General features: G+C 72.9%; 55 protein-coding genes and 1 riboswitch (2 of these 56 running past the window's edge). Of the genes, 27 read left to right on the forward strand and 28 right to left on the reverse strand.

Annotation, left to right across the window (positions count from 1 at the left end; all coding sequences use genetic code 11):
- Together F4692_RS11890 and map are read left to right on the forward strand one after the other, a co-directional pair.
- Positions 1–49, forward strand: partial view of a type 1 periplasmic-binding domain-containing protein gene (locus F4692_RS11890; RefSeq protein ID WP_179619836.1) — the 3' end only. 644 nt of this gene lie to the left of the window's left edge; 49 of the gene's 693 nt are visible here — the last part of the coding sequence; its start codon lies beyond the left edge, outside the window; it ends in the stop codon at positions 47–49.
- A 10-nt stretch (positions 50–59) separates the two neighbouring features.
- The gene (gene map, locus F4692_RS11895; protein WP_179619837.1) at positions 60–839 is read left to right on the forward strand and encodes a type I methionyl aminopeptidase; all 780 of its coding nucleotides are present in this window, start codon (positions 60–62) and stop codon (positions 837–839) included.
- 8 nt (positions 840–847) lie between these two features.
- Here the strand turns inward: map and F4692_RS11900 are convergent, their stop codons facing one another.
- The 4 genes from F4692_RS11900 to F4692_RS11915 all read right to left on the reverse strand — a co-directional run bounded on the left by F4692_RS11900 (position 848) and on the right by F4692_RS11915 (position 6,895).
- Complete coding sequence (locus tag F4692_RS11900) at positions 848–2,998, reverse strand: MMPL family transporter (protein ID WP_179619838.1); 2,151 nt, start codon at positions 2,996–2,998, stop codon at positions 848–850.
- A gap of 86 nt (positions 2,999–3,084) precedes the next feature.
- A complete protein-coding gene (locus tag F4692_RS11905) occupies positions 3,085–4,161 on the reverse strand; it encodes a hypothetical protein (RefSeq protein ID WP_179619839.1) in 1,077 nt (358 codons plus the stop codon).
- Positions 4,162–4,196: 35 nt separating this feature from the next.
- The gene (locus F4692_RS11910) at positions 4,197–5,045 is read right to left on the reverse strand and encodes a glycerophosphodiester phosphodiesterase family protein (RefSeq protein ID WP_179619840.1); all 849 of its coding nucleotides are present in this window, start codon (positions 5,043–5,045) and stop codon (positions 4,197–4,199) included.
- Entirely contained in the window at positions 5,042–6,895 is a 1,854-nt protein-coding gene (locus F4692_RS11915) for an AMP-dependent synthetase/ligase (RefSeq protein ID WP_179619841.1), read from the reverse strand. The genes F4692_RS11910 and F4692_RS11915 overlap by 4 nt, the downstream gene beginning before the upstream one ends.
- Positions 6,896–6,987: 92 nt before the next feature.
- Here F4692_RS11915 and F4692_RS11920 point away from each other — a divergent pair, with 92 nt between their 5' ends.
- Both F4692_RS11920 and F4692_RS11925 read left to right on the forward strand, forming a co-directional pair.
- Positions 6,988–7,191 carry a hypothetical protein gene (locus F4692_RS11920; protein WP_179619842.1) on the forward strand — a complete coding sequence of 68 codons (204 nt, stop codon included), beginning with the start codon at positions 6,988–6,990 and terminating at the stop codon, positions 7,189–7,191.
- Between the two features lie 37 nt (positions 7,192–7,228).
- On the forward strand, positions 7,229–7,756 hold the full coding sequence (locus tag F4692_RS11925; RefSeq protein ID WP_179619843.1) for a DUF2243 domain-containing protein: 528 nt from the start codon (positions 7,229–7,231) through the stop codon (positions 7,754–7,756).
- Here the strand turns inward: F4692_RS11925 and F4692_RS11930 are convergent.
- A complete protein-coding gene (locus F4692_RS11930; RefSeq protein ID WP_179619844.1) occupies positions 7,725–8,234 on the reverse strand; it encodes a metallophosphoesterase family protein in 510 nt (169 codons plus the stop codon). The genes F4692_RS11925 and F4692_RS11930 overlap by 32 nt on opposite strands.
- A gap of 43 nt (positions 8,235–8,277) precedes the next feature.
- Between F4692_RS11930 and F4692_RS11935 the strand changes: the two genes are divergently transcribed.
- On the forward strand, positions 8,278–8,556 hold the full coding sequence (locus F4692_RS11935) for a hypothetical protein (RefSeq protein ID WP_179619845.1): 279 nt from the start codon (positions 8,278–8,280) through the stop codon (positions 8,554–8,556).
- On the opposite strand, the gene F4692_RS11940 is transcribed toward F4692_RS11935, so the two are convergent.
- The 3 genes from F4692_RS11940 to F4692_RS11950 are packed head-to-tail and all read right to left on the reverse strand — an operon-like array spanning position 8,516 to position 10,750.
- Positions 8,516–8,878 (reverse strand): HNH endonuclease, encoded by a 363-nt coding sequence (locus tag F4692_RS11940; RefSeq protein ID WP_179619846.1) that lies wholly within the window; start codon positions 8,876–8,878, stop codon positions 8,516–8,518. The two genes, F4692_RS11935 and F4692_RS11940, sit on opposite strands and share 41 nt — an antisense overlap.
- A 16-nt stretch (positions 8,879–8,894) precedes the next feature.
- The gene (locus F4692_RS11945) at positions 8,895–9,509 is read right to left on the reverse strand and encodes a maleylpyruvate isomerase N-terminal domain-containing protein (protein WP_179619847.1); all 615 of its coding nucleotides are present in this window, start codon (positions 9,507–9,509) and stop codon (positions 8,895–8,897) included.
- A 17-nt stretch (positions 9,510–9,526) separates the two neighbouring features.
- On the reverse strand, positions 9,527–10,750 hold the full coding sequence (locus tag F4692_RS11950; RefSeq protein WP_179619848.1) for an MFS transporter: 1,224 nt from the start codon (positions 10,748–10,750) through the stop codon (positions 9,527–9,529).
- A gap of 37 nt (positions 10,751–10,787) precedes the next feature.
- Here F4692_RS11950 and F4692_RS11955 point away from each other — a divergent pair, with 37 nt between their 5' ends.
- The 3 genes from F4692_RS11955 (at position 10,788) to F4692_RS11965 (ending at position 14,023) form a co-directional block, all read left to right on the forward strand.
- A complete protein-coding gene (locus tag F4692_RS11955) occupies positions 10,788–11,468 on the forward strand; it encodes a FadR/GntR family transcriptional regulator (protein ID WP_179619849.1) in 681 nt (226 codons plus the stop codon).
- A gap of 387 nt (positions 11,469–11,855) precedes the next feature.
- Positions 11,856–13,079: an NAD(P)/FAD-dependent oxidoreductase gene (locus F4692_RS11960; RefSeq protein ID WP_179619850.1), complete on the forward strand. Its 1,224-nt coding sequence runs from the start codon at positions 11,856–11,858 to the stop codon at positions 13,077–13,079.
- The gene (locus tag F4692_RS11965; RefSeq protein ID WP_179619851.1) at positions 13,076–14,023 is read left to right on the forward strand and encodes an NAD(P)/FAD-dependent oxidoreductase; all 948 of its coding nucleotides are present in this window, start codon (positions 13,076–13,078) and stop codon (positions 14,021–14,023) included. The genes F4692_RS11960 and F4692_RS11965 overlap by 4 nt, the downstream gene beginning before the upstream one ends.
- Positions 14,024–14,027: 4 nt before the next feature.
- Here the strand turns inward: F4692_RS11965 and F4692_RS11970 are convergent, their stop codons facing one another.
- The 5 genes from F4692_RS11970 to F4692_RS11990 form a co-directional block, all read right to left on the reverse strand.
- Entirely contained in the window at positions 14,028–15,635 is a 1,608-nt protein-coding gene (locus F4692_RS11970; protein WP_218858403.1) for a RecQ family ATP-dependent DNA helicase, read from the reverse strand.
- A 177-nt stretch (positions 15,636–15,812) separates the two neighbouring features.
- Complete coding sequence (locus F4692_RS11975; RefSeq protein WP_179619853.1) at positions 15,813–16,190, reverse strand: hypothetical protein; 378 nt, start codon at positions 16,188–16,190, stop codon at positions 15,813–15,815.
- Between the two features lie 39 nt (positions 16,191–16,229).
- On the reverse strand, positions 16,230–17,219 hold the full coding sequence (locus F4692_RS11980; protein WP_179619854.1) for a CU044_5270 family protein: 990 nt from the start codon (positions 17,217–17,219) through the stop codon (positions 16,230–16,232).
- Positions 17,216–17,818 carry an RNA polymerase sigma factor gene (locus F4692_RS11985; RefSeq protein WP_179619855.1) on the reverse strand — a complete coding sequence of 201 codons (603 nt, stop codon included), beginning with the start codon at positions 17,816–17,818 and terminating at the stop codon, positions 17,216–17,218. The genes F4692_RS11980 and F4692_RS11985 overlap by 4 nt, the downstream gene beginning before the upstream one ends.
- Positions 17,815–18,660, reverse strand: a complete 846-nt coding sequence (locus F4692_RS11990; protein WP_179619856.1) for a DinB family protein — start codon at positions 18,658–18,660, stop codon at positions 17,815–17,817. Before F4692_RS11990 ends, F4692_RS11985 begins: the two co-directional genes overlap by 4 nt.
- A 56-nt stretch (positions 18,661–18,716) precedes the next feature.
- On the opposite strand from F4692_RS11990, the gene F4692_RS11995 reads away from it, so the two are divergent.
- Positions 18,717–19,622: an alpha/beta fold hydrolase gene (locus tag F4692_RS11995; protein ID WP_179619857.1), complete on the forward strand. Its 906-nt coding sequence runs from the start codon at positions 18,717–18,719 to the stop codon at positions 19,620–19,622.
- 101 nt (positions 19,623–19,723) lie between these two features.
- Here the strand turns inward: F4692_RS11995 and F4692_RS12000 are convergent, their stop codons facing one another.
- Together F4692_RS12000 and F4692_RS12005 are read right to left on the reverse strand one after the other, a co-directional pair.
- Entirely contained in the window at positions 19,724–19,939 is a 216-nt protein-coding gene (locus F4692_RS12000; RefSeq protein ID WP_179619858.1) for an amphi-Trp domain-containing protein, read from the reverse strand.
- Between the two features lie 21 nt (positions 19,940–19,960).
- Entirely contained in the window at positions 19,961–21,109 is a 1,149-nt protein-coding gene (locus F4692_RS12005) for an acyl-CoA dehydrogenase family protein (RefSeq protein WP_179619859.1), read from the reverse strand.
- A gap of 82 nt (positions 21,110–21,191) precedes the next feature.
- On the opposite strand from F4692_RS12005, the gene F4692_RS12010 reads away from it, so the two are divergent.
- Positions 21,192–21,704, forward strand: a complete 513-nt coding sequence (locus F4692_RS12010) for a hypothetical protein (protein ID WP_218858404.1) — start codon at positions 21,192–21,194, stop codon at positions 21,702–21,704.
- Positions 21,705–21,720: 16 nt separating this feature from the next.
- Here the strand turns inward: F4692_RS12010 and F4692_RS12015 are convergent, their stop codons facing one another.
- From F4692_RS12015 to F4692_RS12035, 5 genes are all read right to left on the reverse strand, one after another.
- Positions 21,721–22,761: an LLM class F420-dependent oxidoreductase gene (locus F4692_RS12015; protein ID WP_179619861.1), complete on the reverse strand. Its 1,041-nt coding sequence runs from the start codon at positions 22,759–22,761 to the stop codon at positions 21,721–21,723.
- Between the two features lie 40 nt (positions 22,762–22,801).
- Positions 22,802–23,788 carry a hypothetical protein gene (locus tag F4692_RS12020; protein ID WP_179619862.1) on the reverse strand — a complete coding sequence of 329 codons (987 nt, stop codon included), beginning with the start codon at positions 23,786–23,788 and terminating at the stop codon, positions 22,802–22,804.
- Positions 23,789–23,859: 71 nt separating this feature from the next.
- Positions 23,860–25,623 carry an ABC transporter ATP-binding protein gene (locus F4692_RS12025; RefSeq protein WP_179619863.1) on the reverse strand — a complete coding sequence of 588 codons (1,764 nt, stop codon included), beginning with the start codon at positions 25,621–25,623 and terminating at the stop codon, positions 23,860–23,862.
- Positions 25,620–27,332, reverse strand: coding sequence for an ABC transporter ATP-binding protein (locus F4692_RS21585; RefSeq protein ID WP_179619864.1), 1,713 nt, complete (start codon positions 27,330–27,332; stop codon positions 25,620–25,622). The genes F4692_RS12025 and F4692_RS21585 overlap by 4 nt, the downstream gene beginning before the upstream one ends.
- 41 nt (positions 27,333–27,373) lie before the next feature.
- A complete protein-coding gene (locus tag F4692_RS12035) occupies positions 27,374–27,916 on the reverse strand; it encodes a YbaK/EbsC family protein (RefSeq protein ID WP_308645273.1) in 543 nt (180 codons plus the stop codon).
- A 78-nt stretch (positions 27,917–27,994) separates the two neighbouring features.
- Here F4692_RS12035 and F4692_RS12040 point away from each other — a divergent pair, with 78 nt between their 5' ends.
- On the forward strand, positions 27,995–29,035 hold the full coding sequence (locus tag F4692_RS12040; RefSeq protein WP_179619866.1) for a glycerophosphodiester phosphodiesterase family protein: 1,041 nt from the start codon (positions 27,995–27,997) through the stop codon (positions 29,033–29,035).
- Positions 29,032–30,735 (forward strand): aminotransferase class V-fold PLP-dependent enzyme, encoded by a 1,704-nt coding sequence (locus F4692_RS12045; protein ID WP_308645274.1) that lies wholly within the window; start codon positions 29,032–29,034, stop codon positions 30,733–30,735. Before F4692_RS12040 ends, F4692_RS12045 begins: the two co-directional genes overlap by 4 nt.
- A 5-nt stretch (positions 30,736–30,740) precedes the next feature.
- Here F4692_RS12045 and F4692_RS12050 read toward each other — a convergent pair whose 3' ends face one another.
- Entirely contained in the window at positions 30,741–31,046 is a 306-nt protein-coding gene (locus F4692_RS12050) for a hypothetical protein (protein ID WP_179619867.1), read from the reverse strand.
- 11 nt (positions 31,047–31,057) lie between these two features.
- Positions 31,058–32,326, reverse strand: a complete 1,269-nt coding sequence (locus tag F4692_RS12055; RefSeq protein WP_179619868.1) for a PspC domain-containing protein — start codon at positions 32,324–32,326, stop codon at positions 31,058–31,060.
- Positions 32,327–32,469: 143 nt separating this feature from the next.
- Between F4692_RS12055 and F4692_RS12060 the strand changes: the two genes are divergently transcribed.
- From F4692_RS12060 to pcrA, 6 genes are all read left to right on the forward strand, one after another.
- Entirely contained in the window at positions 32,470–33,789 is a 1,320-nt protein-coding gene (locus F4692_RS12060) for an ATP-binding protein (RefSeq protein WP_179619869.1), read from the forward strand.
- Positions 33,786–34,448, forward strand: a complete 663-nt coding sequence (locus F4692_RS12065; protein WP_179619870.1) for a LuxR C-terminal-related transcriptional regulator — start codon at positions 33,786–33,788, stop codon at positions 34,446–34,448. The genes F4692_RS12060 and F4692_RS12065 overlap by 4 nt, the downstream gene beginning before the upstream one ends.
- A gap of 68 nt (positions 34,449–34,516) precedes the next feature.
- On the forward strand, positions 34,517–35,947 hold the full coding sequence (locus tag F4692_RS12070) for an APC family permease (protein ID WP_179619871.1): 1,431 nt from the start codon (positions 34,517–34,519) through the stop codon (positions 35,945–35,947).
- Between the two features lie 2 nt (positions 35,948–35,949).
- On the forward strand, positions 35,950–36,393 hold the full coding sequence (locus tag F4692_RS12075; protein WP_179619872.1) for a universal stress protein: 444 nt from the start codon (positions 35,950–35,952) through the stop codon (positions 36,391–36,393).
- A 27-nt stretch (positions 36,394–36,420) separates the two neighbouring features.
- A complete protein-coding gene (locus F4692_RS12080; RefSeq protein ID WP_179619873.1) occupies positions 36,421–36,777 on the forward strand; it encodes a hypothetical protein in 357 nt (118 codons plus the stop codon).
- A 35-nt stretch (positions 36,778–36,812) separates the two neighbouring features.
- On the forward strand, positions 36,813–39,197 hold the full coding sequence (gene pcrA / locus F4692_RS12085) for a DNA helicase PcrA (RefSeq protein WP_179619874.1): 2,385 nt from the start codon (positions 36,813–36,815) through the stop codon (positions 39,195–39,197).
- A 496-nt stretch (positions 39,198–39,693) separates the two neighbouring features.
- On the opposite strand, the gene F4692_RS12090 is transcribed toward pcrA, so the two are convergent.
- A complete protein-coding gene (locus F4692_RS12090) occupies positions 39,694–40,521 on the reverse strand; it encodes a M23 family metallopeptidase (RefSeq protein WP_179619875.1) in 828 nt (275 codons plus the stop codon).
- A 158-nt stretch (positions 40,522–40,679) separates the two neighbouring features.
- Positions 40,680–42,014 (reverse strand): cryptochrome/photolyase family protein, encoded by a 1,335-nt coding sequence (locus F4692_RS12095; RefSeq protein ID WP_179619876.1) that lies wholly within the window; start codon positions 42,012–42,014, stop codon positions 40,680–40,682.
- Positions 42,015–42,144: 130 nt separating this feature from the next.
- Between F4692_RS12095 and sucC the strand changes: the two genes are divergently transcribed.
- Together sucC and sucD are read left to right on the forward strand one after the other, a co-directional pair.
- Positions 42,145–43,314: an ADP-forming succinate--CoA ligase subunit beta gene (gene sucC, locus F4692_RS12100; protein WP_179619877.1), complete on the forward strand. Its 1,170-nt coding sequence runs from the start codon at positions 42,145–42,147 to the stop codon at positions 43,312–43,314.
- A 17-nt stretch (positions 43,315–43,331) separates the two neighbouring features.
- On the forward strand, positions 43,332–44,213 hold the full coding sequence (gene sucD, locus F4692_RS12105) for a succinate--CoA ligase subunit alpha (protein WP_179619878.1): 882 nt from the start codon (positions 43,332–43,334) through the stop codon (positions 44,211–44,213).
- A gap of 3 nt (positions 44,214–44,216) precedes the next feature.
- Here the strand turns inward: sucD and F4692_RS12110 are convergent, their stop codons facing one another.
- The 3 genes from F4692_RS12110 to F4692_RS12120 are packed head-to-tail and all read right to left on the reverse strand — an operon-like array spanning position 44,217 to position 47,696.
- Entirely contained in the window at positions 44,217–44,441 is a 225-nt protein-coding gene (locus tag F4692_RS12110; RefSeq protein WP_179619879.1) for a hypothetical protein, read from the reverse strand.
- A 3-nt stretch (positions 44,442–44,444) separates the two neighbouring features.
- Complete coding sequence (locus tag F4692_RS12115; protein WP_179619880.1) at positions 44,445–45,764, reverse strand: hypothetical protein; 1,320 nt, start codon at positions 45,762–45,764, stop codon at positions 44,445–44,447.
- A gap of 36 nt (positions 45,765–45,800) precedes the next feature.
- A complete protein-coding gene (locus tag F4692_RS12120) occupies positions 45,801–47,696 on the reverse strand; it encodes a SigE family RNA polymerase sigma factor (protein WP_179619881.1) in 1,896 nt (631 codons plus the stop codon).
- A 100-nt stretch (positions 47,697–47,796) separates the two neighbouring features.
- On the opposite strand from F4692_RS12120, the gene F4692_RS12125 reads away from it, so the two are divergent.
- The 6 genes from F4692_RS12125 to F4692_RS12150 all read left to right on the forward strand — a co-directional run bounded on the left by F4692_RS12125 (position 47,797) and on the right by F4692_RS12150 (position 53,912).
- Positions 47,797–49,083, forward strand: a complete 1,287-nt coding sequence (locus tag F4692_RS12125) for a cell division protein PerM (protein WP_179619882.1) — start codon at positions 47,797–47,799, stop codon at positions 49,081–49,083.
- A gap of 2 nt (positions 49,084–49,085) precedes the next feature.
- Positions 49,086–50,282, forward strand: a complete 1,197-nt coding sequence (locus tag F4692_RS12130; protein WP_179619883.1) for a YibE/F family protein — start codon at positions 49,086–49,088, stop codon at positions 50,280–50,282.
- 10 nt (positions 50,283–50,292) lie between these two features.
- A complete protein-coding gene (gene purN, locus F4692_RS12135; RefSeq protein WP_308645275.1) occupies positions 50,293–50,910 on the forward strand; it encodes a phosphoribosylglycinamide formyltransferase in 618 nt (205 codons plus the stop codon).
- A gap of 1 nt (position 50,911) precedes the next feature.
- A riboswitch (ZMP/ZTP riboswitch) is annotated at positions 50,912–50,989 on the forward strand.
- A gap of 23 nt (positions 50,990–51,012) precedes the next feature.
- Complete coding sequence (gene purH, locus F4692_RS12140) at positions 51,013–52,593, forward strand: bifunctional phosphoribosylaminoimidazolecarboxamide formyltransferase/IMP cyclohydrolase (RefSeq protein ID WP_179619885.1); 1,581 nt, start codon at positions 51,013–51,015, stop codon at positions 52,591–52,593.
- Positions 52,594–52,687: 94 nt separating this feature from the next.
- Positions 52,688–53,536 carry a bifunctional methylenetetrahydrofolate dehydrogenase/methenyltetrahydrofolate cyclohydrolase gene (locus tag F4692_RS12145; protein ID WP_179619886.1) on the forward strand — a complete coding sequence of 283 codons (849 nt, stop codon included), beginning with the start codon at positions 52,688–52,690 and terminating at the stop codon, positions 53,534–53,536.
- 1 nt (position 53,537) lies between these two features.
- Positions 53,538–53,912 (forward strand): DUF3017 domain-containing protein, encoded by a 375-nt coding sequence (locus F4692_RS12150; protein ID WP_179619887.1) that lies wholly within the window; start codon positions 53,538–53,540, stop codon positions 53,910–53,912.
- A 70-nt stretch (positions 53,913–53,982) separates the two neighbouring features.
- On the opposite strand, the gene F4692_RS12155 is transcribed toward F4692_RS12150, so the two are convergent.
- Positions 53,983–54,969: a malate dehydrogenase gene (locus F4692_RS12155; protein WP_179619888.1), complete on the reverse strand. Its 987-nt coding sequence runs from the start codon at positions 54,967–54,969 to the stop codon at positions 53,983–53,985.
- A gap of 88 nt (positions 54,970–55,057) precedes the next feature.
- Between F4692_RS12155 and F4692_RS12160 the strand changes: the two genes are divergently transcribed.
- Positions 55,058–55,555 carry the 5' portion of a hypothetical protein gene (locus tag F4692_RS12160; protein WP_179619889.1) on the forward strand. 153 nt of this gene lie beyond the right edge of the window, so 498 of the gene's 651 nt are visible here — the first part of the coding sequence; the start codon lies at positions 55,058–55,060; its stop codon lies beyond the right edge, outside the window.

The raw sequence follows: 55,555 nt of genomic DNA on the forward strand, positions 1-55,555 counted from the left end.
CTGCAGCGGGGAGACCGCGAAGCGGTGCGTACGACTGGGCCTGCGATGATGGGACCGCGATGATCGAGATCCTCACGGCCGCCCAGGTCGACCGCGCCCGCCGCACCGGGGCCCTGGTCGGCGACATCCTCCACTCGCTCAAGGAGCGGAGCCAGGTCGGCACCAACCTGCTCGACCTCGACCGGTGGACGGCGGAGATGATCCGTGACGCCGGCGCCGAGTCCTGCTACGTCGACTACGCCCCGTCCTTCGGGCGGGGCCCGTTCGGCCACTACGTCTGCACGGCCGTCAACGACGCCGTGCTCCACGGCCGCCCGCGCGACCAGCGGCTCGAGGACGGTGACCTGCTCACGCTCGACCTCGCGGTCCGCCTCGACGGGATCGCCGCCGACTCCGCGATCAGCTTCATCGTGGGGGAGAGCAGGCCGGCGGAGAGCGTCGACCTCATCGAGACCACCGAGCGCGCGCTGGCCGCCGGGATCGCCGCCGCCGGTCCGGGCGCCCGGATCGGCGACCTCTCCCACGCCATCGGCACCGTCCTGTCGGACGCGGGCTACCCCATCAACATGCAGTTCGGCGGCCACGGCATCGGCACCACGATGCACCAGGACCCCCACGTCTCCAACGACGGCCGACCGGGCCGCGGCTACCAGCTCCGCCCGGGACTGCTCCTCGCGCTCGAGCCGTGGATCATGGCCGACACCGACGTCCTCGTCACCGACGACGACGGCTGGACGCTGCGCAGCGAGACCGGCTGCCGGACGGCCCACAGCGAGCACACCGTCGCGATCACCGAGGACGGCGCCGAGGTGCTGACGCTGCCGTCGGGCGCCCGCTGACGGCCGGCCTAGTGCACCGTCTCGAGCGGGCGCTGCGCCTCGGCCTCGGTCAACGGCTCGTCGGCTGAGTCGAGCGTGCTCGGCCACCAGATCTTGCCGCCGAGGTCGAGGTTGAGGGCGGTCACCAGCACCGACCGGACGATCATCGTGTCGAGCATGACGCCGAGCGCCACGGCCACGCCGAGCTCGGCGAGGAACACCAGGGGCAGCGAGCCGAGCACGAGGAAGGTCGCCGCGAGCACGACGCCGGCCGAGGTGATGACGCCCCCGGTGGAGGCGAGCGCGATGAGCGAGCCCTTGCGGGTGCCGTAGGTCGCGGTCTCCTCCCGGACGCGGGTCATCAGGAAGATGTTGTAGTCGATCCCGAGCGCGACGAGGAAGACGAACGCGAAGAGCGGGAACCCGGGGTCGGACCCGGCGAAGCCGAAGACGTACTCGAAGAGCAGCGCCGAGATGCCGAGCGCGGCGCCGAACGACAGCACGACCGTGGCGATGAGGATCAGCGGCGCCAGCAGCGCCCGGAGCAGCCCGATGAGGATGAGCAGGACCACGCCGAGGACGAGCGGCATGATCACCCGGCTGTCGCGGTCGGAGGCGATCTTGGTGTCGAGGTAGAACGCGGAGCCGCCTCCGACGAGCGCGTCCGCGCCGTCGACGTCGTGGGCTGCGTCGCGCGCGGCCTCGACGATGTCGGACGCCGTGCTGGACGAGACGTCGGCGTCGATGGTGGCCTCGAACCAGGACCGGCCGTCGGAGAGCTCCTGCACCTCGCCCGGAGCGCCGAGGCCGTCGATGCCGGACAGCGCGGACTGCACGTCGCCCGCCCGGTCGGTCGCGGTCGTCACCTGGATGGTGTTGGAGTTGTCGGACAGGTCGTGGTCGGTGAGCAGCTTCTGGCCCTTGATGGAGTCGAACTCCTGGGTGTAGGTCTCCTCGGTCGACAGCCCGGAGGTGTCGAGGCGGAACAGGCCCAGGCACGCCAGCAGCAGCAGCCCGGTCGTCACCACCCAGACGCGGCGCGGCCGGTGGCTGATGGCGCGGCCGACGCGGGCCCACAGCCCGGTGGAGGTGGGCTCGGCGCTGCGGTAGGTGGGCCGCTTGGGCCAGAACACCCAGCGTCCGCAGATCACCAGCAGCGCGGGCAGCAGCGTGGTCATCACGAGGACCGTCACGGTGACGCCGATCGCGGCCACGGGGCCGAGGCCCGCGGTGGAGTTGAGCTCGGCGAAGGACAGGCAGAGCATGCCGACCGCGACGGTCGCGGCGCTGGCGAAGATCGCCGGGGCGGCGCGGTGCAGGGCGAACGCCATGGCCTCGTGCCGGTCCTCGTGGCGCCGCAGCTCCTCGCGGTAGCGGGCGACGAGCAGCAGCGCGTAGTCGGTGCCGGCGCCGATGACCAGGATGCTGAGGATGGCCTGGCTCTGGCCGTTGACGGTGAGGTCGGCGTACTTGGCGAGGAGGTAGACCAGGCCCGTCGCGATGAAGTTGGCCGACACCGCGCACAGGATCGGCAGCAGCCACAGGACCGGACTGCGGTAGGTGAACAGCAGGATGACGATGACGACGCCGAGCGTCGCGAAGATCAGGTTGGTGTCGATGCCCTCGAAGGCCTCGGCGGAGTCGGCCGCCTGGCCGCCGTAGCCCGCGAGGTGCACCTCACCGCCGTCGAGCGTGGCGAGGTCGCGGATCTCGTCGGCGGCCTCGGGGATGGCGTTCCACCCGTCGGCGCCGAAGTTGAGGACGAAGTAGAGGTAGGCCACCTGGCCGTCGGCTGAGACGAGCGTCGGGACGGGAGCACCCTGCGCGGCGGCCGCCTGGGCCGCGGCCGGGGTGAGCACGCCCTGGTCGGTGACGCCGTCCAGCTCGGCGATCTCCGCGCCGTCCTCCTCCATCGTCGCCAGGTCGTCGTCGGTCAGCCCACCGTCTCGGTGGTAGACGACGAGCGTCGGGATGTCGTTGGGGTCGACGGTCTGGGACAGCTCGTCCAGCACCTTGGTCGACTCGGCCGAGCCCGGCAGCCAGGACGAGGCCTCGTTGTTCTGCACGTCCACGAGCTTGGCCGAGAACGTCGCCATCAGGCCGGTCAGCGCGACCACGGCGACGAGGACGAGCCACTTGGTGATGCGTCCCGTGAGGGAGCCGGCGATCTTCTGGTGCATGCGTCCCAGTGCAGCAGCACGGTCCGACATGCCGCATCGGTGATTCCCCGGATGTCTAGACCGGGATCGCGATGGTCAGGCGTGGATCAGCGCGTCTGGAGCTGGAACGGCGCCCGGGTGTCCATGGACCCGCGGCGCGGTGCCACGGCGTACTCCATCGAGCCGTCGACGCCGAGGCGGACCACCGCCCACTCGTCGTCCTGCCAGGTCACGACCAGCACGTGCGCCGCGTCCTCCCAGACCTCGTCGAAGTAGGTGGCCGAGCTGCCGTCGCGGGCGGCCGCGAAGGAGCGGACCACCGACCCGTCGGCCGTGGCCAGCACGTCGAGCGCGGTCGGGCCGAACCCGTCGGCGTACGCCGGGGTGCCCAGCACGTGCCGGTTGTCGGGGGAGATGTCGGAGAGCTGGTTGTCGCAGGTGCGCCACCGGGACGTCCAGCCGCGCAGCATCGCGCTGCACGACCCGAAGTCGCTGACGGAGGTGATGCCGCCGAGCCAGCGCCCGCGCCCGGTGGTGGCCTGGCGCAGGCGCGGCACGCGGTCGACGATCCCGTGCGACGACGTGGAGAAGGCCCGGTTCGCGCCGTTGACGACCACGGTGCAGCCGTTGCTGGTCCCGTCCTCCTTGCAGTCCTCGCCGAGGACGGCGACGGCGCGGCCCCTGGTGCTGATCGGGACCGGGTTGAAGGACAGGACGCGGTCGCCCTGCTCGTCGATCGTCCAGACCTTCCCGGCCCGTCCGGAGAAGCCGACGGCGCGCCCCTTCGCGGAGACGCCCAGCCCCGCGCCGGTGCGCCACTCGCGGCGTCCAGGGGTGCCGTCCGCGGCGATCCAGCGCGTGCGTGCCCCGCCGGCCCCGTAGGTCTGGATGACGTAGCCGGAGCCCATGGGCGCCATCTCGCTGAGGCGGTTGGGTGCCGGGGTGGTGGTGCCGTCCGTGCCGTGGATGACCGTGCGGCCCGAGGTGCGCTCGCTCCACACGATCGCGGGCGGGTCGCCCTGGTCGAGGTCGCCGACGTCGAGGATGGTCCGGGGCGCCGGGCGCTCGACGGCAGCGGCCGCCGGCGAGGCCGGGGTCGCGGGCGCGAGCCCGGCGGCGAGGGTGAGCGCGGTCGCGGCGACCAGCGTGTGGGCCAGCCGGTGGGTCGGGGTGGGCGTCCTCATGCCAGGTAGACGTGTGACCCGGTGGGTTGGTTGCGTCATCGAGGGAAGCGATCGGGCAGCGGGAGCCCTGCCTCCGCGACGACCTCGCGCAGCCGCTCGGGGTGGTTGGTGATCAGGCCGTCGACACCGATCTGCACGAGGTGGCGCATGGTGGCGACGTCGTCGACGACGTAGGGGACGACGCGCAGCCCCGCGGCGTGCGCCTCGTCGACCAGAGCCTGCGTGGCGTACGGCCGGTAGCCGGGGTCGTCGACACCGGAGAGGTAGGGCGAGCCGTGGATCGGGGAGATCGCGGTGAACCCCTCGGCCGCCGCGGTGCGCACGAAGTCGGCGTCGACGTCGAGCCCGTCGAACCAGGGGGAGGGGTGGTCGGCCGTCGAGCGCAGGTACTTCGGGGACACCAGCAGGTTGCGCTCCAGCGCCGGCTCGGCCTCGGCGACCCGTGCGAGCACACCCCAGTCGAAGCACTGGATGCTCGTGCGGCCGACGAGGCCGTCGATCCGCAGCGCCTCGACCACCGTGGCGACGAAGGCCGCGCGCGTGGTGAGCCCAGCGGCGTCGAGCGCGTCGTACTTGATCTCGAGGTTCACCCGCACGGGGTCGGCGTCGCGCTCGTCGAGCAGGGCGGCCACCTGGCGCAGCAGCGGCATCGTCGGGGGCAGGTCGGCGCGGGTGAGCTCGCGGATCCGGCGCGCGTCCGCCAGCCTGCCGTGGACGGACGGGTCGTGGGAGACGACGACGTCGTCCTCGGCGGTGAGGTGCACGTCGAGCTCGAGGGTCGAGACGCCGAGGGCCAGCGCACGACCGAAGGCCTCCAGGGTGTTCTCCGGCCAGAGGCCGGCGCCGCCGCGGTGCGCCTGGAGGTCGAACGGGGCCGGGCTCACTCGTAGAGTCTGTCGACCACGTCGGCGTACTTGGTGCGCACCACGCGGCGCTTGAGCTTGAGGGTCGGGGTCAGCTCCTCCGACTCGGCGGTCCACTCGTCGGCGAGCAGCTCCCAGGCCTTGACCTGCTCGGGCCTGCTGAGCCGCTCGTTGGCCGCGTCGACGGCCGCCTGCGCCATCGCGCGGATCTGCGGCTTCTGCGACAGGTCGGCGAGGTCGGTGAACTCGATGCCCATCTTCTGCGCGACGAGCGGTGCGATCTCGCCGTCGAGGGTGAGGATCGCGACGACGTAGGAGCGGTCGTCGCCAAGGGCCATGGCGTGGCCGATCAGCGGCGACTCCTTGAGGTAGTTCTCGATGTTGGAGGGCGCGATGTTCTTGCCCGCCGAGGTGATGATGAGCTCCTTCTTGCGGTCGACGATGCTGTAGAAGCCGTCCTCGTCGACCGTGCCGATGTCGCCGGTGTGGATCCACCCGTCGTCGTCGATGAGGGCACGGGTCGCCTGCTCCTGCAGGTGGTAGCCCGGGGTGTTGACGGGGCCGCGGCAGAGGATCTCGCCGTCGTCGGCGAGCCGCACCTCGATGCCGGGGTTGGGGACCCCGACGGTCCCCAGCTTGAAGTGCTCCGGACCGTTGGACGTGAACGCGCCCGTCGTCTCGGTCATCCCGTAGACGTCGTAGACCCGCAGCCCGAGACCACCCATGAAGCGCGCGACCTCCAGCGGCATCGGCGCGGCCGCGCTGGCGGCCCACGTGACCTGGTCGAGCCCCAGGAGCAGCCGCAGGAAGCCGAGGATCGCCTCGTCCGCCCTGGCGTACGCCTCCTCGACCTCAGGCGTCATCTCCTTGCCGTACTCGTGGGCCTCGGTCCACGCCAGCCCGGCCGCCATGGCGTTGCGCACGAGCTCCTGGTTGGCCGGGTCGGGGTCCTCGGCGAGCTTGGCGGAGATGCCGGTCTTGATCTTCTCCCACACCCGCGGGACGCCGAAGAACGCCGTCGGGTGCACCTCGCCCAGCGCGCCGAGCAGTCCGGCGGGGTCGGGGATCGCGTGCACGTGGCTGCCCAGGAAGGGTGGCGAGTACGTCGCCAGCACCCGCTCGGCGATGTGCGCGAGCGGCAGGTAGCTGATCGAGCGCTGCGGGCCCTGGAGGCCGGCGTTGTCGAGCGTCGAGACCGCCTCGAACATCACGTTGTGGTGGGTCAGCACGACGCCCTTGGGGTTGCCGGTCGTGCCGGAGGTGTAGAGGTAGGTCGCCGGGAGGCTGGGGGTGATGGCGTCCATGCGCGCCTCGACGCCGCTCGTGTCCGTGCCGCGCGCGAGGAGCTCGTCCCACGTCATCACGCGCGGGTCGTCGACGCGGTCGGCGTCGCCGAGCATGACGACGTGGCGGATCGAGTCGACCTCGGACAGCGCCTTCTCCCAGCGCTGGTAGCGGTCGTGGTCCTCGAGGACGACCACCACCGGTCGTGACTCCGCGGCGATGAAGGCCACCTGCTCCTGGGCCAGGGTGTTGTAGATCGACATCGGCACCGCGGCGGCGGTCATCGCGCCGTAGTCGGCCAGCGTGTGGGCGGTGCGGTTGGCGGCCATGATGGCCACGGGGTCGCCCTTGTCGACGCCGAGGTCGATGAGCGCGGCCGCCACCTGCTGGGTCCGCTCCCACGTCTCGCGCCAGGTGATGGTCGACCAGGTCTCGCCCTCGGGGACGTCGAACCGGTCGGAGAACGCGGGCATGTCGGCGTACGTCTCGGCGGCCTTGCGCACCGTGGCCGGCATGTGGAGGCCGAGGATGCGGGCCTCGTAGTCCTCGCGTGCGGCCGCGACGTCTGCGGGGATCTCGTACGTCATCTCGGGGCTCCTCGGTGTGGCGGGGGTCACATCATGGTGGCCGGAGGTCCCGGCTGGCCAGCACCGGCGGTCCCCGGTCTAGGGTCGGAGGCGTGTACTCCGACTACGACGCCTGCGCGGTCTGCGGCTCCGAGGTCCGGCTGCAACCCCATCCCGGCGCGTCCGGCGACGACGCGACGGGCGAGCCCGCCGGTCCTGCGGACGGGGTCGTCGGCGGCGGCGACCCGACCGTGGACCTCCGCGTGTGCACCAACGAGGACTGCGCGAGCCACCGGCCGGGCGGCCCGGAGGCCTGACCGGGCGTAGCCCGTGGTCGGCGGGGTACGGGACGCCATGGCGCCCACCCCAGGAGACCCCCCGTCCCCGGCCGCAGGCCTGCTCTACGGCATCGGCCTCGGCGGCTTCGTCGACGGCATCGTGCTGCACCAGCTGCTGCAGTGGCACCACCTCCTGAGCGCCACCGGCGACCACCCGATGACCACCGTCGCAAGGCTGGAAGTCAACACGCTGGCGGACGGCTTCTTCCACGTCTTCAGCTGGCTGGCCGTGGTCGGGGCGTCGGTCGTGACCCTGGCGCAGTGGCGCCAGGGGCGGTTGCCACCGAGCTGGCGCTTCCACGGCGGCTGCGTCGTGGCCGGCTGGGGCGGCTTCAACGTGGTCGAGGGCCTCGTCGACCACCAGCTGCTCGGCATCCACCACGTCCGCGACGACCTGGGCGGTCCGCTCGCCTGGGACCTCGGCTTCCTCGCCGTCGGCGTCGCGCTCGTGCTCGTCGGCTGGGCGGTCGCCCGGACCGGGTCGCGCGCCCTCGACGACCTCGGGTGGACGCCTACGCCCGTGGCGGAAGGCGGTGCAGGGTGACGTCTTGCAGCGCGCCCCGCTGGGCGACGGCCGTCATGTAGGTGCAGTGCGGCTGCCGCCGGCGATCGGTGGGGGAGCCCGGGTTGAGCAGCCGGAGGCCCGTCGCGGCCGTGGTGTCCCACGGGATGTGGCTGTGGCCGAAGACGAGGACGTCGAGGTCGGCGTACGCCGCTGCCATCCGCTCCTCGCGGCCCTTCGCCTGCCCGGTCTCGTGGACCACGCCGAGACGGACGCCCTCGACCTCGGTGCGTGCGACCTCGGGCAGCCGCTCGCGCAGGACCCCGTGGTCGTTGTTGCCCCAGCACGCCACGAGCCGGCGCGCGCGTGCCTCGAGGTCGTCGAGGAGGCGTACGTCGACCCAGTCGCCCGCGTGCACGACGACGTCCGCCTCGTCCACGGCCCGCCAGACCTCGGCCGGCAGGTCGCGGGCCCGCTTCGGGACGTGGGTGTCGGCCAGGAGGAGCAGTCGCGTCGCCATGTCGTCAGTATCTGCTCCGGCCACCAGTGGGTACTGCGGGTGCATGCCTGCCGATGACACCGTCGACGACATGGTCGCCGAGGCCGCCCTCCAGCTGTGGGCGGCGGCGCAGACCGACTTCGACCCGTTCGAGGTCGACTCCTCCGAGTGGCCCGCCACCGCCGTGCCCGTGCGCGACGCCGACATCGCCGTCGACACCCGCCTCGAGGTCGAGGACGTACGCGCCTCGCTCGGACGCCTGGACGGCGTGAAGGTGGTCGTGGGCCGGGAGGCGGGGACCGTCAGCGTGCTGCGGGTGCTGCCGGAGGACACACCGCTCTGAGCACCTCGGCGTGGCGCACCAGGAAGGCGCGCTCGTCGAGCTTCTTGCGGCGCAGCCAGCCGGTCACCTCGTCGTTGCACTTGCTCGCGTTGCACGACGCGCACGCCGGCACGACGTTGGTCGCGGTGTAGCGGCCCCCGCGGGAGATCGGCAGCACGCAGTCCTTCTGCAGCGCCACGCCCGCGGCGCCGCAGTAGGCGCACCCGCCCCAGGCGTCGAGCAGGGCTGCCCAGTCGCCCGCCGTGAGGTCGTGGGTGACGGCCGCCATCCGGCGCTGGCGCCGCCTGGACGCGCGGGCGCGACGCGTACGGGCGGCTGGCATGGCGTCAGGCTAGGCGTCAGAGGAGCGAGAACCCGGGAGGCAGGGCCTCGCGACCGGTGAGGGCGCGCAGCACGACGTCTGCGCGACCTGACCCGACCGCGAGCTCGCCGGCGAGCACGAGCGCCTCCGCGGCGGGGGTCGGGGGTACGTCCGACTCGATGCCGAGGGCCGCGGAGAGGTCGGCGGTGTGCACGACGAGCTCGAAGGTGCGGGTGGGCAGGTAGTCCGCGAGCCGCATGCCGCCGGCGATCGTGGTGATCACCTCGGCGCCCGTGCAGGTCGCCACCCGCGGCACGACACGTGCGGCGATGGCCGCCACCTCGGCCGACGGGGCGTCCCCGAGCGCGGCGCCGGCCTGGCGTCCGCGCTCGGCAACGGCACTGCCGGCGGCCAGCGCGCTCGTGACGCGGTAGTAGTCGGCCGTGGAACCGACCTCCACGGCGTCGGCCGGCACCTGCAGGTAGCTCTCGACGGTCAGCAGTGAGCGGCTCGTGTGGCCGACCAGCGCGCGTACGTCCCACTCGCCGAGGCCGGGCGCCTCCCACCGCTCGCCGACCTCCCGCGTGGTGCGGACGAACCAGTCCGCTGCTTCCGCGAAGGCTGTGCGTGCGGCGGTCCACCGGTCGGTCATGGGCCGAGGCTAGTGGCTCACGGCTGCGCGGCTGCCGCGTCGTCGACGTAGCGCGGGCGGCAGGCGTACCAGCCGGCGACGATCGCCGGCACGGTGGTCGCGGCCAGGACCACGAGCGGGGCGGTCCAGGAGCCGGTCGACTCGCGCAGCAGCCCGAGGCCGACGGGGCCGACGCAGGCGACGCCGTAGCCGATGCCCTGCACGAAGCCCGAGAGGGCGGACGCGGACTGCGGGGTCCGCGCTCGGCGGTTGATGAGCGTCAGGCACAGCGGGAAGCTGCTGACCCCGATCCCGAGCGCGCAGACCCACAGCAGCGTGCCGTCGAGCGGCGACACGGCGAGCCCGACGTAGCCGAGGACGAGGAACGCGCTGCACGCGACGACGACCGCGAACGGGTTCTCCACGCGCGTGGCGACCTGGGGGACGACCAGCGCTGCCAGGACGCCCCACGCGGAGTACAGCCCGACCATGGTGCCGCCCAGGGAGGTGCTGCCACCGGCGTCGGTGATCACCGACGGCACCCACGTGATGATCGCGTAGTTGGACAGCCCGACCATCGCGAACAGGACCATCAGCCCCCAGGCGGTCGACGACCGGCTCACCCGGGGCTTCGCGTCGCTGGTCGTCGCGACGGGGGCGTGGTGGTCGGCGGGCAGCCTGGTCGTCAGCACCAGCCAGAGCACTGCGGCGAGGGCGGCCGGGACCGCCCAGATCCCCGCGGAGACCCGCCACGACGTCGCCTCCTCCACCGGCACGGCCATCAGGGGTGCGACGAACTGACCGGTCTGCAGGAGGAGCAGGTAGAACGAGGTCCACAGCGCCAGGCGGTGCGCGAACCACGCCTTGACCAGCGGCACGATCACGACGTTGGCGGCCCCGATGCCGGCGAGCGCCAGGACGGTGGAGAGGACCAGCGCCCACGGTGCGGGGGACAGGGAGCGCAGCACGAGGGAGAGCGCTGTGAGGGCGAGGGCGGCCGCGGCCGTCCGCTCGAGCCCGAACCGTCGCGTCACCGTCGGGGCGAGGAACCCGAACACGCCGAACGTCGCCGCCGGGACGGTCCCCAGCAACCCGATGAGGGCGACGCCGAAGCCGAGGTCGGCCCCGATGGTCTCCAGCAGCGGCGAGAACCCGGTGACGGCCGTGCGCAGGTTGACCGCCGTCACGGCTATCGCGACGCCCGCCCAGAAGGTGAGCCGCACGGGGCGCACGGAGGGCGGCGGCTGCGTCAGAGTGGTCACGTTAGGCTCCGGGGACGGCAACTGATGGGATCATGGGATGAATCGCGGACAGTCTGGCACGCCGGCCCCGGTGCGTCGAGAGGGCCTCATCGACCAGGCTGTGGCGCGCTTCCGGGCCGAGGTCGCCGCGGGGCGCTGGCCGGTCGGGGAGCGGATCCCGACCGAGCCGGAGCTCGTGACGCAGTTCGGTGTCGGCCGCAACACCGTGCGCGAGGCGCTCCAGTCGCTGGTGCACGCAGGTGTGCTGAGCCGGGAGCAGGGGCGCGGCACCTTCGTCATCTCGAGCTCGGAGCTCACCGCGCCGCTCGCCCGTGAGCTCGCCGGCGGCAGCCGTCAGCACTACCTCGAGCTGCGCCTCGCGCTCGACAGCACGGCCGCCTCGCTCGCCGCCGTACGCCGCACGGACGCCGACGTCGCGCTCCTGCGCGACCTGCGTGACCAGCGGGAGGCCAGCTGGTCGACCGACGACCGTGCCCTCCGGGCGAGCACGGACCTCGCGCTGCACCGGGCCGTCGTGGCGGCCACGCACAACCCTCTCTACCTCCAGCTCTACGCCAGCATGACCGACGTCTTCGCCGTGCACATGCGCGACGAGGAGGAGGGCGACGAGGACGCAGCCCGCGGCGAGCACCACGAGCTGGTCGAGGCGATCGCCGAGGGGGACCCGGCGCGGGCGAGCGCCGCCGTGGCGGCGATCTTCGAGCCGTTCATGCGGTGACCGCGTGAGGCCCGGAGTGGGCGGGGGTCGTCACACGAAGAACGTGATGACAGCGCCGAGGACGCACAGGCCGAAGAGCCACAGGAGCAGCCGCGATGACCGGGTGTGCTCGAGCGGTTGCGGCGTTGGCGGGTGGCTCGCTCGCGTCGGTCTCGGTCGCGGTTCTCCACTGACATCGACCAGAGGCACAGGACGGTCCCGACGGACAGCAGCACCGCGCGCACGTCATCCGACGACATGCCGACACGCTAGTGCGTCCACACGTGTCCGAGATGTTGCCCTCGATCCGGCCGATGGAGGGCAACATCTTGGACACGTGTGCGCGTGCGGCGGTCCCGTACGACCGCGCCGCGTGCCCGCTTTCCGACCCCGACCTAGTCTCGCCGCATGAGAGCCGACGTGGTCGTCGTGGGAGCCGGTCTGGCGGGGCTGCGCTGCGCGCGGGTGCTGGCGGACGCCGGCCGGGACGTCGTCGTCCTGGAGGCGTCGGACCGCGTCGGCGGACGGATCCGCACCGACCGCGTGGACGGCTTCCTGGTCGACCGCGGCTTCCAGCTGCTCAACCCGGCCTACCCCGCGGTGCGCCGCTTCGTCGACGTCGACGCGCTGCGGCTCCAGCCGTTCGGGGCGGGGGTGGCCGCGCGGACCCACGACGGTCTCGAGCGGCTGGCCCACCCGCTCCGCAGTCCCGCGCTGCTCCCTGCGACCCTGCGTGCCGCGGTCCCGCGTCCGGCCGAGCTGCTGGCCCTCGCGCGCTGGGCCGCGCCGCTGCTGCGGCCCCGCCCGGGCCGCGACCTCGTCGACGTCCTGGACGCGCGCGCCGACGTCGCCCGACGTACGGCCCTCGACGGCGCGGGCCTCGACGGCCCGCTGCGCCGGGTCGTGGACCGCTTCTTCGCGGGCGTCCTCCTGGAGGACGACGGCAGCACCGCCGACCGCTTCGCCCTGCTGCTGACGTGGATGTTCCTCCGCGGTGTGCCTGCGCTCCCCGAGGAGGGCATGGCCGCCCTGCCGCAGCAGGTCGCGCGGCCCCTGGGCGAGCGGGTCCGGCTGGGTCAGCGCGTACGCCGGGTCTCGGGCGGGTCCGTCGAGACCGACGACGGCACGTGGCGTGCCGACCACGTGGCCGTCGCCACCGGGGCCCCGGAGGCGGCGGCGCTCACCGGCGTGGGAGTCCCGGCGACGAAGGGCGTCACGACGCTCTGGTGGTCGGCGCCCGACGCGCCCGACAGCGACCTGCTGCACGTCGACGGGCGTACGACCCCCGCCGGGCCCCTCGTCAACGTCGCGGTGGTCTCGCGCGCCGCACCGTCGTACGCCCCGCCGGGCAGGCACCTGGTCCAGGCCTCGGCGCTGCTCGGGCCCGGCCGCGACACCGACGAGGGCTCGATGCGACGTCACGCCGGCGACCTGCTGGGGGTGGACCCGCGCGCGTGGGAGGTGGTCGCGCGCCACGACGTCCCGCACGCCCTGCCGGCGCAGCCCGCGCCCTTCAGCCCGGCCCGGCCGCTGCGCCACGGCGACGTCGTCGTGTGCGGCGACCACCGGGACACGGGCTCGATCCAGGGCGCCCTCGTCAGCGGCCAGCGCGCGGCGGAGTCCCTGCTGTGACGCGGGTGGTGGTCGTCGGTGCCGGTCTGTCCGGGGTGGCGTGCGCGCGCGTCGTGCGGGCGGCGGGGCACGAGGTGCGCGTCCTCGACCGCGGCCGCGTCGTCGGCGGCCGGATGGCGTCGCGCGGCCTGTGGGACCGGCGGGTGGACCTCGGGGCGTCCTACGTCACCGTCGACGACCCCGGGTTCCGGGCCGTGGTGGACGACTGGGCCGGTCGCGGCCTCGCGCACGAGTGGACCGACACCTTCTGCGCGCTGGGGGACGGCGAGCCCGAGCCCAAGCAGGGGCCGGTGCGGTGGAGCGCCGCGCGCGGGCTGCGTTCCCTCGTCGAGGACCTGGCCGCCGACCTCGACGTCGAGCGACGGGAGGTCGCCTCCCTCGAGGAGGTGGGGGACGACGTGGACGCGGTCGTGCTCGCGATGCCCGACCCGCAGGCGCGCCGCCTCGTCGGCGACCACCCCGTCGGCGCGCACCTCGACCGTGAGTGGGAGCCGGCCCTCGCGCTCGCCGCCCGCTGGCCCGCCCGCACGTGGGACGACGCGTCGCCCGACGGGCGCTTCGAGGGGGCGTTCGTCGACGACGCGGTCCTGTCGTGGGTCGCCGACGACGGTCGCCGGCGCCGCGACGACGCTCCCGTCCTCGTCGCCCACTCGACGCCGGCCTTCGCGCGCGAGCACCTCGACGACCCGCAGGGCGCGGCGCCCGGGATCGTCGCGGCCCTCCGCTCCCTGCTCGACCTCGACGAGCCGGACGACACGTGGGTCCACCGCTGGACGTACGCCAAGCCGGCCGGCCACCGTGACGAGCCCTGCCTCCTGCACGAGGGCGGCGACGGACCGGCGGTCGGCGTCTGCGGCGACGGGTGGGGGAAGACCTCGAAGGTGGAGACGGCCTGGCTCTCCGGGACCGCTCTGGGGCAGCGCCTCGTGCAGCTGTTCGCGTGACGCCTCAGGTGACCTCGAGCAGCGACCGCTCCTCGACCAGCTCGAGCGAGAGCGTGCGGTAGCCGACGTCCTCGAACAGCACGGTCAGGCGGTCGTCCTCGACGTCGGTGACGGTGCCGAGGCCGAACTCGTCGTGGCGCACGGTGTCCTGCACGGCGTACGCCGCGTCGGGTCGAGCGACCTCCTCCGGAGCCACACCGGCGACGCAGTTGTCGCAGATCCCGCAGCGCTCGGCGACCTCCGCCCCGAAGTAGCCCAGCATGAACGCGCTGCGGCACCGGTCGGTCTCGGCATAGGCCCGCATCATCTCGACGCGGGACTCCTCGAGGCGGCGGTAGGACTTCGCGCGTGCCACGACGGCGTCGACGACCTGCGGCACGGGAGCGTCGTCGTCGACCTCGTCCGCGGCCCGCGCCAGCTGGACCAGGTTGACGATGCGACCGGCCTTGCGCGGCCCGAAGGGCAGCGCCTCGCTCACCTCGCGCGGGTCCGTGCTGGCCGTCTCGGCCATGGCCGAGACGACGGCGCGCACGTCGCCCCTGCTCGGGATCGGCGTGGCGAAGAACCGTCCCAGCGAGAGGTCCTCGGCGCGGTAGGCGAGCACCGCGCGGGCCGTCGCCCGGTCCCGGCCGGCGCGTCCGACCTCCTGCCAGTAGGTGTCCGGGGACTCGGGCACGTCGGCGTGCAGGACGAAGCGGATGTCGGGCTTGTCGATGCCCATGCCGAAGGCGGAGGTGGCCACGACCAGCGGCACGTCGCCGTCCATGAACCCGGCGTGCACCTCGTCGCGCCGACGTCGCGACAGCCCGGCGTGGTAGCACGCGACGTCGAGGCCGCGCTCGCCCAGCGCCCGGGCGTACGCCTCGGCTCCCGCGCGCGTACGGCAGTAGACGACGCCGCTGCCGGGCCCCGTCGACAGCTCGTCGACGAGGTCGATCACCCGCGCCTCCTGCTCGGCCGCGTCGGCGAAGCGCTCGACGGCGAGCGCGATGTTGTCGCGCTCGAACCCGGTGAGGACGATGCGGGCGTCGTGCAGCGCGAGCCGCTCAACGATGTCCTGCTGGGTGGGCAGCGCGGCCGTGGCGGTCATCGCGATGACCCGCGGCTCGCCGAGCCCGGCGACGAGCTCGCCGAGGCGGAGGTAGTCCGGCCGGAAGTCGTGGCCCCACGACGACACGCAGTGCGCCTCGTCCACCGCCACCAGACGGGGCTCCAGCGCGGCCACCTCGCCCAGCACGTCGGGGTTGGCGAGCTGCTCGGGGGAGAGGAGCAGGAACCGTACGTCGCCGCGCCGCGCCGCATCGAGGACCTCGGCGCGCTCGGAGTCCGACTCCGCCGAGCTCAGCCGCGCCGCGCCCAGCCCGACGGTCGTCAGCGACGCGACCTGGTCCTGCTGCAGCGCGAGCAGCGGCGACACGACGACCGTCAACCCGTCGAGCAGCACCCCCGCGAGCTGGTAGGCCAGCGACTTGCCCGCCCCGGTGGGCGCGACCAGCAGCACGTCGCTCCCGCCGAGCAGCGCGAGCACGGCGTCCTCCTGCCCGGGCAGCAGCTCCCGGTGACCGAAGTGGCGCTGCGCCGCCTCCCGCACCTCGTGCGATGTGATGCCCACCGTGCTCCTCCCCGTCCGCCTGCTCCGCGACCGCCGCGAGCCGGGGAGGTACCCGGGCGGGGTGCCGCTCATGCAGGCCGGGGCTCAGCCGGCGAGCACCACGGTCACGGCACACGTGTCCGCGATGTTGCCCCGCGAACCAGCGGAGGAGGGCAACATGTCGGACACGTGTGGGGATCAGCGCGGGCGGAACCCCGAGCACATGATCCGGAGGTGCCCGATCCGGTCCTCGCCGCGGTAGTAGGCCTGCTGCTCGGCGACGTAGGCGCCGCCGGGGTTGACGAGGTCGAAGCGGTAGCTCACGTGCGAGGTGTCCACGACGTCGTCGCGCTCGGTGACGTCGACGACCCGCTCGATGGTGTCGGAGTCCTCGAACCACGAGCCGAGGAGGACCTCGACGACGTCGTCGGGCCCGGTGCCCTCCCAGGTCCGTCCGGGCGTCAGGCCCTTGAAGTCCACGTCGTCGGCGAGCAGGCCGCGCAGGGCGGCCTCGTCCTTCGCGGCGAGCGCCTCGGCGAGGCGGGCGCCCAGGGTCTGCGTCCGGGTCCCGGTCATGGGGCCAGTGTGCTCCCGGCCCCGTCGACGCGGAAGACCCTAGGCGGCCGAGCCCGGAGCCACCCCGGCCGTGTCGACCACGGCCGTCTCGAGCACTGCCGTCGCGCCGAAGAGGGTGTCGGGCGAGCCGTCGGCGTGGGTGACGTACCACCGGGCGCCGAGCAGGGTCGAGGTGGACTCGTCGAGGACCCAGGTGGTCCGGGTGCCGAACCGCTCGTCGGCGCGGCTGATCCCGATGCCGGCGCGGCCGAGGGCGTCGGTCGCCCGCCGGTCGACGTCGACGCCCGGGATCCGCGTGGCCGCGCGGTAGAGCGCGGCGGCCGTCCGCGGAGGCACCAGCTGCTCCAGCACGAGGGTGCCGATCAGGTCGAACACTGCCTGGTCCTGCGTCTGCCCGTCGACCGGGGAGGCCGAGCGGGCGAGCGTGTCGAGCAGCGCGTCCGGATCGGTCGGCAGCGCGTCCAGCCAGGCGTACGTCGGACGCGTCGGCCCGGCGACCGAAGCGCCGCCCGACTCGATCGGCCAGTCCTGGCCGTGCTCGCGGATGACGTCGTCCTGCCACCCGAAGGGCCCCGGATCCTGCCCGAGCCAGGTCTCGCGCTCGTGCACCGGCCCGAGGACGACCGCCCCGCCGAGGCTGCCCTCGTTGGTGATCGCTGCGCTGCGCGTGTAGACGAACTGGTCCTCGCGCACCGCCTGCGAGGGGGTCGCCAGCGCGCGCTCGGCGGCCCGCTCCAGCACGCGGGTCGCCGCCGACGACGCGAGGACCGGACGGTCCGCCGTCGGCGCGACGGGCGTGCCGCCGGTGAGGGCCAGCACGGCCACCGCCGTCACGGCCACCGCGCAGGCAAGCACCGTCGCGGGGGCGGCGATGCCGATCGCGATGCGGGAGCGTGCGTCGCGCCGGTCGATGGCGACCTCGACCCGCCGCGCGATGCCGGCGCGGTGCTCCGACGAGAGCGTGATGGCCGCGGGGGCGGGGTGGCTGCGCTGCAGCTCGTCGGCGACGTCGTGGGCGGTGTCGTTCATGCGCGTCCTCCTCGGACGATCCGGTCGGCAGGTGTGGTGTCGGGGGCGTCTGCGGCGTCGGGCACCAGCTCGCGCAGGCGTGCCCGCGCCCGGGACAGGCGCGAGCGCACCGTCCCGACGGGTACGCCGAGCGCGTCGGCCGCCTCGGCGTAGGTGAGGCCCGACCACACGCAGAGCGCCAGCACCTCGGCCTCCGGTCGGCGCAGCGCCGCGATCGCCCGGGCCGCCTGTGCGAGCACCTCGGCGTCGTCGAGGCGCTCGACGGCCTCGTCGGCGAAGTCCGGCACCACGTCCCCGCGCTGGCGTCGCGCCAGGAAGGCGGCCACGCGCCGCCGGCTGCGGCGGGCGTTCATCGCCTGGTGCGTCGCGATGCCCCACAGCCACGGCTTCAGCGGGCGGTCGTCGTCGGCGACCAGCGCGCGCGACCGCCACACCACGAGGAAGGTCTCCGACGTCACGTCCTCGGCGGTCGCCCAGTTGCCGGTCAGGCGGTGCGCGAGGGTGAAGATGCCGTCGACGTGCTCGGCGTAGACCGCGTCGAACGCGGCGCGGTCCACCTCGCGCAGCCTCCGGCGGAGGTCACGGTGTCCTGTGCTCACGCTCCTCTACTGTCCGCCGCGGCGGGGGAGTTCCCGACCTGGAGCGGTCGATCCTGCAGCACGGCCAGGTCGCGCTCGGCGAAGAGGCGGTGCTCCCACTCCTCGGTGAGCACGACCCGCAGGCAACGGGCCACGTCGAGGTCCCGGGCGTCGGCCATGAAGGCCGTCGCCGAGACGACCTCGCGCCGGAGTCCCTCGTCGGTGAGGTCGTCGAGCACGCCCTGGACCGTCGCGCGCCGCTCGGCCCGCACCGCGAGCACCTCGTCGAGCGAGGGGCGTACGTCGCGGTCCCACGGCACGCCCTCGACCACCGGCGCCTCGTCCCACGGCAGGTCGAGCGGGTGCCAGGGGGACGGGTCGGCGAGCACGACGCCGCCGACCCAGCACGCGTGCGCGAAGCCCAGGTGGCGCAGCGTCTCGATGAACGACCACTCGTCGTCGACCTGCTCGTGCAGCTCGTCGGGCGCCAGCCGGCGGGCCTTGTCGACCGTGCCGGCCCAGAGCCGGTCGAGGGTTGCGAACGCCTCGCGGAAGCCCGCAGGGTCCGAGGGCGACATGAGCGCCCGCTCGGGCATGCGGCGGTCGAGCTCGGCCTCGACGAGCGGCACCACGTCGACACCGTTGACGACGAGGCGCCCGATGTCGCCGGAGATCTCCATGTCGGGCACCCCCACCCCGCTCATCCGTACGCCGTCGAGCCAGCCCGAGCGCACGCGGAGCCCGCTGAGGTCGGCGTCGTGGACGGTGGCGCCGGTCAGGCGCACCTCGCGGAACGTGCTGCGCGAGAGGTCGACCCGGAGGAAGGTCGAGCCGCCGAGGTCCTGCTCGGTGAAGTCGGTCATGGGGACCAACCTAGGGACCGTTGCGGACGTTCGGCGACCGGTTCGATCATGGTGGCATGACCGACGCCGACCACGTCCAGCCGCGCACGCCCGGGACCCTCGAGGTCCCCGGGGCCGTCCTGTCCTTCACCGTCATCGGCGACCTCGCCGACGCCACGCCCGACGCCCCGCCCCTGCTGCTGGGCGGCTCGCCGATGGACAGCGTCGGTTTCGGCAGCCTGGTGCAGGGGCTCGCGCCGACCGGCCGCGTCCTCGTCCTCACCGATCCCCGCAACGTCGGGCGCAGCACCCGCGACGACGCCACCGCGGCCGTCACCCCGCAGCAGCACGCCGAGGACCTGCACGCCCTCATCGACTCGCTCGGCGTCGGTCCGGTGGACTTCTTCGCCACGTCCGGCGCCGCGGTGAACGCCCTCTTCCTCGTCGCCGCCCACCCCGACGACGTACGCCTCCTCGTCGCCCACGAACCGCCGATGGCCCCCCTGCTGCCGGACGGGGACGCCATCGGAAGGGCGTGCGACGAGCTCGTCGCGGCCTACGACGCCGGCGGCATCGGGCCCGGGATGGCCCGCTTCATCGCGCTGGTGATGCACCGCGGCCCGTGGACGGGCGAGGAGCCCGTGCCGGACCCGACGGTGTTCGGCCTCCCCGCCGAGGACGACGGCTCGCGCACCGACGGACTGATGGCCAACATGCGCGGTGGGGGCTGCACCCGTGTCCCCGACCTGGACGCGATCCGCGACGCTCCGACGACGGTGGTCATCGGGGTCGGCGAGGAGTCGGGCGGCCCGGACGACGGCGAGATCGCCGGGCGCGCGGGGTACGCCGTCGCGCGGGCGCTCGGCCTCGAGCCGACCGTCTTCCCCGGTGGGCACAACGGCTTCCTCGGCGGGGAGTACGGCCAGACGGGCAGGCCGGAGGAGTTCGCCGCCACGCTGCGTGAGGCGCTGAGGCGGCCGTAGACGCACGGACATAGGTCACCGCGACAGCCCGCGGTGAGCGTGGCGCGCGGCCGGTTCGACGACCTGTGTCCGCGCGTCTACGCGCTGCCGGAGCCGTCGACCTACCAGGTCAGCTCGATCTCGACCTCGTTGTCCTCGCCGAGCTCGACCTCGACCTTGAGGTTGACCTGGTCGGGCACCGCGACCGTGATCCGGCCGCCGTCGCGGGCGAACTCGACCGAGTTGTGCTTGGCGAGCGAGTCGGCGAGGGCGCGCAGCCGCATCGCGGCCTCCTCGCGGGTCATGGTCCGGGTCTCGTCCATCTCGAAGAGGTCCATGGCCCCGAAACTAGCCAGCGACTACAACCCGAGCATCCGTCCGATGATCTCCTTCTGGATCTCCGTCGTGCCGCCGTAGATCGTCTGGATCCGCGAGTCGACGTAGGCCTTGGAGATCGGGTACTCGTTCATGTAGCCGTAGCCGCCGTGCAGCTGCACCCCCGCGTCGACGACCCGCTTCTGCAGCTCGGTCGTCCACCACTTGGCCATCGAGGCGAGCGCCGTGTCGACCTCGCCGGCGTTGAGCCGCAGCACGCAGTCGTTGATGAAGACCCGGGCGACGTGCGCCTCGGTCGCCATCTCCGCCAGGACGAAGCGGTTGTGCTGGAACGTGCCGATGGGCTTGCCGAACGCCTCCCGCTCCTTGGCGTACGCCAGGCAGAGGTCGAGGACGTGCTCGATCGCGGCGACGGCGATGCAGCCGATGGAGATCCGCTCCTGCGGGAGGTTCTCCATGAGCGAGACGAAGCCGGAGCCCTCCGCGCCGAGGAGGTTCGCCTTGGGCACGTGCACGTCGGTGAACGACAGCTCGGCGGTGTCCTGCGCGTGCAGCCCCATCTTGTCGAGGTTGCGGCCGCGCTCGAAGCCTTCCATGCCGCGCTCCACCACCAGCAGCGAGATGCCCTGGTGCCCGGCGTCGGGGTCCGTGCGGCACACCACGACCACCAGGTCGGCCAGGATGCCGTTGGAGATGAAGGTCTTGGACCCGTTGAGGACGTAGTGGTCGCCGGCGTCGACGGCGGTCGTACGGATCCCCTGGAGGTCCGAGCCGGCGCCCGGCTCGGTCATCGCGATCGCCGTGACGATCTCCCCGGACACGCACCCGGGCAGCCAGCGCTGCTTCTGCTCCTCGGTCCCGAGGGAGGAGAGGTAGGGGACGATGATGTCGGTGTGCACGGCGAAGCCCGGCCCGGAGGCCCCGGCGCGGGCCGACTCCTCGGCGAGCACCATGTTGTAGCGGAAGTCGCGGATCCCCGGCCCGCCGTAGGCCTCCTCGACGTCGAAGCACAGCAGTCCCTGCTCGCCGGCGCGGCGCCACACCTCGCGGTCGACGATCCCGGCGGCCTCCCAGGCGGCGTGGTGCGGCACGACCTCCTTGTCGAAGAACGCGCGCGCGACGGCGCGGAAGTCCTCGTGCTCCTGCTCGAGGATGCTGGGGCGCTCAGGCATGGCGGTGGCTCCTGTCGGCGGGGACGTCCCGCAGGGTGAGGTGGCGCCTCGGCGTCGCGCCTACCGTTCTGGGATGGGTCTGGTGAGCACTTCCGTACGCGCGACGCACCTCGTCACGAACGCTGCCTGGTTCGGCGGCTCGCTCTTCGGGGCGGTCGGTCTCAACCCGGCGGCGCGTGAGCCCGACACCGAGCGCGAGCGGGTCGAGGTGTCGGGGACGGGTTGGGAACGCTGGGGTCCGGTGCAGGGTGTGGCGATCGCGCTGCACCTGCTGAGCGGGCTCGCGATCACCGCCGACAACCGCAACCGCGTGGCGAGCCACGCGCCGACCACGGCCACGACGCTGGCCAAGACGCTCCTGACCGGTGCGGCCGTCGCGTCCACCGCGGCGGCGTACGTCTACGGCGAGCGGCTCGGCGACGCGGCCGGCGAGGACGGTCACCCGAAGGACCCCGGGGTCGCCGAGGACGCGCGCGGCAAGCTCGCCTGGCTGCAGTGGGCCACCCCGGCCCTCACCGGGGCGGTCCTCGTGCTGGACGCGTACCTCGGCGAGCAGCAGCGCGGCGCCGCCGGCCTGCTCGACCGTCCGTGGTGAGCTGGCGTGCACGGGGTCAGGACACCCATTCCTTCAGCTGCGCCACGGTTGCTGCGGGGTCGTCGGACACGGGCGTGACGTTGAGGTCGGTGACCCCGGCCTCCCGGAACGCGGCGATCCGCTCCTTGACGTAGGATTCCGGTCCGACGAGGTTCGCGGCCTCGAGCCACTCGGTGGGGATGAGCGCCTCGGCCTCCTTCTTCTTGCCGGACAGGTAGAGGTCCTGGATCTCCTCGGCCTCCTTCTCGTAGCCGTAGGCGCGCGCGACGTCGTTGTAGAAGTTCTTGCCCTTCGCGCCCATGCCGCCGACGTAGAGGGCGAAGATCGGTCGCGCGAGGTCGAGGAGCGCCTTGGTCTCCGGGCCCTCGCCGACGGCGACCATGCCACCGGCCATGACCTGCAGCGGTGCGAGCCCGTCGAGGCGCTTGGCGTTGCCCGCCGCGAGGGCATCGCCCCACACGAGGTGGGCGCGCTCGGGGTGGAACAGGTGGGGGATCCAGCCGTCGGCGATCTCGGCGGTCTGCTCGACGTTCTTCGGTCCGAGGGCGGCGATCCAGATCGGGATCGTGTCGCGCTCGGGCCTGGTGAGGATCTTGAGCGGCTTGCCGAGCCCCGTGACCGCGCCGTCCTCCTTCGTGAGCGGGAGGTGGAACTCGCCGTCGGCCGCCAGCGGCTCGCGCCTGAGGCCGCTGCGGATGATCTCGACGACCTCCTGGGTGCGCGCGATCGGCTTGCGGTAGGGCACGCCGTGGAAGCCCTCGATCACCTGCGGCCCGCTCACGCCGAGGCCGAGGATCGCGCGGCCGCCGCTGACGTTGTCGAGGCCCGCAGCCGTCTGCAGCAGCGCGCCGGGCGTACGGCTGTAGATGTTGAGGATCCCGGAGCCGATCTCGACCGTGTCGGTCTTGGCGGCGAGGTAGCCCATCAGCGTGGGGGAGTCGAAGCCGTACGCCTCCGCGACCCAGACGCTGTCGAGGCCGGCCTTCTCGAGGGCGACGACCTGGTCGGCCGCGGCGCGGGGGTTGCCGTCGTACATCAGCAGGGTGGCGAGGCGCATGCGGCAACTGTGACAGTGGAACTGTCACGATTTCAAGGGGTCAGCGGCGGAGGGCGTCCAGGATCCGTTGCGAGCGCGGTGCAGGGCGCCACACGGCGGTGTTCCGGCCTCCCGGCCGTCCGTCCAGGACGGTGAAGCGTCCGCACTCGCCGTGGACGACCACCACGTCACCCCACACGGTCTGCCCGACCAGGTGCTGGAGGTACGCCCGGCGCGGGCCGCCGGGACAGCGCAGGTCCAGGGTGTCACCGGACGGCTCGGCGTGCCGGTCGACGTCGCGGGCGAGGACGCGGACGGCGCGGGCGCTGATGCTCGCCTGCCGCCACCTCCCGAGCTCACCGGCGCTCGGCTGCCAGCAGGAGACCGCGCGGACCAGCTGGCCGGGACGACCTGTGAGAGAGACGACCGGGCCGACATCGGTGAGTGTCCGGTCGCAGGACAGCCGCCGCGGCGCGACCCGGTCCGGTGGCCTCGCGCTCGCACGGTGCTCCTCGACCAGGTCGAGCGCTGCGTCGAGCAGCCGGTCCGCCCCGAGGAAGTCGTTGCCGTTCGTGGTGACCACTCCGCAGCCACCGGTGTCGCCGTGGACCCGCGCGTAGGTCGTGGAGGAGTAGCGGATCAGCAGGTCGTACGCCGGCCCGCCCTGGTAGGTGCACTCACGCGGGTCGGGCGGGGCCGGCTCGAGTTCGGCCAGGACCCGCAGGAGCGGAAGGAGGTCGCCCTCGACGACGTCGGCCGGGGCCGTCCACGGAACGGTCCCTTCGCGATCGGCACAGAGCAGCAACGCCGACGGCTCGTCGTGCATCACCGGCTCCGGCTCCTCCGTCACCCTGCGGTCGCACCTGAGCCGGCCGCCGACGACGAGGAGGTCGGCGGCCGAGGGGCCTGTTGCGGGGTCGGCATGGTTGCCGAACGTACGGACGGCGAGCACGAGCCCACCGACGATGACGGCGGCGCCGACCACCAGGCTCGTCACGAAGATGCCCAGCGCGACGAGGGAGTCCCTGACCCATCCCCGCTCCCGCACGGTCCGAGCATGGGCCAGCGCGCGGGGCCGCGGAAGGCTCGTCACCGAACCGTGACCGTGGAGGCCGTGCCTCACTCACCGCCCGGCTTCGCGGAACCGTGCCAGGAGTCCCAGAGCGCGGCGTAGGACCCGCCGGCCTCGACGAGGTCGTCGTGCGAGCCGAGCTCGGAGATCACGCCGTCCTCCACGACCGCCACCCGGTCGGCGTCGTGGGCGGAGAACAGGCGGTGCGCGATCGCGATGACCGTACGCCCGTGCAGCACCGCCGCGAGCGAACGCTCGAGGTGCCGGGCGGCGCGGGGGTCGATCAGCGAGGTCGCCTCGTCGAGGACGAGCGTGTGCGGGTCGGCCAGGACCAGCCGGGCCAGCGCGATCTGCTGGGCCTGGGCGGCGGTGACGCTGCGGCCGCCGGAGCCGATCACCGTGTCCAGCCCGGACGGCAGGGCGTCCGCCCACTCGCGGGCATCGACCGCGCCGAGCGCCGCCCACACGTCGTCGTCCGTCGCCTCGGGACGGGCGAGCACGAGGTTCTCCCGGAGGGTGCCGACGAAGACGTGGTGCTCCTGGGTCACCAGCGCGACGTGGCCGCGCAGGTCGCCGAGCGGCAGCTCGACCAGGCCGACGTCGCCCACCGTCACGGACCCGGTGCGCGGCGGGTGGATGCCCGCGAGCAGGCGTCCGAGCGTGGACTTGCCCGCGCCCGACGGCCCCACCATCGCGATCCGCTCCCCGACACCTACGTCGAGGTCGACGCCGTGCAGCACGTCGCGGCCCTCGATGTAGGCGAAGCGCACGTCGTCGGCGTCGAGCTTCTCCGAGCTGGGGGTCCGCCCGGTCACCGTGCGGTCGTCCGGCACCTGGGCCACCCCGAGCAGCCGGGAGAGCGAGGCGGCACCGAGCTGGAGCTCGTCGAGGATCGACACGAGCCGGTCGACCGGGTCGATGAGCATCTGCACGTAGAGGGTCGCCGTGGTCACCTCGGCCAGGGACACCTCGCCGCGCGTGTAGAGCCAGCCGCCGAACAGCAGCGTCCCGACCACCGGCAGCAGGTAGCTGAGCTCCATGCTCGGGAAGAACACGGTGCGCAGGTGCAGGGTGTACTTCTCGGCCTCGAAGGACGCCGCGCAGTCGTCGTCGCCGGCCTGCACCCGCTTGTCGCCGAGGCCGAGCGCCTCGACGGTCCGCGACCCCTCGACGGTCTCGGAGAGGGTGGTGGTGATCTGGGAGTACGACGCGGTCTCGGCGAGGTAGCCGTCCTTGGCGCGGGCGAGGTACCACCGCAGCCCGACGACGAGCGGGGGCAGCGCCAGCAGGCAGGGGAGGAACACCCACCAGCCGACCGAGAGGGCGGCGGCGAAGGTCAGCACCGCCGTGACGACGGCGATGGTCCACTCGGGCAACGCGTAGCGCACGGACCAGCCCAGCTGGTCGATGTCGGTGCCGGTGCGGGTCAGCAGGTCACCCGATCCGGCGGCCTCGACCGTGCCGACGGGCAGCGCCAGCGTGTGGGCGACGAAGTCCTCGCGCAGCTCGGCGAGCACCAGCTCGCCCATCACCTGCGAGCGGTAGCGGGCGTACCTCGTCAGCACCGACTGCGCCACGAGGAAGACGGCGAGCAGCACGACGACGCGGTCCACGTACGCCCGGGTGGTGCCCTCCTCGACGGCCTGCACCAGGTCGCCGAGCAGCCGCGGTGCGGCGAGCGCTGTGACGGCGGCCAGCACGTGCAGGCCGAGAGCGGTCCACAGCAGCCGCGGGTGGCGGTGCGCGACCTGGCCGACGTAGCGACGCACGGCGCGCCCGTCCGCGATCGGGAGCCGGGTCGTGACGCTCACGAGACCGCCTCCACGTCACGAACGACGACGGCGCGGTAGGCGGGGTCGGTGGCTAGCAGCTCCTGGTGCGTGCCGACGGCCGCCACCCGGCCGTCGACGAGGAAGGCGACCTCGTCCACGGCGTCGAGCAGCAGAGGGCTGACGGTGGTCACGACGGTCGTACGCCCGGCGCGGTGGTCGCGCAGCCGCGCGGCGATCCGGGACTCCGTGTGGGCGTCGACCGCGCTGGTCGGCTCGACCAGCACCAGCACCTCGGGGTCGGCGGTGAGGGCGCGCGCCAGCACCAGACGCTGCCTCTGGCCCCCGGAGAACGAGCGGCCCTTCTCCGTCACGACGGTGTCGAGGCCGTCGGGGAGTGCCTCCACGATGTCCTCGGCCGAGGCCGTGTGCAGCGCCCGGTGGACGTCGCCGCGGCCCTGCTCGTCGAGGCGGTCGGCCAACCGGCCGGCGAACAGCGCGGCGCCGGTGTCGGAGACCATGATCCGCTCGCGGACGACCGCGTGCGGGAGGGCGGTGAGCGGGGTCCCGCCCAGGCTGACCTCGTCGTCCTGCTCGGCCGCGCACAGGCCGAGCCGGTCGGCGAGCAGCGCGGACTCGTCGGGCTGGTCCGAGACGATCGCGGTGAGGGTCCCCGGCCGGACGCGCAGACCGCTGCGCGCGTCGTACAGCTCAGATCCGGCCGGCGGCGTCGGCCGCGGGGTGGACGGCTCCACGACGTCGGGCTCGAGGGCGAGCACCCCGCACACGCGGGTCGCGGCGACCCGGCCGCGGATGAGCTTGTTGGCGAACTCGGTCGCGGTGCGCAGCGGGATCAGCAGGAACGCCGAGTAGCCGTAGAACGCGACCAGCTCGCCCGCGGTGATGTCGCCCGACACCGCGGAGCTCGCGCCGAGCCACACGACCAGCACGACGAAGGTGCCGGGGAGGAAGACCTGGAGCGCGTCGAGCACCGACTGGAGCTTGGCGACCTCGACCGCGGCGGTGCGGGTCGCCTGCGACTCACGACGGTACCGGTCGAGGAACACGCCCTCGCCACCGATCCCGCGGAGCACGCGGAGGCCCGCGACGATGTCCGTGCCGGTGTTGGACAGGTCGGAGCGCATCTGCCGCTCCGTCGCGCTGCGCGCCTGCAGCGGCTTGAGGAGCGGACCCATCACGAGCATGAGCAGCGGCACGCCGGGGAGGACGACGAGGCCGAGCTCCACCGACGTCGTCAGCAGGATCGCCGAGACGAGGAGGAACGAGACGATCGCCCCGGCGAACCGCGCGGTCACGTCCATCACGTTGCCGATGTGCGAGAGGTCGGTCGTCCCGATCGCGATCACCTCACCGGTGCTCACCTTGCGGGGCAGCGACCCGCCCAGGCGCACCGACTGCCGTGTGGTCAGCTGGACGACCCGGTAGGACGCGGTCAGCCAGTTGGTGACCGCGAACCGGTGGCGCACGATCCCGGTGACCGCCTGGACGAGCCCGATGAGCAGCATCGTCGCGGCCCAGAAGACCAGCTGCTGCTGGTCGCGCGCCGCGACGCCGCGGTCGATGGCACGACCGAGCACCGCGGGCATGACGGCCTGGCACGACATCCAGAGGATGCCGAACACCATGCCGCCGAGAAGCGTCCGCGCCTGGCCGCGGGCGAGCCACCACAGGAAACGGTCCGGTGTGCGGTGGTCCGCCACTCCGGGATCGGGGACGGGAAGCGTGCGCACCGGCAGATCCTAGGTTCGTCGGGCGGTGCGCCACGAATGCTTTAGCGCCCCAGGCCCGGGACCACCTCGGCGCCGGGGAGGTCGGCCAGCAGGCGTCCCGGCACGAGCAGCTTGGACCGGCGCACCCCGCTGCCGAGGACGACCACCTCCTCGTCGAGGAGCGCGTCGTGGACCAGCACCCGCCACGGCGCGGGCAGCCCGACCGGGGTGATGCCGCCGTAGGCCATCCGGGTCTCCTCGACGGCCCGGTCCATCGGCAGGAAGGAGCACTTGCGCACGTCGAGCAGCTTGCGCACGAGGGTGTTCACGTCGGCGCGGGTGTCGGCCCGGACGACGCACGCAGCGATCCTCTCGTCGCCGGCCCGTGCGCCGGCGACGACCACGCAGTTGCCGCTCGCCGTCAGCGGGATGTCGTACGCCTCGCTCATGGCCGCCGTGTCGGCGAGGTCGGGGTCGATCTCGACGACAGCGACCTCGGCGGCGCCGGCCCAGACGGCCAGCGCCTCCGCGACGGGCGCCGCGACCAGGTCGGGGTGCTCCGCGGCGGGGAGCGACGTCAGGGTGGGGAACGAGGGCAGCGTCACGCGGTCATCATGCGCCATTCACTCCCGCGCCACCCGGGGACCACCCTGCCGTCCCCGGCGGCAGGCAGCGTGGGCGGCATGACGGTGACCCGCGAGGCGTCCCAGGCCCTCGGGTCGAGGACCTCGTCGTTGGTCCTCACGCCCGCCGTGGTTGCGCACCGCGGCGCCAGCGGTCACCGTCCCGAGCACACCCTCGACGCCTACCGGACCGCGATCCGGATGGGGGTCGACGACATCGAGCTCGACCTCGTCTGCACCCGCGACGGGGTCCTGGTCGCCCGCCACGACCTCGAGCTCAGCGCCACCACCGACGTCGCCGCGCGGCGCGACCTCGGTCACCTGCGGCGGACCCTCGTCGTCGACGGCGTGGCGCAGCGCGGGTGGTTCGCCCAGGACCTCACCCTGGCCGAGGTCAAGACCCTCGCCGCCCGCGAGCGGATGCCGGGCACGCGACCGGGGAACGCCGCGTACGACGGGGCCGAGGGCGTGCCGACGCTCAACGAGGTGCTCGCCATGGTCGGTGCGGAGTCGGCGCGGCGTGGGCGTCCCGTCGGCCTCCTGCTGGAGCTCAAGCACGCCGCCCACCACGACGCGGCAGGACTCCCGCTGGACGTCCCGCTGCTGCGCGACCTCGCCCGCCACGGCCTCGACCACCCGTGGGCCCGGGTCACCCTGATGTCGTTCGAGGCGGACGTCCTGCGCCGGCTCGCTGCTCGCAGCCGGTTGCCCGTCGTCCAGCTCCTCGAGGCCGGCGAGGACGTGTCGCCGGACGCGCTCGACCGGATCGACGAGTACGCCGACGGCATCGGCCCGCACCGTTCGCTGGTGCTGCCGCGCGACGGGCGCGGGGCGATCGGCAAGGCGTCCACGCTGGTCCGCGACGCCCACCGGCGCGGCCTCACCGTGCACGCGTGGACGGTGCGCGGGGAGAACCGCTTCCTCCCCAGCAACCTGCGCCGCGGCGAGGCCCCCGACGCGCTCGGGGACATGGCGGCCGAGGTCCGGGCCCTGCTCGACGCCGGCGTCGACGGGGTGATCACGGACCACCCGGAGGCGGCCCTGGCAGCCGCGCGGGAGGTGCGAGGCACAGCCTTGCACCGGCGTACGCTCACCCCGTGACGCACGCCCGCACCGACGCCCCGGCCCCGACGTCCCAGGCACTCCTCGAGCGCATCCGCGCGTCCGTCATCGGCGACGACCAGGTCATGCGCGGCCCCTACGGCCCGCGCCGGGTCACCTACGCCGACTACACCGCGTCGGGGCGCAGCCTGACGTTCATCGAGGACTTCATCCGCGACGAGGTGCTCCCGGCGTACGCCAACACCCACACGGAGGCGAGCGGTACCGGTCTCCAGACCACGCGGCTGCGCGAGGACGCCCGTCGCATCATCCGCGACGCCGTCGGCGGGGACGACGAGACGGTCGTCGTGTTCTGCGGGTCCGGCAGCACCGCCGCGATCGACAAGCTGATCGGGATCCTCGGTCTCCGGATCCCCGCCGGGCTCGACGACCGCTACGACCTCAGCGCCGCGATCCCGGCCGACCAGCGGCCGGTCGTCTTCATCGGCCCGTTCGAGCACCACTCCAACGAGGTCAGCTGGCGCGAGACCATCGCCGACGTCGTCACCATCCGCGAGGACGCCGACGGCCGCGTCTCCCTCGACCACCTTCGCGAGGAGCTCGAGCGCCACGCCGACCGGCCGCTCAGGATCGGCTCCTTCTCGGCCGCATCCAACGTCACCGGGATCGTCACCGACACCGAGGGTGTCGCCGACCTGCTCCACGAGCACGGCGCCCTGAGCTTCTGGGACTTCGCCGCCTGCGCGCCCTACGTCGACATCGAGATGTACGGCCCCGGCCGCTCGCGCAAGGACGCGATCTTCATCAGCCCGCACAAGTTCATCGGTGGCCCCGGGACGCCGGGCGTGCTGGTGGTGCGCCGCGAGCTGATGGCCAACCGGGTGCCGGTCGTGCCCGGCGGCGGCACCGTCATGTACGTCAACCCGACCGAGCACCGCTACCTCGACGACAAGGCCCACCGCGAGGAGGGCGGCACCCCCGCCATCGTCGAGTCGATCCGTGCCGGGCTGGTCTTCCAGCTCAAGCAGGCCGTCGGTGTCGAGACGATCCAGGCGCACGAGGAGGAGCTGCTCCAGCGGGCCGTCGAGGCGTGGCGCGCCGAGCCGACGCTGCAGATCCTCGGCAACCTCGACGCCCAGCGCCTCTCGATCGTGAGCTTCGTGGTCAAGGCGCCCGACGGGACCTACCTGCACCACAACTTCGTGGTCGCCCTGCTCAACGACCTCTTCGGGATCCAGACGCGCGGCGGCTGCTCGTGCGCCGGCCCCTACGGCCACCGGCTGCTCGACATCGACCTCGACCGCAGCCACCAGTTCGAGGCGCAGATCGCGGGCGGCTGCGAGGGGATCAAGCCCGGCTGGGTCCGGGTGAACTTCAACTACTTCGTCGACGAGGAGGTCTTCTCCTACGTCGTGGAGGCCGTGCGCCTCGTCGCACGGGAGGGCTGGCGGCTGCTGGGGGACTACCGCTTCGACCCGCTGACCGGCCTCTGGCACCACCGCACCGGCGCCGTCGAGCCGCCGATGCGGCTCTCGCTCGTGTCGTACGCCCCCGACGGGACGATGACGTGGCCCGCGCACACGCAGACGGCCCCCGTCTCGGTGCTCCGGGAGCACCTCGACGAGGGCCGCGCGATCATGGCCGCCGCGTCGCCGCCGGACTGGTCGGACACCGCCCACCTGGGTGCCGACTTCGACGACCTGCGCTGGTTCGCCCTGCCCGCCTGCTCGATGGGCTGAGGCCGCTACGCCCTGCGGCGCGCGGGCCAGACCGTCGCCGCGAGCCCGGCCGCGCCGGCGGCCAGCCACGGGATCGGCATCAGCCAGCGGAGCTCGGAGGTGTCGACGACGTCGCCCTGGACGAGGGCCCACACCAGGACCATGCCGGCGAAGGCGACGCCCATCACGAGCTGGCCGATGTTGACCGGGTGGAGTCCCGACGGCTTGTCGGGGGCGTCGAGCGGGCCGACCATGGGCTCGTCGTACGTCGTGGTGCCGTAGATGTCCGTGTCGTACGCGCTGTCGTAGCTGCTGTCGGTGTTCTCGGTCATGGCGCTGCTCCTCAGGCCGCTTCGCGGACGATGATCTCGCCGCCGACCAGGTCGATGGTGATGGACATGTCGGGGACGTCGTCGCCGCCGTCGACGAACCCGGTCTCGGTGACGTCGAACCCGCCGACGGTGCGGTCGAAGATGCGGGCCTGCCCGCCGACCACCTGGGCGCGGACGTCGACGTCCATGCCCTCGGGCACGACCACCTCGACCCTGCCGCCGACGCCGTCGACCGTGATGTCGCGACCGTCGAGGGCGTCGACGTCGGTGACCTCGGACAGGTCGAGGGTGAAGCGGCCGCCGCCGAAGTCGTACGACTCCTGCACGTCGCTCGCCTCGGTCGGGGCGTAGTAGCGGTTCTCGTCACCGATCTGGTGGCTCGCGGTGGCACCCGCCGTGGCGATCGCCGCGACCAGGCCGACCGCGATCAGCCCGCCGGCGCGACCCCAGAAGGAGCCGACGACCAGCATGAGGGCGGTGATGCCGAGGGCGAGTGCGGGGTAGGCGCTGTCCGCCACGGCGACCCCGGCGAGGTCGACGACGCCGAGCACGCCCTCGGCCAGCGCGATGAGCGCGAGGGTGAAGAAGAACAGGATCGGACCATTCTTGCGCGGGTTCCGCGGCCGGGGGGCCGGGGCGTGCTGCTGCCACCTGCCCGGGTCGCTCGGCGGCAGGTACGAGCTCGCGTAGGTGTCCGCGTAGGTGTCCGCGTAGGTGTCCGCGTAGGTGTCCGGGTAGGTGTCCGCATGGGCCTCAGGGTGGTCCTGCGCGTGGGGAGCCGCCGGTGCGGTCGGCTCGCTGCCGTAGCCGCTCGTGGGCGGCGGGGCGTCCTTCTGCTTCCTGTGCAGGAACCACACGACGCCCGCGGCGATGATCGCGAGCGGCCACGGGAACCAGAACGCTCCGGCCCAGTCGCCGAGGCCGGCGAGGACGGCGAGCACCCCGACGCCCAGGAGGGCGAGGCGGCGGCTGCGCTGGTCGAGGCCGAGCGGCTCGTCCTGCGTGCCCTCCTCGGGCACCAGGACCCACGCGCCGACGTAGAGGAGGAGGCCGGCTCCGCCGAAGAACACGGCCACCACCAGCGCGACCCGCACGATGATGGCGTCGACGTCGAGGTGGCGGGCGATGCCGCCGGCGACGCCGGCGATGTGCCGGTCGGTGACGCTGCGCCGCAGGCGGGAGAGGTCCTTCACCTCGTCGCGGCTCACGCGGGGGCCCGACGGGGGTGGGCCGCCGGGGCCGGGCTGCTCGGTGTCTGTGGTGGGGCGGGCGTTGTCCATGCCTCAACTCTCGTCGCGTCGGGTGGCTCGCACCATCGGGGACAGCCCTGATTCGCAGCCGGTGCGCCGGGGTCCGGCTCAGGGTCGGCTCGGGGTCAGTCCTCATGGTCGCGCACCCCCGCGCCTGCGACGATGGAGCCACGATGACGCCCAGCTCCGCCTCCCTCCCCCCGGCCGCGCCGGCCCGACCCGGTGGGTCGCGCCGCGCCTACCGCGACATCAACGCCGCGATCGCCGGCGGGGTGGCGTCCGGGCTCGGCGAGCACCTCGCGGTGCCGGTGCTCTGGGTGCGCGGCTTCTTCGTCGCCACCGCGTTCCTGGGCGGGTTCGGCCTCATGCTCTACGCCGGGCTCTGGATGTTCCTGCCGGGCGACCAGCGCTTCGACGTCGGCGCCCCCGGTCTGGAGAGCGCGAGCCGCACCGGCAAGCGCCCGGGTCGACGGTCCCGGTTGCGCGACGCCGGGCCCGCGATCGCCCTGGGGGCACTGTTCTTCGGCGTCGTCCTCGGCGTCGAGGGCATCTTCGGCAACGGCGTGCTGTTCTGGCCGGTCGTCCTCGGCGTCGCCGGGGTCGGGCTGCTGTGGCGGCAGGCCGACGAGGCGCAGCGCGAGCGCTGGATGGACTCCTCGGGGCGCATCGACCCCTTCCGGGCGATCTTCGGCAGCGGCGGGTGGGCCGCCTACGGCCGGATCGCCGCCGGTCTCGGCCTGATCATCACCGCGCTCTCCGTCTTCGCCGTCGCCGCCGGGCAGGCGCGCTTCGCCGTTCCCGTGCTCGTGTCCGGCCTGCTCGGCCTGCTCGGGCTGGCGATCGTCGTCGGGCCCTGGGTGGTGCGGCTCGCCAGCGACCTGTCTGCCGAGCGCGTCGAGCGCGTACGCACCCAGGAGCGCGCCGACATGGCCGCCCACCTCCACGACTCGGTGCTCCAGACCCTCGCGCTCATCCAGAAGAACGCCCACGACTCCACCACCGTCGCCCGTCTGGCGCGCTCGCAGGAGCGGGACCTGCGCCAGTGGCTCTTCGAGGCCGAGACCTCCGACGCGACCACGCTCGCCGGCGCTCTCAAGGAGATGGCCGCCGACGTCGAGTCGCAGCACCCGGTCGTGGTGGACGTCGTGACGGTCGGCGACTGCGACCTCGACGAGGCGCTGCGCCCGGTCGTGCTTGCCGCCCGCGAGGCCGTCGTCAACGTGGCCAAGCACGCCGGCACCGAGCGCGCCGACGTCTACGCCGAGACGACCGGCTCCGCGGTCGACGTCTTCGTGCGCGACCGGGGCGCGGGCTTCGACCTCGACGCCGTCGCGACGGATCGGCACGGCGTGCGCAACAGCATCGTGGACCGGATGTCGCGGCACGGCGGGAGCGCGGACGTACGCTCGGCTCCCGGCGAGGGCACCGAGGTCCGCCTGCACATGCCCCGCACGTCCCACTCCTCCTCCCACACCGACCAGGAGCACCGATGACCCAGACCACCGCTGGACCCGTGCGCGTCGTCCTCGTCGACGACCACGCGATGTTCCGTGCCGGGGTGCGCGCCGAGCTCGCCTCCGCCGGCGCCGGTGTCGTGGAGGTCGTCGGCGAGGCCGCTGACGCCGATGCTGCGATCGGCGTCGTCGGCGACCTCAGGCCCCAGGTGGTCCTGCTCGACGTGCACCTCCCCGGCGGGGGAGGCGTCGAGGTGATGCGTCGCCAGCCGTCGCCCGACACCCTCTACCTCGCGCTGTCGGTGTCCGACGCCGCGGAGGACGTGATCGGCACGATCCGCGGTGGCGCGCGCGGCTACGTCACCAAGACGATCACCGGCCCCGAGCTCGTCGACGCGATCAACCGGGTCGCGGGAGGCGACGCCGTCTTCTCGCCGCGGCTCGCGGGCTTCGTGCTCGACGCCTTCGCCGGGTCGATCGACGTCGCCGCCGTCGACGAGGACCTCGACCGGCTCACCGAGCGTGAGCGCGAGGTGATGCGGCTGATCGCCCGCGGCTACGCCTACAAGGAGGTCGCGAAGGAGCTCTTCATCTCGGTGAAGACGGTCGAGACCCACATGTCCTCGGTGCTGCGCAAGCTGCAGCTCTCGAGCCGCCACGAGCTGACCAAGTGGGCCTCGGACCGGCGTCTGCTGTGACGCCGTAACCGCCTCCCGGTGGGTGGGTGAGGATTGACAAGTCCTCCCTGACCCGAAACGGTCGACGGATGACGGACACCGCCACCAACGCCCACCTCGACGACGAGGACAGTGAGCTCAAGCGGTCGATCACGGGCCGCCTGCTGTTCTTCTACACGCTCGGCGACGTCCTCGGGTCGGGCATCTACGTCCTCATCGGCCTCGTCGCCGCGGCCGTCGGCGGCGCCTTCTGGATCGCCTTCGCGCTCGGTGTCACCGTCGCGGCGATCACCGGTTCGGCGTACGCCGAGCTTGTCACGAAGTACCCCCGCGCGGCCGGTGCGTCCCTCTACGTCAACAAGGCGTTCGGCAACCGTCCCCTGACCTTCCTGGTCACCGTCTCGTTCCTGGCCGCGAGCATGGCGGCATCCGGCTCGCTCGCCGTCGGGTTCGCGTCCTACTTCTCCGAGGTGTGGTCGGCGCCGCCGGCGCTCCTCGTGTCGCTGGTGTTCGTCGCGCTGCTGGTGGTCGTGAACTTCATCGGCATCACCGAGTCGGTCTGGATGAACATGCTGATGACCTTCGTCGAGGTCGCCGGCCTGCTGATCGTGATGCTCATCGGCATCATCCACGTCGCGCAGGGTGACGCCGACTTCGGCGTCCTGACCCGCATCGACGTGTCCGGCGACTACGGCAGCCCGGCGCTGGCGGTCCTGGCCGGCATCTCGTTCTCGTTCTTCGCCATGACCGGCTTCGAGAACACCGCCAACGTCGCCGAGGAGACCATCGACCCCTACAAGGCGTTCCCGCGCTCGCTGGTCGGCGGCATGGTGGTCGCCGGTCTCGTCTACGTCCTGGTGTCCATGGCGGCGGCACTGACCGTGCCCACCGAGACGCTCGCGACGTCCGACGCGGCGCTCCTCGAGGTCGTCAAGCAGGGGATCCTGCCCTTCTCGACCGACTTCATGGCCACGCTCTTCTCGGTGATCGCGCTCATCGCGATCACCAACACCACGCTGGTCACTATCGTCACGCAGCCGCGGGTGCTCTACGGGATGGCCCGCGAGGACGTCGTGCCGGGCGTGTTCGCCAAGATCCACCCCGTCCGCCGCAGCCCCTGGGTCGGCCTCATCTTCTCCGGCGCCGTGGTGGGCTCCCTGCTGGTGATCGGCACGCTCGTCACCGAGGCCGGCGGCGGCATCGACCTGGTCGGCCGGCTCGCCACCGTAACGGTGGTGCTGCTCCTGGCGATCTACGCCATCGTGATCGTGGCCTGCCTCCGCCTGCGCGGTCGCGACGAGGACCACCCGTTCTTCCGCGCCAACACGCCGCTCCTCTTCCTCGGCCTGGTCGGCAACCTCGCAATCCTCTACTTCACCATCTACGACGACCCCACCTCGCTCCTGTGGTGCGCCGGCCTGCTCGGCGTCGGGCTCGTCCTGTTCCTCGCCGAGTACTTCTTCGGTAGCAAGGGGACCGGCTCCAAGGCGCCGGACCTCGACGACGTCAAGGGAGTCTGAGCATGCACGTCATCGTCGCCACGGACGGTTCGAGGCAGTCGCTCGCAGCCGCCAAGCACCTCAAGTCCTTCGCGGACCCGACCAAGGTCACCGCGGTCTCCGTGGTCGCCGTGGTCCGACCGCTGGCGTCGGTCGCCTTCGCCGACGACCTGTCCGAGGGTCGGCTCGACGGGACGTTCCGCGACGCCGCGCAGAGCGCCGTCGACACCATCGCCGCGGTCTTCGAGGGCTGGGGACCGAAGGTCAACAAGCGCATCCGCAGCGGGTCCGCGGCCAACGAGATCATCAAGGCCGCCAAGCAGTACGACGCCGGGCTCGTGGTGGTGGCCGCGGGTGGCCGCGGCCTGAGCGACAGCGTCCTCGTCGGCAGCACGGCGCAGCGCGTCCAGCACTACGCACCCTGCCCCGTGCTCGTCGTACGTCCCGCGCCCCGCAAGCGGAAGTAGCGCCGCGCCGGCCGTAGGGTGTCCGCCATGGAGACCCTGCGCCTGGTGCTGCTCTTCGTCCACATCCTCGGCTTCGCGGCGCTGCTCGGCGGCCTGCTCGTGCAGGTGCGCGAGCCGTCCAAGTCGGTCAACGCGCTGATGCGCGACGGTGCCGGGACGGCGTTCCTCGCCGGCCTGCTCCTGGTCGGGGTCCTCGAGGCCGGCGACGGCGACGTCAACCACGCCAAGATCGGCGTGAAGTTCGCGATCGGCCTCGTGATCCTCGTGCTCGTGATGGTCAACCTGCGCAAGCCGAGCATCCCGCAGGGGCTCTACTTCGCGCTGCTGGGCCTGACGGTCGTCAACATCGCGGTCGCGGTCTTCTGGTCGCCCGCCCACGCCTGAGGCCTGTCCCACCTGCCGCATAGGCTGGGTGGGTCATGAGCCCCACTGAAACCCCCTCCGACCGCGCCCTGGTCGACAACCCTCTGCTCGACGGCCTCAACGAGCCCCAGCGTGCCGCCGTCGTGCACGCCGGGCCCCCGCTGCTGGTGGTCGCCGGGGCGGGCTCGGGCAAGACGCGCGTGCTCACCCGCCGCATCGCCTGGCTGATCAACGAGCGCAAGGCCCACCCCGGCTCCATCCTGGCGATCACCTTCACCAACAAGGCCGCCGCGGAGATGAAGGAGCGGGTCGAGGACCTCGTCGGCAAGCGTGCCCGCATCATGTGGGTCTCGACGTTCCACTCCGCGTGCGTGCGCATCCTGCGCAAGGAGATCGACCGGGTCGGCTTCAAGTCCAACTTCTCCATCTACGACGCCGCCGACTCCAAGCGCCTGATGACGCTGGTGCTGCGCGACCTCGAGCTCGACCCCAAGCGCTACCAGCCCAACGCCGTGCTCAACTGGGTCTCGGACCAGAAGAACGAGCTGCGCGACGCGGAGGACGCCGCCAAGGAGGCCCGCAACTCGTTCGAGGAGGCCTACGCCAAGGCGTTCGCCGCCTACCAGCGCCGCCTGCGCGAGGCCAACGCCCTCGACTTCGACGACCTCATCATGACCACGGTCCACCTGCTCCAGGCGTTCCCCGACGTCCGGGAGAACTACCGCCGGCGCTTCCGCCACGTGCTCGTCGACGAGTACCAGGACACCAACCACGCCCAGTACAGCCTCATCCAGCAGCTGTGCGGCGTCTCGATGGAGGAGCCTGAGACCGAGGTGATGGGGGAGCAGGTGGCCCCCAGCGAGCTCATGGTCGTCGGTGACGCCGACCAGTCGATCTACGCCTTCCGCGGCGCCGACATCCGCAACATCCTCGACTTCGAGCAGGACTTCCCCGACGCGACGACGATCCTGCTCGAGCAGAACTACCGCTCGACCCAGACGATCCTCACGGCGGCCAACTCCGTCATCGGCAACAACCGCGGGCGCAAGCCCAAGCGGCTGTGGACCGACGCGGGCGAGGGGGAGCGGATCGTCGGCTACGTCTCCGACGACGAGCACGACGAGGCCCGCTTCGTCAGCGAGGAGATCGACAAGCTCGTCGACGACGCCGGCATCAAGCCCGCCGACGTGGCCGTCTTCTACCGCACGAACGCGCAGTCGCGTGTCTTCGAGGAGGTGTTCATCCGCACCGGCCAGCCCTACAAGGTGGTCGGCGGCGTCCGGTTCTACGAGCGGCGCGAGGTGCGCGACGCGCTGGCCTACCTCCGGATGCTGGTCAACACCGCCGACGAGATCTCCCTGCGCCGGGTGCTCAACACCCCCAAGCGCGGCATCGGCGACCGGGCCGAGGCCTGCGTCGCCGCCCTCGCCGACCGCGATCGCATCACGTTCTGGGAGGCGCTGGTCCGCGCCGACGAGGCGCCGGGGCTCGCCACGCGCAGCCTGAAGAACATCCAGGGCTTCGTCGCGATGGTCCAGGAGCTCCAGTCGATGGTCGAGGCCGACGAGCGGCCCGACGTGATCCTCGAGTCCGTCCTCGAGCGCTCCGGCTACCTCGCCGAGCTCGAGGCCAGCGACGATCCGCAGGACGGCACCCGCGTGGAGAACCTCGCCGAGCTCGTCGCGGTCGCGCGCGAGTTCGCCGAGGACCCGCAGCCCGGGCCGAGCGCCGACCCCGCCGAGGTCGAGGCCGGCACCGTCGCGGTCGGGCTCGGTGACTTCCTCGAGCGGGTGGCCCTCGTCGCCGACGCCGACCAGATCCCCGACGCGCCCGACGGCGACGACTCCGGCGTGGTGACCCTGATGACCCTCCACACCGCGAAGGGCCTCGAGTTCCCCGTCGTCTTCCTCACCGGCCTCGAGGACGGCGTCTTCCCGCACCAGCGCTCGCTGGGCGACCAGCCGGAGCTCGAGGAGGAGCGCCGCCTCGCCTACGTCGGCCTCACCCGCGCCGAGCAACGCCTCTACGTCTCCCGCGCGCTGGTCCGCTCCGCCTGGGGCGCGCCCAGCCACAACCCCGCCAGCCGCTTCCTCGACGAGCTGCCCGTCGACCTCGTCGACTGGCGGCGTACGGCAGCGGAGCAGACGCGCTGGGGCCGTCCCGACCACACCGGCGGCTCCACCCGCCTCGGTACACCCACCGACGCCGGGCGCCGCAACTTCAGCACCGCCGCGCTGCGCGCCGATGCCGCGGCCAAGGCGAAGCCCGCGCGCGAGATCCCCAGCCTCTCGCCGGGGGATCGGGTCGTGCACGACTCCTTCGGCATGGGCACCGTCGTCGCCGTCGACGGGGTCGCGGAGAAGTCCGTCGCCTCCATCGACTTCGGCTCCGACGGCGTCAAGCGCCTGCTCCTGCGCTACGCGCCGGTCGAGAAGCTCTGAGGAGCGCCACGCTCCTCGTGGTCGCGCGGGCGTACGGAGCCCCGCCCCGATGCGTACGCCGCCCCGCCGGGCGGTGAGTGACGCACGTTCTGAGCCGCGGGAACGTGTCTCACGCACCGCTGCCGAGGTCGGGCGGTGTACCAGCCACATTCCGGCCCGTGGCAATGTGGGTCACGCACCGCTGACGGGCGTGTCGCCGTACGCCGCGCCCACCGGCGGTGTGCCAGCCATATTCCGAGCGCCGAAAGGGTGGCTCACGCACCGCTAGCGAGGGTGGGCGGTGAGTGACGCACGTTCTCAGCCGCAGAAACGTGGCTCACGCACCGCTAGCGAGGGTGGGCGGTGAGTGACGCACGTTCTCAGCCGCAGAAACGTGTCTCACTCACCGCTGCCGACGCCGGGCGGTGAGTGACGCATGTTCTCAGCCCCGGGAACGTGTCTCACGCACCGCTGGGAGCGGAACACCCGTACGCCACACCGCCCGAGGAGACGTCGGTCAGGGGACGATGCCGTGCTCGACGAAGGCCTGGAACGGGTCGACGGGGCCGCCGCCGCCGGGGCGGACCTCGAGGTGCAGGTGGGAGCCGGTGACGTTGCCGGTCGCGCCGACGGTGCCGATGACCTCGCCACCGTTGACGCGGTCGCCGACGGAGACGTAGATCGAGGTCTGGTGGCAGAACCAGATCTCGGTGCCGTCGTCGAGCGTGACGACGGTCTTGTTGCCGTAGGCGCCGTCGTAGCCGGTCTCGGTGACGGTGCCGTTGGCGACCGCCATGATCGGGTCACCGCTGTCGCCGTTGAAGTCGAGGCCGGTGTGGTAGTTGGCCCAGAGGCCGTACTGGCCGAAGGTCGCGGTGATGCCGTAGTGCGCGAGGGGGAGAACCCACTTGTTCTCCTTGATCTTCGCCGCCTGCTTCTCGGCGGCCTTGCGCATCTCCTCGAGCTTGGCGGCGCGGGCGGCCGTCTGCTTCTCGGCGAGGGCGACCAGCTCGGGGTCCACCTCCTCGCCACCGGAGTCGCGGGTCTCGCTGCGGCTGACGACCGAGCCGCGGCGCTGGAGCGCCTGGCCGGCGACGGAGCCGATGGAGGCGCTGGCCTCGACGGCGGAGCCGGTGGAGGTCAGCGCGGTGACGCCGGCGCCCGACGCGGTGACCGCGCCACCGGCGGACACGGCGAGGACGGCGACCCCTGCCACGAGGGGCAGGGACGGGAGCTTCACCACGGAGCGGCGGGGCGGCGTCGCAGCGCGACGCTTGCCGGTCGTGGGTGCAGCCGTTGCCGAGGTGCGGCGCTTGGGAGCGCGCTCCGCTCGGTGGTTGCCCATGGAGGAGTTACCAATCTGCCGGTCGTCGGGGGTCGGGGTCGGCTAGACCGCGACCGACCATAACGGAAAGATCACGGGAAAGTGCAACTGTCGATCAAATTGATGTGCACAACCCGCCCGACGTCCGGAATCCGAACCCGCGGCCCGGTCCCGACGCCTCACCCACGCGCGGCCTGGTAGCGCTCGAGCGCCTCGCGCCGCTCGTCGGCGTGGTCCACGATGCGCAGCGGGTAGTCCTGCTCGTAGCCGACGTCGGACTTCCACGGCTCGTGCGCCGCCTTGCCCGGCAGGTGGTCGAGCTCGGGCACCCAGCGCCGGACGTAGTCGCCCTGCGGGTCGAACTTGATGCCCTGGGTGACGGGGTTGAAGACGCGGAAGTACGGCGACGCGTCCGTGCCGGTCCCGGCGACCCACTGCCAGCCGTGGTTGTTGGACGCGACGTCGCCGTCGATGAGCAGGTCGAGGAAGTGCCGGGCGCCGACGGGCCACCACACGTGGAGGTCCTTGGTGAGGAAGGACGCGGTGATCATCCGGACCCGGTTGTGCATCCAGCCGCTGTGCATCAGCTGCCGCATCCCGGCGTCGACGATCGGGTAGCCGGTCGTGCCGGTGCGCCACGCCTCGATCGCGTCGGCCGGCTCGTCGTACCTCATCGCCTTCAGGCCGGGCTTCAGGTCGGCCCACGCCGAGGCGGGGGTGTGCCACAGCACGTCGGCGTAGAACTCGCGCCACGCGATCTCGTTGGCGTAGGTCGAGGTGGTGTCCATCTCGGCGAGCAGCGACCGGGGGTGGAGGAGGCCGAGGTGGAGGTACGGCGAGAGCCGCGAGGTGCCGTCGTGGTCGGGCCGGTTCCGCTCGCGCGGGTAGGCGCGCAGGCCGTCCTCCCGGAACGCCCGCCACCGCCGCCACGCGGCGTCCTCGCCCGCGGCCGGCAGGTCGAACGGCGCGTCGGCGACGGCCTTCTCGAGCAGGCCGACGGCCCGCTGGTGCGAGTCGCCCTGCACGATGTCGGGGGAGCGGGGCGTACGCGCCGGCTCGGGCCAGCCGCGCTCGCGCCAGGCGCGGGCGTACGCCGAGAAGACCTGGTAGGGGTCGCCGCTGCCGTTGCGCACCAGGCCGGGGCCCACGGCGTACGGCGAGCCGGTCGTGACCAGCTCCACCGCCTCCCCGACGGCCTCGTCGCGGCGGCGGCCGTACGGCGTCGTCTCCGCGGACACGTGCACGCGCCGGCCGTCGGCGACGCGCGGCACGACCTCGCGCGGGTCGCCGTGCAGGATCGTGAGCGGGACGCGCTCGGCCAGCGACAGGACGTTGGCGGCCAGCCAGGCGCGGCGGGCGGGCCCTGCCCCCGACCAGATCGCCGGGTCGACCACGAAGAGCGCCGTGACCGGACCCTCCTCGAGCGCTGCGAGGAGGGCGGGGTTGTCGCGCACGCGCAGGTCGCGACGGAACCACATGACCGACGAGCTCGGGGTGGGCCTCGAGGTGGGCATGGTCCTCAACGTAGCCGGGGCGTGAGCACCACCACGCTCACCCGGCCTCGTGGTGACCCGCCGAACAGGTCTAGGGTGCCGAGAGGGAATCCCCGCCACTGTTCGCAAGACGAAAAGGATCGGTCACCTCGTGGACCTGATGGAATTTCAGGCGAAGGAGCTCTTCGCCAAGCACGGAGTCGCAACGACGTTGGGTGTGGTCGCCGAGACCCCGGAGGCCGCGCGTGCAGCCGCCGAGGAGATGGGCGGGGTCACCGTCGTCAAGGCCCAGGTCAAGGCCGGCGGCCGTGGCAAGGCCGGCGGCGTGAAGATCGCGAAGACCGCCGACGAGGCCGAGTCCTACGCCCGCGACATCATCGGCATGGAGATCAAGGGCCTGCGGGTCAACCGCGTCCTGGTCACGCCCGCCACCCCGCCGGTCGAGGAGTACTACTTCTCCTTCCTGCTCGACCGCTCCAACCGGTCCCACCTGTGCATCGCCTCGGTCGAGGGCGGCGTGGAGATCGAGGAGGTCGCCAAGACCAACCCCGAGGCCGTGCGCCAGATCCGCATCGACGCGATCGAGGGCGTGACCCCCGAGAAGGCCGCCGCGATCGTCGACGAGGCCAAGTTCCCCGCCGAGCTGCGCGACCAGGCCATCGAGATGGTCCAGAAGCTGTGGAAGGTCTACGTCGAGGAGGACGCCACCCTCGTCGAGGTCAACCCGCTGGCGCGCCTCGAGGGCGACAAGCTCGAGGCCCTCGACGGCAAGGTGTCGCTCGACGACAACGCCTCCGAGGTCCGCCACCCCGACCACGAGCAGTTCGAGATCCGCGAGGAGGCCGACCCGCTCGAGGCGAAGGCCAAGGACAAGGGCCTCAACTACGTCAAGCTCGACGGCGAGGTCGGCATCATCGGCAACGGCGCGGGCCTCGTGATGAGCACCCTCGACGTGGTCGCGTACGCCGGCGAGGCGCACGGCGGCGTGAAGCCGGCCAACTTCCTCGACATCGGCGGCGGCGCCAACGCGCAGGTCATGGCCGACGGCCTCGACGTGATCCTCAACGACGAGCAGGTCAAGAGCGTCTTCGTCAACGTCTTCGGCGGCATCACCGCCTGTGACGAGGTCGCCAACGGCATCAAGGGCGCGCTCGAGATCCTCGGCGACAGCGCCACCAAGCCGCTCGTCGTGCGCCTCGACGGCAACAACGTCGACAAGGGCCGCGCGATCCTCGACGAGCTCAACCACCCGCTGGTCACCCAGGTCGACACGATGGACGGCGCGGCCGACAAGGCCGCCGAGCTCGCCCACCAGGCCTGAGAGAGAGAACAGAAGAGATGTCGATCTACCTCAACTCCGACTCCAAGATCATCGTCCAGGGCATGACCGGCGGGATGGGTGCCAAGCACACCACCCTCATGGTCGAGTCCGGCGCCAACATCGTCGGCGGCGTCAACGCCCGCAAGGCCGGCACCACCGTCGAGCTCGGCGGCAAGGAGCTCCCCGTCTTCGGCACCGTCGAGGAGGCGATGAAGGAGACCGGCGCCAACGTGTCCGTCGCCTTCGTCCCGCCCGCCTTCACCAAGGACGCCGCGATCGAGGCGATCGACGCCGAGATCCCCCTGCTGGTCGTGATCACCGAGGGCGTCCCGGTCCTCGACACCGCCGAGGTCGTGCAGTACCTCGAGGGCAAGTCCACCCGGATGATCGGCCCCAACTGCCCCGGCATCATCACGCCGGAGGAGTCGCTCGCCGGCATCACGCCCCACACCATCGCGGGCAAGGGCCCCATCGGCCTGGTCTCGAAGTCGGGGACGCTGACCTACCAGATGATGTACGAGCTGAAGGACTTCGGCTTCACCACCGCCATCGGCATCGGCGGCGACCCGATCATCGGCACCACGCACATCGACGCCCTCGAGGCCTTCGAGAACGACCCGGAGACCAAGGCGATCGTGATGATCGGCGAGATCGGCGGCGACGCCGAGGAGCGTGCCGCGGCCTACATCAAGGACAACGTGACCAAGCCGGTCGTCGGCTACGTCGCGGGCTTCACGGCTCCGGAGGGCAAGACCATGGGCCACGCCGGCGCCATCGTGTCCGGCTCCTCGGGCACCGCCCAGGCGAAGAAGGAGGCCCTCGAGGCCGCCGGCGTCAAGGTCGGCAAGACGCCGTCCGAGACCGCCGCCCTGATGCGGGAGATCCTCCAGGCGCTCTAGCCGTCAGGCGCTCTGGTCGCCGACGCTCTCCAGACGGCCTCGCAGGTCCACCTGCGGGGCCGTCGTGGATTTCGCGTGCCGGTCGTGGCGGGTCGGCGGATGCGCCTCCCACAGCAGCCGCCACACGACGTGGGCGCCGAGCAGGCGCACCGGCGCGACGGCGGTGAGGCGCCGGGGCGACGGCAGGGTCGGGCAGGCCGAGCTGGCCAGCGTGGAAGGAATGGACATGGTCTAGCACCCCGTTTTCGTGAACACGCACATCGCCGACACGATCGTGCCGGTGGTCTCGGTGACCCCGTCGGCCTGCTGGTCCAGCGATGCGAGCGAACCCTCACCGTACGTCTGCACCATCAGTCGCGCCGAACCCACCCTCGTCACCTGGAACACCGAGCTGCCCAGGCCGTCGTCGTAGGTGAGCCCCATCGTCACCGTGTCGTAGCCGGTGTCGCGGTCCAGGACCGTCCACACCTGGTTGTCGATCGCGCGGCACTCCTCGGCCGCGCGGCGGATCGCCTCCATGGCGCGCAGCGCCCGGTCCGCGTCCTCGTGCACCACGAGCTCGCGACCGTCGAAGTACTCCGGTCCCAGGGCTCCCGTGACCAGCCTGCGCGTGGCCCCGGCGCCGGACGCGGGCCACACGACCCGCCCGCACATCTCCACCTCGCCCATGCCGTCGGCGTCGGGGGAGGGGCCGTACACGTCCGTCTCGTCGTCGCCCTCGGGGAGGCCGGTGCCGAGCGGGAAGTCGGCCGGGACCTCGGTGACGACGGGTGTCCCGGCCGGCTCCTCGGTGGGTGTCCCGGCCGGCTCCTCGGCCGGCTCCTCGGTGGGTGTCTCGGTGGGGGTCCCGGTCGGCGTCGCGGTCGGGGTCCCACCGTCGGCGAACGACTGGAGCGCGGCGATGACCGTGCCCAGGGTGCCCGCCGCCGCGTCGAGCCCGGCGTCGAGGTCCTCCCACTCGCCGTACTCCTGGGTGACCAGGAGCGCCGCGCCCGCCGGCACGACGTTGACGACCAGCGCGCCGGGCGCGGCCTCGCCGTCGACACGGTAGGTCTGGACGAGGACGGCGGCGGGCGACGGCCCGAACGGGGAGGCCCGCACCTCGGTGCGGGTCTCCCACTTGCCCTCCGCGGCGGGCGTACGGCAGTCCGTGGGCAGGTCGGCGAGCGACTGCGCCACCTCGGCTGCGCGCTCCGGGCTCCCGAGGAGGACCAGCTCGCGGGTGCTCAGCGCCTCGCCGCCGCTGTTGTCGGCGACCATCCGGTCCCGCTCGCCCAGTCCGCGCAGCGGGGAAGTGCCGCACAGCTCGAGGTCGCGCAGGCCGGTGCCGGTGCGCGTGGTCGGGATGGCATCGCCGGGACCACCCATGCCGGCCGACAGCGGGAAGTCGTCGGGGATCGAGGTGTCCGGGCCGTTCGGGGTCGCCGCCGACGTCGAGTCGTCGGTGCCACGCGAGCCGCCCGCGGCGCCGTCACCCGGCTGGTCGCCGCAGCCGGCCAGCGCCAGCGAGCAGGCCAGGGCGGCGGTCAGCAGGGGCGCGCGGAACCTCATGCCCTCTGAGACACCGCGGAGGGCGAAAAGGTTGCGTCAGCCCGACGCGAGCGGTCCGAGCCGCTCCATGACGCGCTCGGAGAGGGCGACGAAGTCGGGCCGCGTCATGGTCATGTTGCGGACCGGGGTGAAGCCGAGCTGCGACACGGCGGTGCCGTCGCGGACGATCGCCATGAGGAAGGAGAAGGACTCCTCGTCGCTGAGCTCGAACGTCAGGGCCCACACGCTCATGTCGGAGGCCTTCGTCGAGCTGTTGGCCAGCTGGGTGACCGACGTGCCGAGGTTGGCCTGCCCGCACTGGCGGATCCGGGTGCGGACCTGCTCGACGAACGTGCGGGCCTTCGCCTGCGTCATCGACCCGACCGTCTGGGTGACGCCCACGCGCGAGGCGTTCGGCGTCTCCGGGAACACGAAGGTCCGGGTCCGCGGCTTGACGATGCCGTTGCCGAGGAAGGTGGTGCGGTCGCAGCGGGTCGCGGCGAAGTTGACGCGCGGCTTCTCCGGGTCCGTGCCGACCCACGGGCCCCGCACGGTGGCGACGGGAGGCAGGTCGACCACCGACAGCAGGCCGGGCTCGGTGCCGATCGAGAGGGGCGGCGTGGTGTTCGAGCGGGCCCGTCCGGCGCAGGCGCCCGCACCCTCGGTCCCGCAGAGCCCGTTGACCGCGGCGGCGAGCCCGGTCGACGTCGCCTTCTCCGACACGGCCCTGCCCCGGCTGCGGACGACGTTGGTGACGACGAGGTTGCCGGTGCGGGCCACGCCCACGGTGATCGTGGTCGGCACCTTGCCCCACGACCGCAGGCGGAAGGACCGCGCCTGGTCGCCCACGCGCTTGACCGTGCTGGTGGACAGCAGCTGGGTGCGCGGGTCGATGCAGCCGGCGAACCACAGGGACGCGGTCTCGAAGCCCTGGGCCGCCTCCTGCGCCCCGGCCGACATCTCGACCACCTGCACGGCGTCGGCGGCCTCGCTGGTCACCTCGCGTCGGCGGTTCTTGCGGTTCTCGCCCGTGCCGACCTTCTCGGTGACGGTGCGGGTGGTCGACGCCTCCCACGTGCGGGCGAGCGCTGTCACCCCGGCCGGGTCCGCGAAGCGCTCGCGCTGGCAGGGGGCGAGCAGGCCGTCGCCGCCGAGGTTGTCGGTGGTCGCGGTCTCCGACCAGTCCAGGCCGGAGCCGAAGCGTGCCATCTGCTCGGTGCTGAAGAGCGCGTCCTCGCTGATGAGGGGCTCGCCGGACGCCTCGGGCTCGGGCGCGTGGACGGTCACGCCGGCCTCGGCCTTCTCCTCGCTCAGGCTGGTCGCCTCGGCGCCCGAACCGGTCGCGACGAGCGAGCCGGACGCGACCAGGGCGGCGGTGGCGACCGCGGCCCCGATGGCGGTGTGGGTACGCCGTCGCGCCGCGCCGGCGCGCCGGATCACCGTGGCGCGCGGCCACCGGATCTCGGCGAGCGGCTCGGCGAGGCCGTGGAGCAGGCGCGGGATCTCGGTCGTGGGCGCGTCGCGGTGCAGGGAGAACTGCGCGCTGGCGGTCTGGAGCTCGCGCTCGGCGTCGAGCCGGGGGAGCCCGACGGCGCGCGCCATGTCGCTGAGGGTGAGGGCGGACAGCCCGTTGAGGACGAGGAGCTCGCGCTGCCGCGCGGTCAGCTTGGACAGCGCGTCGAGGGTGCTGCGGGCCTCCGGGTCGAGGCGCTTGTCACGGTGCCAGATGCGGGCGGTGTGCCGTCGGCGCGCACGGCCGAGGGCGAGGGGGCGTACGTAGGCGTCGCGGTCGTCGAGCTGACCGACCTTGCGCCAGTGGTGCCAGGCCACGACGAACGCGTCACGGACGGCTGCACGGGCGGCGGGCGCGTCGCCGGTCAGGGCGTAGGCCTCGTGCAGGAGTCGGGTGCGGGTCTCGACGTAGTAGGCGTCGAAGGTCTCGGGGCTCCTCATGACCGCTCCACGGTACGGGAGCAGCCAACCGGGCGCACATCCTCCGGGGGCGGCGTGGGAACGCCATCCGGTGGTGCACGCGGGTGATGATGGCCGGGCCATGACGTCGCTCCTCACCCGACCCGACCGGTCCCGCCACGGCGCCGGGGTGGTCGACCCTGCCCGGCAGCGCCCGCTGGTCCTGATCGCCACCCTCGGCGGCGTCCTCGCGGCGCTCGGCCCGCTGGTGGTGCTGCTCGCGATCGGCGTCATCGGCTGGTTCGTCACCGACGCCGGGGTCCACGGGGCCCCCCGCGACGGCATGCGCGTCGGCGCGCTCGCCTGGCTCGCCGGGCACGGCTCGGGCGTCACGGTGCTGGGCACCCGCGTCACGATCGTCCCGCTGGGCCTCACCGCGATCGCCGCCTGGTCGATGTGGCGCCTCGGTCACCGCGTGGGCGACTCCGTCTCCGGCCACGGCCCCGACGCGGACCGCATCTCCGACGGCGAGCGCGACCTCACCGTGCCGCTGTCGATCAGCCTCTTCCTCGCCGGGTACGCCGTGGTGGCGGTCGTGGTCGCCACGCTGGCCGCCGGCACCACCGCCGACCCGTCGGTGCCCCGGGTCCTCGGCTGGACCCTGCTCCTGACGGCGTTCGTCGCCGCCCCCGCCATCGCGACCGGGTCCGGTCGCGCGGCCATCTGGGCCGCCTTCGTGCCCGCCACCGTCCGCGCGGGTGCCGCCGTCGCGGGCGCCGTGCTGTCGCGGCTGCTCGTGGTGTCGGCCCTCGTCTTCCTCGTGGCCCTCGCGCTGTCGTTCGACGACGCGGCCACGATGACCTCGCGCCTGCACCCGAGCCCGGGTGAGGCCGGGCTCTACGCCCTGGTCAACACCGCCTTCGTCCCCAACGCCGCTCTCTTCGCCGGCTCCTGGCTGCTCGGCCCCGGCTTCGCCGTCGGTGGCGCGACCCTCGTCTCGCCCGGTGCCGTGGTGCTCGGGCCGCTCCCGGTCGTGCCCCTGCTCGCCGCGCTCCCCGACGCGGGCACCCCCGCCGGGTGGGTCGGCGCCTCGGCGGTGCTCGCGCCGCTGGTCGCCGCCGTCGCGGCCTTCCGCACGCTCCGCGGCCGGCTGCTGACGTGGGACCAGGTCGCACTGGCCGGGTGCGGCGGCGGCCTCGTGGCCGGGTTCGGCTTCGCCGTGCTCGCCTCCCTGTCCGGCGGCGCCGCAGGGCCGGGACGGATGCGCTTCGTCGGCCCCTTCACGCGCGACGTGCTGGTGCACGCGACGACGGCCTGCGGGATCGGGGCCCTGCTCGGCGCCTCCGTGCTCGCGCTCCTGCTCTGGCGGTCCGCGCGCTCGCACCGTGCGGACGAGCCGGAGACCATCGACCCCACCCCCGCGGACTGAGCGTGGGGGCTGGTCACAGCCACGGCGAGCGCCCCTCCCTCGGGCCCGCACCGCGGCACCTCCGCCTGCTCATGGCCGCGCTCGTCGGCCCCCTCGTGCTGGCGACCGTCGTCGGTCTCGTCCTGCTGTGGCCGGACGGCGACCTCGAGATCACCGGTCCCGGCGTCGACGTCGAGCGCGGCACGGCCCGCGTCCAGGCGGTCGTGCCGTGTGCCGACGAGGTGGCCGTCGAGGGCTGCCAGGCCGCCGAGGTCGAGCTGCTCAGCGGTCCGGGTGCACCGGGCGAGGCCCTCGCCCTGCTGCCCTACGGGGACCAGGCGCCCGACGTGGTCGCCGGCGACCGGATCATCGTCTCCTTCACCGAGCAGGGGCGGGAGGGCGAGCAGTACGCCTTCCAGGACTTCGACCGCGGCCCGCCGCTGCTCACGCTGACGATCCTCTTCGCCGTCGGCGTCCTCGCGCTCTCGCGGTGGCGCGGGATCGGCGCGCTGGCGAGCCTGGCGTACTCCCTCGTCCTGATCGCGGTCTTCACCCTCCCCGCGATCATGGCGGGCTCCTCCCCGCTCGCCGTCGCGGTGGTCACGGCAGCCGCCATCATGCTGGTGACGCTGTACCTCTCCCACGGCCTCGACATGCGGACCACGGTCGCGATGCTCGGGACCCTCGTCTCGCTGGTGGTGATCGGCAGCATCGGCTGGGTGTTCACCCGCGTCGGACACTTCACCGGCCTCGTCGACGAGGGCAGCCAGTACATCTCCGGCATCGCCGCGCAGGTCGACCTCCGCGGCCTCCTCCTCGCCGGCCTCGTCATCGGCGCCCTCGGCGTGCTCGACGACGTCACCGTGACCCAGACCTGGGCGGTGTGGGAGCTGGCCGACGTCGACCCCGACGCGAGCACCCGCTCCCTCTTCGTCCGCGCGATGCGCATCGGCCGCTCGCACGTCGCCTCGACGGTCAACACCCTCGTCCTGGCGTACGTCGGCGCGACGCTGCCGCTCATGCTGGTGTTCTCGGCGCTCTCGCTGCCGTTCGGCATCGCGGTGAGCCAGGAGATCGTCGCGCAGGAGGTCGTCCGCGGCCTCGTCGGCGGTCTCGGGATCATCGCCGCGGTGCCGGTCACCACCGCGATCGCGGCGCTCGTCGCCGGCCGTCTCGTCAGGGACCGGGCAGCGGGTGGGGGACCGTCCCACCGCGCCTAGACTTCCGCGCGTGAGCCAGCCCGCCCGCCTCGTCGTCCTCGTCTCGGGGTCCGGCACCAACCTCCAGGCCCTGCTCGACGCGACCGCCGACCCGGCGTACGGCGCGCGGATCGTCGCGGTCGGCGCGGACCGCGAGGACATCGAGGGCCTGGCGCGGGCGGAGCGGGCCGGGGTCCCGACCTTCGTGCGCCGGGTGTCGGACTTCGAGACCCGCGAGGGCTGGGACGCGGCGCTGACGACGGTCGTCGACCGCTTCGAGCCGGACGTGGTGGTCTCGGCCGGCTTCATGAAGCTGCTGTCGCAGGAGTTCCTCGACCGCCACCTCACCCTCAACACCCACCCGGCGCTGTGCCCGGCCTTCCCCGGCATGCACGGGCCGCGCGACGCGCTCGAGCACGGCGTGAAGGTCACCGGCGCCACGCTGTTCGTCGTCGACGCGGGCGTCGACACGGGGCCGATCGTGGCGCAGGTGCCGGTGCCGGTCGAGGAGGACGACGACGTGGCGTCGCTGCACGAGCGGATCAAGACCGCCGAGCGCGCCATGCTCGTCGACGCCGTCGGCCGGATCGCCCGCGAGGGCATCTCGGTCGAGGGCCGCCGGGTTCGCATCGGGGCCGTCGCCCGGTAGATTGCGACCACACGACTGGCGCAGGTGGGCCACCACCGGGGAGTGACGCGCGGGAGCATCGAACGCCTGGGTGCCCCGACTCGAACGTCCACGAGGAGTCACGTGTCCACCTTCACCGCAGAGCACCGCATCCCGGTCCGCCGCGCCCTGGTCTCCGTCTACGACAAGGCCGGTCTCGACGACCTGGTCCGCGGCCTCCACGACGCCGGCGTCGAGCTCGTCTCGACCGGCGGCTCGGCCGCCCTCATCGAGTCGCTCGGGCTCCCGGTCACCAAGGTCGAGGACCTCACCGGCTTCCCGGAGTGCCTCGACGGCCGGGTGAAGACCCTGCACCCCCGCGTGCACGCAGGGATCCTCGCCGACCGCCGCCTCGACTCCCACGTCGCGCAGCTCGAGGAGCTCGGGGTAGAGCCGTTCGACCTCGTCGTCAGCAACCTCTACCCGTTCACCCAGACGGTCGCCTCCGGGGCGAGCCCCGACGAGTGCGTGGAGCAGATCGACATCGGCGGCCCCTCGATGGTCCGCGCCGCAGCGAAGAACCACCCGAGCGTCGCGATCGTGACCTCGCCCGCGGCGTACGACGCGGTGCTCGCCGCGGTCGCCGCCGGCGGCTTCACCCTGGCCGAGCGCCAGCGCCTCGCCGCCGAGGCGTTCGTCCACACCGCGACGTACGACGTGCACGTCGCGTCGTGGATGGGCAACGTCCTCACCGACACCAGCGAGGGCTCCGGCTTCCCGGCGTGGATGGGTGCGACGTGGAGCAAGGAGACGGTGCTGCGCTACGGCGAGAACCCGCACCAGTCCGCCGCGCTCTACAGCAACGGCTTCCTCCCCGGCGGTCCCGGCCTCGCCCAGGCGACGCAGCACCACGGCAAGGAGATGTCCTACAACAACTACGTCGACGCGGACGCGGCCCGTCGTGCGGCGTACGACTTCGACGAGCCGGCCGTGGCGATCATCAAGCACGCCAACCCGTGCGGCATCGCCGTCGCGGCCGACGTGGCGGAGGCCCACCGCAAGGCGCACGCGTGCGACCCGGTGAGCGCCTTCGGCGGCGTCATCGCGACCAACGTGCCGGTGTCGGTGGCGATGGCCGAGCAGGTGGCGGAGATCTTCACCGAGGTCATCGTCGCGCCCGGCTACGAGGACGGGGCGATCGAGGCGCTGCAGGCGAAGAAGAACATCCGCGTCCTCGAGTGCCCGCCCCTCGCCCGCGGCGGGGGCGAGAGCCGTGCGATCTCCGGCGGGCTCCTGCTGCAGGACCGCGACGTGATCGACGCCGAGGGCGACGACCCGTCCGCCTGGACCCTCGCGACGGGCGAGGCCGCCTCGCCGGAGGTCCTGGCCGACCTCGCCTTCGCGTGGCGCGCGTGCCGCGCCGTGAAGTCGAACGCCATCCTGCTCGCGGCCGGCGGCGCGTCCGTCGGCGTCGGGATGGGGCAGGTCAACCGCGTGGACTCCTGCCGGCTCGCGGTCGAGCGGGCGGGGGAGCGGGTGACGTCGGCGGTCGCCGCGTCGGACGCCTTCTTCCCGTTCGCCGACGGCCCGCAGATCCTCATCGACGCCGGCGTGCGGGCGATCGTCCAGCCGGGCGGCTCCGTGCGCGACGCCGAGGTCGTCGAGGCGTGCGAGAAGGCCGGCGTGACGATGTACCTCACCGGCACCCGGCACTTCTTCCACTAGGAGGCGCGCAGCGGCTCCGCGCGTGGAAGGGGCCGCGGCCGGGGAGCCTCCCCGGGACAGGGAAGCACCCGCGTGCTCCCCTACACTCGCTGGCGTGACGGCACAGACCCTCGACGGCGCAGCCACCCTCGAGACCATCAAGGCAGAGCTCGCCCAACGCGTCGCCGCCCTCAAGGACCAGGGGATCACCCCCGGCCTCGGCACGGTGCTGGTGGGCGACGACCCCGGCTCGCACTGGTACGTCGGGGCGAAGCACAAGGACTGCGCGGAGATCGGCATCACCTCGATCCGGCGCGACCTCCCGGCGACGGCCACCCAGGCCGAGGCCGAGGCCGTCATCGACGAGCTCAACGCCGACTCCGCCTGCACCGGCTTCATCGTCCAGCAGCCCACCGGCCTCGACGAGTTCGCGCTGCTCTCGCGGGTCGACCCGGACAAGGACGTCGACGGTCTCCACCCGACCAACCTCGGCAAGCTGGTGCTGGGCGAGTCCGGGCCGCTGCCGTGCACGCCGGTGGGCTCGATCGAGCTGCTGCGCCGCCACGGTGTCGAGATCGCCGGGGCCGAGGTCGTCGTGGTCGGGCGCGGCATCACCGTCGGTCGCCCGCTCGGACTGCTGCTCACGCGCCGCTCGGAGAACGCCACCGTCACGCTCTGCCACACCGGCACCCGCGACCTCGCCTCGCACGTGCGCCAGGCCGACGTCGTCGTCGCGGCCGCCGGCGTGCCCGGCATCATCACCGCCGACATGGTCAAGCCCGGTGCCGCCGTCCTCGACGTCGGCGTCTCCCGCGTCGACGGCAAGGTCACCGGCGACGTCGCCCCCGACGTGTGGGACGTCGCGGGCTGGGTCTCGCCGAACCCGAAGGGCGTCGGTCCGATGACCCGCGCGATGCTGCTGACCAACATCGTGGAGATCGCCGAGAAGTCCGCCCGGGCCTGAGATGACCGACCCCGAGCGCGTCGACCGCTCAGACGACATCGCGCCGCCCGAGTCCGTGCCGCCCGTGTCGGCGGAGCCCTACGACCCCGACGAGCCGCGCCGCTACCCCTCGACCATCGGGGGAGCGTTCTACCTGCTCGTGCTCGGCGTCGTCGCGGTCTCGATGGTCCTGGTCGTGCTGGGCGAGTGGCGCACCGGCATCCGGCTGATGGGCGGCTCGCTGCTGTTCGCTGCGCTCGTACGGCTGGTGCTGCGCAGCCGTGACGCCGGGATGCTCGCCGTGCGGCACAAGGTGCTCGACGCGCTGGTGCTCCTCGTGCTGGGCGGATCGCTGATCTTCCTGGCCGGATCGATCCCGGACCAGCCCGGGTTCTGACAGCACGAGAGGCCGGAGCCCCTGGGGGCTCCGGCCTCTCGTCAGCCGCGAGGTCTCGACGCGGCCTGGATCAGATCAGGCCGAGCTCCGTGACGGCCTTGCGCTCGTCGTCCAGCTCGGCGGTCGAGGCGTCGATCCGCGCGCGCGAGAAGTCGTCGATCTCGAGGCCCTCGACGATCGACCAGTCGCCGTCGGACGTGGTGACCGGGAACGAGGAGATCAGGCCCTCGGGGACGCCGTACTCGCCGCTCGAGACGACGGCCATCGAGACCCAGTCGTCGGCCGGCGAGCCGAACAGCCAGTCGCGGGCGGCGTCGATCGTCGCGGACGCGGCGGAGGCGGCCGACGACGAGCCGCGCGCGTCGATGATCGCGGCGCCACGCTTGGCGACGGTCGGGATGAAGTCGTTCTCCAGCCAGGCCCGGTCGCCGACGGCCTCGGCCGCGTTCTGGCCCTTGACCTCGGCGTGGAAGAGGTCGGGGTACTGGGTGGCCGAGTGGTTGCCCCAGATCGTCATCTTCTTGATGTCGGTGACGGCCGCGCCGGTCCTGGCCGCGAGCTGCGAGATCGCGCGGTTGTGGTCGAGACGCGTCAGCGCGGAGAAGCGCTCGCGCGGGATGTCGGGGGCGTTGCTCATCGCGATGAGCGCGTTGGTGTTGGCCGGGTTGCCCGTGACCCCGATGCGCACGTCGTCGGCGGCGACCGCGTTGAGCGCCTTGCCCTGCGCGGTGAAGATCGCGCCGTTGGCCGACAGCAGGTCGCCGCGCTCCATACCCGGGCCGCGCGGACGCGCGCCGACGAGCAGGGCGAGGTTGACGCCGTCGAAGATCTTCTCGGCGTCCGCGCCGATCTCGACACCGGCGAGGTTCGGGAACGCGCAGTCGTCGAGCTCCATCACGACGCCCTCGAGCGCCTTGAGGGCGGGCTCGATCTCGAGCAGTCGCAGCTCGATCGGGCGGTCCGCGGCGAGCGCGCCGCTCGCGAGGCGGAAGAGCAGGCTGTAGCCGATCTGACCGGCGGCGCCGGTGACGGCCACCTTGAGGGGTGCGGAGGTCACGGTGGGTACTCCTCGTGAGGGTGGTCCAGGGCTGGTCGGGTTGTCCCGCTGACGCTAGCAGCGGGTGCCGGCTGTCATGCTGGCACCCATGTTCCGAGCACTGGGCGCCGCGGGGCTCGCGCTCGCACTGTCCGGGTGCGCCGGCATCGGCCAGCCCGCGCCGTACGACTCGCCCGGCATCAACGGGCTGGTCATCCCGACGCCCTCGGCAGATCCGGCCGACTTCGTCGACGTCGTGGACAACCCGTGGCTGGCCCTCCGGCCGGGCGCGACGTGGCGCTACGACGTCGTCGGCTCGGGAGGCACCATCGGCAGCATCGAGGCGGAGGTCCTCGACCGGACGTCCACGGTGGCGGGGCTTCCCGCCACGGCCGTGAGGACCGACGCGGAGGTCGACGGCGAGACCAGCGAGGTGACCCGCTACTACGCCCAGGACGACGACGGCAACGTCTGGCTGGTGGGGATGGACTCGTCCGCCGGCGCGTCGTGGCGCGCCGGGACGGACGGGGCGGAGGCCGGTCTCGCCATGCCCGGCGACCCGCGCCTCGGCGACGGCTGGGTGGCCTACCGGCTCCCGGACGGGGAC

This window comes from Nocardioides cavernae (assembly GCF_013410035.1).
Taxonomy (GTDB): domain Bacteria; phylum Actinomycetota; class Actinomycetes; order Propionibacteriales; family Nocardioidaceae; genus Nocardioides; species Nocardioides cavernae_A.

Excerpts from the sequence above, each read along its gene's own strand:
- F4692_RS11945 (WP_179619847.1), bottom strand. The coding sequence starts at position 9,509 with ATGACCGACCGGTGGACCGCCGCACGCACAGCCTTCGCGGAAGCAGCG.
- F4692_RS12115 (WP_179619880.1), bottom strand. The coding sequence starts at position 45,764 with ATGAGGTTCCGCGCGCCCCTGCTGACCGCCGCCCTGGCCTGCTCGCTG.
- F4692_RS12065 (WP_179619870.1), top strand. The coding sequence starts at position 33,786 with ATGACCCAGACCACCGCTGGACCCGTGCGCGTCGTCCTCGTCGACGAC.
- F4692_RS12150 (WP_179619887.1), top strand. The coding sequence starts at position 53,538 with ATGACCGACCCCGAGCGCGTCGACCGCTCAGACGACATCGCGCCGCCC.
- F4692_RS12110 (WP_179619879.1), bottom strand. The coding sequence starts at position 44,441 with ATGTCCATTCCTTCCACGCTGGCCAGCTCGGCCTGCCCGACCCTGCCG.
- F4692_RS12095 (WP_179619876.1), bottom strand. The coding sequence starts at position 42,014 with ATGCCCACCTCGAGGCCCACCCCGAGCTCGTCGGTCATGTGGTTCCGT.
- F4692_RS11975 (WP_179619853.1), bottom strand. The coding sequence starts at position 16,190 with ATGACCGGGACCCGGACGCAGACCCTGGGCGCCCGCCTCGCCGAGGCG.
- map (WP_179619837.1), top strand. The coding sequence starts at position 60 with ATGATCGAGATCCTCACGGCCGCCCAGGTCGACCGCGCCCGCCGCACC.
- F4692_RS12090 (WP_179619875.1), bottom strand. The coding sequence starts at position 40,521 with ATGGGCAACCACCGAGCGGAGCGCGCTCCCAAGCGCCGCACCTCGGCA.
- F4692_RS11995 (WP_179619857.1), top strand. The coding sequence starts at position 18,717 with ATGACCGACGCCGACCACGTCCAGCCGCGCACGCCCGGGACCCTCGAG.
- F4692_RS12080 (WP_179619873.1), top strand. The coding sequence starts at position 36,421 with ATGGAGACCCTGCGCCTGGTGCTGCTCTTCGTCCACATCCTCGGCTTC.
- F4692_RS12070 (WP_179619871.1), top strand. The coding sequence starts at position 34,517 with ATGACGGACACCGCCACCAACGCCCACCTCGACGACGAGGACAGTGAG.
- F4692_RS12075 (WP_179619872.1), top strand. The coding sequence starts at position 35,950 with ATGCACGTCATCGTCGCCACGGACGGTTCGAGGCAGTCGCTCGCAGCC.
- F4692_RS11980 (WP_179619854.1), bottom strand. The coding sequence starts at position 17,219 with ATGAACGACACCGCCCACGACGTCGCCGACGAGCTGCAGCGCAGCCAC.
- F4692_RS11960 (WP_179619850.1), top strand. The coding sequence starts at position 11,856 with ATGAGAGCCGACGTGGTCGTCGTGGGAGCCGGTCTGGCGGGGCTGCGC.
- F4692_RS11990 (WP_179619856.1), bottom strand. The coding sequence starts at position 18,660 with ATGACCGACTTCACCGAGCAGGACCTCGGCGGCTCGACCTTCCTCCGG.
- F4692_RS12040 (WP_179619866.1), top strand. The coding sequence starts at position 27,995 with ATGACGGTGACCCGCGAGGCGTCCCAGGCCCTCGGGTCGAGGACCTCG.
- F4692_RS11940 (WP_179619846.1), bottom strand. The coding sequence starts at position 8,878 with ATGCCAGCCGCCCGTACGCGTCGCGCCCGCGCGTCCAGGCGGCGCCAG.
- F4692_RS11955 (WP_179619849.1), top strand. The coding sequence starts at position 10,788 with ATGAATCGCGGACAGTCTGGCACGCCGGCCCCGGTGCGTCGAGAGGGC.
- pcrA (WP_179619874.1), top strand. The coding sequence starts at position 36,813 with ATGAGCCCCACTGAAACCCCCTCCGACCGCGCCCTGGTCGACAACCCT.
- F4692_RS12005 (WP_179619859.1), bottom strand. The coding sequence starts at position 21,109 with ATGCCTGAGCGCCCCAGCATCCTCGAGCAGGAGCACGAGGACTTCCGC.
- F4692_RS11930 (WP_179619844.1), bottom strand. The coding sequence starts at position 8,234 with ATGGCGACGCGACTGCTCCTCCTGGCCGACACCCACGTCCCGAAGCGG.
- sucD (WP_179619878.1), top strand. The coding sequence starts at position 43,332 with ATGTCGATCTACCTCAACTCCGACTCCAAGATCATCGTCCAGGGCATG.
- F4692_RS12015 (WP_179619861.1), bottom strand. The coding sequence starts at position 22,761 with ATGCGCCTCGCCACCCTGCTGATGTACGACGGCAACCCCCGCGCCGCG.
- F4692_RS12120 (WP_179619881.1), bottom strand. The coding sequence starts at position 47,696 with ATGAGGAGCCCCGAGACCTTCGACGCCTACTACGTCGAGACCCGCACC.
- F4692_RS12050 (WP_179619867.1), bottom strand. The coding sequence starts at position 31,046 with ATGACCGAGAACACCGACAGCAGCTACGACAGCGCGTACGACACGGAC.
- F4692_RS11900 (WP_179619838.1), bottom strand. The coding sequence starts at position 2,998 with ATGCACCAGAAGATCGCCGGCTCCCTCACGGGACGCATCACCAAGTGG.
- F4692_RS12000 (WP_179619858.1), bottom strand. The coding sequence starts at position 19,939 with ATGGACCTCTTCGAGATGGACGAGACCCGGACCATGACCCGCGAGGAG.
- F4692_RS12060 (WP_179619869.1), top strand. The coding sequence starts at position 32,470 with ATGACGCCCAGCTCCGCCTCCCTCCCCCCGGCCGCGCCGGCCCGACCC.
- F4692_RS12125 (WP_179619882.1), top strand. The coding sequence starts at position 47,797 with ATGACGTCGCTCCTCACCCGACCCGACCGGTCCCGCCACGGCGCCGGG.
- F4692_RS11915 (WP_179619841.1), bottom strand. The coding sequence starts at position 6,895 with ATGACGTACGAGATCCCCGCAGACGTCGCGGCCGCACGCGAGGACTAC.
- F4692_RS11905 (WP_179619839.1), bottom strand. The coding sequence starts at position 4,161 with ATGAGGACGCCCACCCCGACCCACCGGCTGGCCCACACGCTGGTCGCC.
- F4692_RS12055 (WP_179619868.1), bottom strand. The coding sequence starts at position 32,326 with ATGGACAACGCCCGCCCCACCACAGACACCGAGCAGCCCGGCCCCGGC.
- F4692_RS11935 (WP_179619845.1), top strand. The coding sequence starts at position 8,278 with ATGCCTGCCGATGACACCGTCGACGACATGGTCGCCGAGGCCGCCCTC.
- F4692_RS11925 (WP_179619843.1), top strand. The coding sequence starts at position 7,229 with ATGGCGCCCACCCCAGGAGACCCCCCGTCCCCGGCCGCAGGCCTGCTC.